Source organism: Ezakiella peruensis, assembly GCF_900215725.1.
Classification (GTDB): Bacteria; Bacillota; Clostridia; order Tissierellales; family Peptoniphilaceae; genus Ezakiella; species Ezakiella peruensis.
In genome coordinates, this window is sequence record NZ_LT962470.1 from 1 (window position 1) to 57,671 (window position 57,671).

Annotated in this window: 51 protein-coding genes, 1 pseudogene and 2 riboswitches (1 of these 54 running past the window's edge); of the genes and pseudogenes, 3 read left to right on the plus strand and 49 right to left on the minus strand. The window is 38.1% G+C overall.

The annotated features are described in order from the left end of the window. Positions 1–223: 223 nt before the first annotated feature. From CUU59_RS04935 to ftsE, 46 genes and pseudogenes are all read right to left on the minus strand, one after another. The gene (locus CUU59_RS04935; RefSeq protein ID WP_099950897.1) at positions 224–2,656 is read right to left on the minus strand and encodes an ABC transporter permease; all 2,433 of its coding nucleotides are present in this window, start codon (positions 2,654–2,656) and stop codon (positions 224–226) included. Next, a complete protein-coding gene (locus tag CUU59_RS04940) occupies positions 2,649–3,329 on the minus strand; it encodes an ABC transporter ATP-binding protein (protein WP_099950898.1) in 681 nt (226 codons plus the stop codon). Before CUU59_RS04940 ends, CUU59_RS04935 begins: the two co-directional genes overlap by 8 nt. A 46-nt stretch (positions 3,330–3,375) precedes the next feature. Further along, positions 3,376–4,236 (minus strand): sensor histidine kinase, encoded by an 861-nt coding sequence (locus tag CUU59_RS04945; RefSeq protein WP_099950899.1) that lies wholly within the window; start codon positions 4,234–4,236, stop codon positions 3,376–3,378. 1 nt (position 4,237) lies between these two features. Next, on the minus strand, positions 4,238–4,888 hold the full coding sequence (locus CUU59_RS04950) for a response regulator transcription factor (protein WP_099950900.1): 651 nt from the start codon (positions 4,886–4,888) through the stop codon (positions 4,238–4,240). 225 nt (positions 4,889–5,113) lie between these two features. Continuing rightward, positions 5,114–6,994 (minus strand): lysine--tRNA ligase, encoded by a 1,881-nt coding sequence (gene lysS / locus CUU59_RS04955; protein WP_099950901.1) that lies wholly within the window; start codon positions 6,992–6,994, stop codon positions 5,114–5,116. 8 nt (positions 6,995–7,002) lie between these two features. Beyond that, on the minus strand, positions 7,003–7,467 hold the full coding sequence (greA, locus tag CUU59_RS04960) for a transcription elongation factor GreA (protein ID WP_099950902.1): 465 nt from the start codon (positions 7,465–7,467) through the stop codon (positions 7,003–7,005). After that, complete coding sequence (locus CUU59_RS04965) at positions 7,460–8,428, minus strand: tRNA dihydrouridine synthase (protein ID WP_099950903.1); 969 nt, start codon at positions 8,426–8,428, stop codon at positions 7,460–7,462. The genes greA and CUU59_RS04965 overlap by 8 nt, the downstream gene beginning before the upstream one ends. Further along, the gene (locus CUU59_RS04970) at positions 8,400–9,176 is read right to left on the minus strand and encodes a type III pantothenate kinase (protein ID WP_099950904.1); all 777 of its coding nucleotides are present in this window, start codon (positions 9,174–9,176) and stop codon (positions 8,400–8,402) included. The genes CUU59_RS04965 and CUU59_RS04970 overlap by 29 nt, the downstream gene beginning before the upstream one ends. Further along, positions 9,173–9,895 carry an ECF transporter S component gene (locus CUU59_RS04975; protein ID WP_099950905.1) on the minus strand — a complete coding sequence of 241 codons (723 nt, stop codon included), beginning with the start codon at positions 9,893–9,895 and terminating at the stop codon, positions 9,173–9,175. The genes CUU59_RS04970 and CUU59_RS04975 overlap by 4 nt, the downstream gene beginning before the upstream one ends. 11 nt (positions 9,896–9,906) lie before the next feature. After that, positions 9,907–11,757 (minus strand): ATP-dependent zinc metalloprotease FtsH, encoded by a 1,851-nt coding sequence (gene ftsH / locus CUU59_RS04980; protein WP_099950906.1) that lies wholly within the window; start codon positions 11,755–11,757, stop codon positions 9,907–9,909. Then, a complete protein-coding gene (gene hpt / locus CUU59_RS04985) occupies positions 11,754–12,293 on the minus strand; it encodes a hypoxanthine phosphoribosyltransferase (RefSeq protein ID WP_099950907.1) in 540 nt (179 codons plus the stop codon). Before hpt ends, ftsH begins: the two co-directional genes overlap by 4 nt. Beyond that, positions 12,277–13,635: a tRNA lysidine(34) synthetase TilS gene (gene tilS, locus CUU59_RS04990; protein ID WP_099950908.1), complete on the minus strand. Its 1,359-nt coding sequence runs from the start codon at positions 13,633–13,635 to the stop codon at positions 12,277–12,279. Before tilS ends, hpt begins: the two co-directional genes overlap by 17 nt. Then, positions 13,568–13,948: a S1 RNA-binding domain-containing protein gene (locus CUU59_RS04995; RefSeq protein ID WP_099950909.1), complete on the minus strand. Its 381-nt coding sequence runs from the start codon at positions 13,946–13,948 to the stop codon at positions 13,568–13,570. Before CUU59_RS04995 ends, tilS begins: the two co-directional genes overlap by 68 nt. A 122-nt stretch (positions 13,949–14,070) precedes the next feature. Beyond that, positions 14,071–15,156 (minus strand): redoxin family protein, encoded by a 1,086-nt coding sequence (locus CUU59_RS05000; RefSeq protein WP_099950910.1) that lies wholly within the window; start codon positions 15,154–15,156, stop codon positions 14,071–14,073. Positions 15,157–15,226: 70 nt separating this feature from the next. After that, complete coding sequence (locus tag CUU59_RS05005; RefSeq protein ID WP_099950911.1) at positions 15,227–16,795, minus strand: hypothetical protein; 1,569 nt, start codon at positions 16,793–16,795, stop codon at positions 15,227–15,229. Continuing rightward, positions 16,795–17,475 (minus strand): ATP-binding cassette domain-containing protein, encoded by a 681-nt coding sequence (locus CUU59_RS05010; RefSeq protein ID WP_099950912.1) that lies wholly within the window; start codon positions 17,473–17,475, stop codon positions 16,795–16,797. Before CUU59_RS05010 ends, CUU59_RS05005 begins: the two co-directional genes overlap by 1 nt. Then, positions 17,472–18,119 (minus strand): helix-turn-helix transcriptional regulator, encoded by a 648-nt coding sequence (locus CUU59_RS05015; protein WP_099950913.1) that lies wholly within the window; start codon positions 18,117–18,119, stop codon positions 17,472–17,474. The genes CUU59_RS05010 and CUU59_RS05015 overlap by 4 nt, the downstream gene beginning before the upstream one ends. Positions 18,120–18,319: 200 nt before the next feature. Then, positions 18,320–19,213 (minus strand): Fic family protein, encoded by an 894-nt coding sequence (locus CUU59_RS05020; protein WP_099950914.1) that lies wholly within the window; start codon positions 19,211–19,213, stop codon positions 18,320–18,322. A gap of 173 nt (positions 19,214–19,386) precedes the next feature. Then, the gene (gene thiT / locus CUU59_RS05025; RefSeq protein WP_099950915.1) at positions 19,387–19,932 is read right to left on the minus strand and encodes an energy-coupled thiamine transporter ThiT; all 546 of its coding nucleotides are present in this window, start codon (positions 19,930–19,932) and stop codon (positions 19,387–19,389) included. 34 nt (positions 19,933–19,966) lie between these two features. Then, positions 19,967–20,056, minus strand: a riboswitch (TPP riboswitch). A gap of 165 nt (positions 20,057–20,221) precedes the next feature. Continuing rightward, a complete protein-coding gene (locus CUU59_RS05030; protein WP_099950916.1) occupies positions 20,222–21,349 on the minus strand; it encodes an ABC transporter permease subunit in 1,128 nt (375 codons plus the stop codon). Then, the gene (locus CUU59_RS05035; protein ID WP_075574704.1) at positions 21,349–22,395 is read right to left on the minus strand and encodes an ABC transporter permease subunit; all 1,047 of its coding nucleotides are present in this window, start codon (positions 22,393–22,395) and stop codon (positions 21,349–21,351) included. The genes CUU59_RS05030 and CUU59_RS05035 overlap by 1 nt, the downstream gene beginning before the upstream one ends. Continuing rightward, on the minus strand, positions 22,388–23,977 hold the full coding sequence (locus CUU59_RS05040; protein ID WP_099950917.1) for a sugar ABC transporter ATP-binding protein: 1,590 nt from the start codon (positions 23,975–23,977) through the stop codon (positions 22,388–22,390). Before CUU59_RS05040 ends, CUU59_RS05035 begins: the two co-directional genes overlap by 8 nt. Before the next feature lie 96 nt (positions 23,978–24,073). After that, positions 24,074–25,336 (minus strand): DUF3798 domain-containing protein, encoded by a 1,263-nt coding sequence (locus CUU59_RS05045; protein WP_075574702.1) that lies wholly within the window; start codon positions 25,334–25,336, stop codon positions 24,074–24,076. A gap of 1,321 nt (positions 25,337–26,657) precedes the next feature. Further along, on the minus strand, positions 26,658–27,200 hold the full coding sequence (locus tag CUU59_RS05050) for a HutD family protein (RefSeq protein WP_099950918.1): 543 nt from the start codon (positions 27,198–27,200) through the stop codon (positions 26,658–26,660). 1 nt (position 27,201) lies between these two features. Further along, the gene (gene gltS, locus CUU59_RS05055) at positions 27,202–28,449 is read right to left on the minus strand and encodes a sodium/glutamate symporter (RefSeq protein WP_099950919.1); all 1,248 of its coding nucleotides are present in this window, start codon (positions 28,447–28,449) and stop codon (positions 27,202–27,204) included. A 240-nt stretch (positions 28,450–28,689) separates the two neighbouring features. Continuing rightward, complete coding sequence (locus tag CUU59_RS05060; RefSeq protein WP_099950920.1) at positions 28,690–29,880, minus strand: coenzyme F420-0:L-glutamate ligase; 1,191 nt, start codon at positions 29,878–29,880, stop codon at positions 28,690–28,692. Between the two features lie 10 nt (positions 29,881–29,890). After that, positions 29,891–30,457 carry a 5-formyltetrahydrofolate cyclo-ligase gene (locus CUU59_RS05065; protein ID WP_099950921.1) on the minus strand — a complete coding sequence of 189 codons (567 nt, stop codon included), beginning with the start codon at positions 30,455–30,457 and terminating at the stop codon, positions 29,891–29,893. Positions 30,458–30,593: 136 nt separating this feature from the next. Continuing rightward, positions 30,594–31,517, minus strand: coding sequence for a stalk domain-containing protein (locus tag CUU59_RS05070; RefSeq protein ID WP_169922864.1), 924 nt, complete (start codon positions 31,515–31,517; stop codon positions 30,594–30,596). Further along, on the minus strand, positions 31,507–32,817 hold the full coding sequence (locus tag CUU59_RS05075; RefSeq protein ID WP_099950923.1) for a hemolysin family protein: 1,311 nt from the start codon (positions 32,815–32,817) through the stop codon (positions 31,507–31,509). Before CUU59_RS05075 ends, CUU59_RS05070 begins: the two co-directional genes overlap by 11 nt. Then, entirely contained in the window at positions 32,817–33,914 is a 1,098-nt protein-coding gene (gene wecB, locus CUU59_RS05080; protein WP_342747448.1) for a non-hydrolyzing UDP-N-acetylglucosamine 2-epimerase, read from the minus strand. The genes CUU59_RS05075 and wecB overlap by 1 nt, the downstream gene beginning before the upstream one ends. 1 nt (position 33,915) lies before the next feature. Continuing rightward, positions 33,916–34,947, minus strand: coding sequence for a glycosyltransferase family 4 protein (locus CUU59_RS05085; protein ID WP_099950924.1), 1,032 nt, complete (start codon positions 34,945–34,947; stop codon positions 33,916–33,918). Beyond that, entirely contained in the window at positions 34,947–35,576 is a 630-nt protein-coding gene (upp, locus tag CUU59_RS05090) for a uracil phosphoribosyltransferase (RefSeq protein WP_075574692.1), read from the minus strand. The genes CUU59_RS05085 and upp overlap by 1 nt, the downstream gene beginning before the upstream one ends. Continuing rightward, on the minus strand, positions 35,576–36,016 hold the full coding sequence (rpiB, locus tag CUU59_RS05095; RefSeq protein ID WP_099950925.1) for a ribose 5-phosphate isomerase B: 441 nt from the start codon (positions 36,014–36,016) through the stop codon (positions 35,576–35,578). The genes upp and rpiB overlap by 1 nt, the downstream gene beginning before the upstream one ends. Further along, a complete protein-coding gene (locus CUU59_RS05100) occupies positions 35,997–37,004 on the minus strand; it encodes an L-threonylcarbamoyladenylate synthase (protein ID WP_099950926.1) in 1,008 nt (335 codons plus the stop codon). The genes rpiB and CUU59_RS05100 overlap by 20 nt, the downstream gene beginning before the upstream one ends. A gap of 1 nt (position 37,005) precedes the next feature. Continuing rightward, positions 37,006–39,033 (minus strand): stalk domain-containing protein, encoded by a 2,028-nt coding sequence (locus CUU59_RS05105; RefSeq protein ID WP_099950927.1) that lies wholly within the window; start codon positions 39,031–39,033, stop codon positions 37,006–37,008. A gap of 148 nt (positions 39,034–39,181) precedes the next feature. Beyond that, entirely contained in the window at positions 39,182–41,755 is a 2,574-nt protein-coding gene (gene clpB, locus CUU59_RS05110) for an ATP-dependent chaperone ClpB (RefSeq protein ID WP_425432816.1), read from the minus strand. 1 nt (position 41,756) lies between these two features. Beyond that, positions 41,757–42,656 (minus strand): DnaJ domain-containing protein, encoded by a 900-nt coding sequence (locus CUU59_RS05115; protein WP_099950928.1) that lies wholly within the window; start codon positions 42,654–42,656, stop codon positions 41,757–41,759. 201 nt (positions 42,657–42,857) lie between these two features. Further along, positions 42,858–44,198 (minus strand): CAP and S-layer homology domain-containing protein, encoded by a 1,341-nt coding sequence (locus CUU59_RS05120; RefSeq protein ID WP_099950929.1) that lies wholly within the window; start codon positions 44,196–44,198, stop codon positions 42,858–42,860. A gap of 86 nt (positions 44,199–44,284) precedes the next feature. Next, positions 44,285–45,040 (minus strand): nitroreductase family protein, encoded by a 756-nt coding sequence (locus CUU59_RS05125; protein WP_099950930.1) that lies wholly within the window; start codon positions 45,038–45,040, stop codon positions 44,285–44,287. 113 nt (positions 45,041–45,153) lie between these two features. Further along, on the minus strand, positions 45,154–45,366 hold the full coding sequence (locus tag CUU59_RS05130; protein ID WP_099950931.1) for a hypothetical protein: 213 nt from the start codon (positions 45,364–45,366) through the stop codon (positions 45,154–45,156). A 211-nt stretch (positions 45,367–45,577) separates the two neighbouring features. Beyond that, positions 45,578–46,246: a class C sortase gene (locus CUU59_RS05135; RefSeq protein WP_099950932.1), complete on the minus strand. Its 669-nt coding sequence runs from the start codon at positions 46,244–46,246 to the stop codon at positions 45,578–45,580. Between the two features lie 141 nt (positions 46,247–46,387). Beyond that, a complete protein-coding gene (locus tag CUU59_RS05140; protein ID WP_075574682.1) occupies positions 46,388–46,621 on the minus strand; it encodes a YdbC family protein in 234 nt (77 codons plus the stop codon). Next, entirely contained in the window at positions 46,621–47,835 is a 1,215-nt protein-coding gene (locus CUU59_RS05145) for a S41 family peptidase (RefSeq protein ID WP_169922865.1), read from the minus strand. The genes CUU59_RS05140 and CUU59_RS05145 overlap by 1 nt, the downstream gene beginning before the upstream one ends. Continuing rightward, positions 47,835–48,953: a murein hydrolase activator EnvC family protein gene (locus tag CUU59_RS05150; protein ID WP_099950934.1), complete on the minus strand. Its 1,119-nt coding sequence runs from the start codon at positions 48,951–48,953 to the stop codon at positions 47,835–47,837. The genes CUU59_RS05145 and CUU59_RS05150 overlap by 1 nt, the downstream gene beginning before the upstream one ends. Then, positions 48,953–49,858 carry a permease-like cell division protein FtsX gene (gene ftsX / locus CUU59_RS05155; protein WP_099950935.1) on the minus strand — a complete coding sequence of 302 codons (906 nt, stop codon included), beginning with the start codon at positions 49,856–49,858 and terminating at the stop codon, positions 48,953–48,955. The genes CUU59_RS05150 and ftsX overlap by 1 nt, the downstream gene beginning before the upstream one ends. A 220-nt stretch (positions 49,859–50,078) precedes the next feature. Further along, positions 50,079–50,738: pseudogene (ftsE, locus tag CUU59_RS05160) on the minus strand (cell division ATP-binding protein FtsE); the annotation flags it as partial. 153 nt (positions 50,739–50,891) lie between these two features. Next, positions 50,892–50,983: riboswitch (THF riboswitch) on the plus strand. A gap of 39 nt (positions 50,984–51,022) precedes the next feature. Here ftsE and CUU59_RS05165 point away from each other — a divergent pair. Beyond that, positions 51,023–51,967 (plus strand): folate family ECF transporter S component, encoded by a 945-nt coding sequence (locus CUU59_RS05165; protein ID WP_099950937.1) that lies wholly within the window; start codon positions 51,023–51,025, stop codon positions 51,965–51,967. A 220-nt stretch (positions 51,968–52,187) separates the two neighbouring features. On the opposite strand, the gene clpX is transcribed toward CUU59_RS05165, so the two are convergent. The 3 genes from clpX to tig are packed head-to-tail and all read right to left on the minus strand — an operon-like array spanning position 52,188 to position 55,542. After that, complete coding sequence (gene clpX / locus CUU59_RS05170; protein WP_099950938.1) at positions 52,188–53,411, minus strand: ATP-dependent Clp protease ATP-binding subunit ClpX; 1,224 nt, start codon at positions 53,409–53,411, stop codon at positions 52,188–52,190. Beyond that, on the minus strand, positions 53,401–53,997 hold the full coding sequence (clpP, locus tag CUU59_RS05175; protein WP_099950939.1) for an ATP-dependent Clp endopeptidase proteolytic subunit ClpP: 597 nt from the start codon (positions 53,995–53,997) through the stop codon (positions 53,401–53,403). The genes clpX and clpP overlap by 11 nt, the downstream gene beginning before the upstream one ends. Continuing rightward, positions 53,998–55,542: a trigger factor gene (gene tig, locus CUU59_RS05180; RefSeq protein ID WP_099950940.1), complete on the minus strand. Its 1,545-nt coding sequence runs from the start codon at positions 55,540–55,542 to the stop codon at positions 53,998–54,000. Between the two features lie 124 nt (positions 55,543–55,666). Between tig and CUU59_RS05185 the strand changes: the two genes are divergently transcribed. After that, positions 55,667–56,734: a cysteine desulfurase family protein gene (locus tag CUU59_RS05185; protein WP_099950941.1), complete on the plus strand. Its 1,068-nt coding sequence runs from the start codon at positions 55,667–55,669 to the stop codon at positions 56,732–56,734. Then, a protein-coding gene (mnmA, locus tag CUU59_RS05190) for a tRNA 2-thiouridine(34) synthase MnmA (RefSeq protein ID WP_099950942.1) crosses the window boundary here: on the plus strand, positions 56,731–57,671 show its 5' portion. 145 nt of this gene lie beyond the right edge of the window; the window shows 941 of its 1,086 coding nt (coding positions 1–941); the start codon lies at positions 56,731–56,733; the stop codon falls past the right edge of the window. Before CUU59_RS05185 ends, mnmA begins: the two co-directional genes overlap by 4 nt.

The following is a 57,671-nucleotide window of genomic DNA, read 5'->3' on the forward strand; positions in this document are numbered from 1 at the left end:
ATTTTTGATCCTGCTGGGATATTTTCATCTAGCATGATCAGGTTTGGAACATACTCAAATTAGTGGACACAAAAATAGCAACATATTCCATAATTATAGACAAAGGAATAAAAATATATTATTATCATCTCCTAAAGTAGATATAGAAAAAGTGCCTAAAATTATAGGCACTTTAAGAAATTTGACTCAATCTTTTTATTCATATACTCCACTTACTTTGAAATTATATTGTTCGAATTAAATCTATAGTCGGTCTGTCTAAAATTCTTTTTAAAGAAAAATGATAGATGATTAGATTAATACCATAGACGACTAATGAAAATCCTAAGAAACTTTTATAGTCATAATATTTTATTAGAGTACTCATTCTTAAATCAGGAGCTATTAATGATATTACAAACATAACTCCTAAACTCACAATAATAGAAATAGTAAAGGACTTTACCTGTTCTCCAATAAACTCCTTTTGATAAATACTCTTTAACTCATCTACATCCATTCCACAAGAGTAAAGACTTCCGATTTCTTTTTTTCTGCTCATGAGACTTAAATTAATAGATGAGTAGCCATTGGTGATATTTAGTACAAAGATGATTGATGCAATCCCTATTACAATTTTTATTAGACTTTTCAAATCATTATATTCATTTTTTGCTGTTTCCTCACCTGTTATGATATTAAAGCGATCTTCTGGTGAAATTTTACTTCTAATCATGGCCTCTACATATTCTTTTACATCTTTGGTATCCGAATCTTTTATCTTCATATTTAATGTATAGGCATAATTTTTGTATTTCTCATCACCTGCTTCTTCCATAAGTTTAAAATAAGTGTCAAAATCTGTATAAACTTTTACATCAAATGGTCTTGTTCTCGACTTATATTTTCCCAAATCTGTTATTGTCTTTGAAATTTTAATAGTCTTCTTATAATCATTTAAGTTAATATCTAAAGTCTGTGGGTTTTCGAAATAGGGAATCCTCTTTGCCTTGGCTATTGGAATAGAAGAATCTTCTTGAATTGTATTGTAGAGAATAAATTCACCCTTCTTTCCTCCAAGTTCTTTTAAGTCTTTTTCTTCCAAGGCGATGATAAATCCATCCATACCCTCTGTCTTATATTTTTTTATATTCTTTTTCGCTTCCTCGTCTAATCCAGCTGACTTTGCTTCTTTTGAGAATTCATTTGTATTTTCCACTTGAACATACTTGTCTTTTGAAATATAAGACTTGTCGTTAGGAACTTTATCTACAATTTCTTTTAATATTTCCAGGACTTGATTCTTTTCGCTAAAATAGTCCACGGAAAAATTATAGCCATCATCGTAATGCGAAAAATCTCTGTAGTAACTTGAGATACCTATGATGATTATAAATACTGAAATTATAATTATCCCTATTGCAGAAATATATCTCTGTGATTTTATTGATGCCAAGTTGTTTAGTTTTAATTCTTTCCAAAAATCTTTGACTCTTTTCTTCTTTGATTTTGAAAAATCTATATTCCCTCTTATGCCGTCTATAATGTTTATTTTAGAAATCTTTTTCGCAGGGGATTTAATAGCTAGTGCCACAATGATAAAAGAAACCAAAAGTATTGATAAACTTAATAAGGGATTAAATTTTATAACTTCAAAGGCACTTACTCCTTCACCTATTGTTATGTTTTTATACAAACAATTAATAAAGAAAAATCCTGCAATGTGTCCTAAGAGTATTGGAATTGCAGTTATAATAAGTCCTTCCTTTAGAAGTAAGAGATAAATTTGTCCATTGGTAGATCCTATAGACTTATAAATGGAAAGCTCTCTAATCTTCCTAAGCCCCCAAACCCAAAAGATGTTTTTTATAAAAAACACAAAGATCGCTATGCATCCAAGAACTGATAGAACAAGAACAGCCTGGCTCATTATATCTTGTAAGGGTTCGTTTTCTACTCCATAATAGTTTATAAGACTTTCAGAAAATTCTAAAGTAACTTTTTTGCCCAAAGTCTGATTGATTTCTGCTTGAATTTTATCTCTATTTTTGTAAGCTTCTTCAAATGAATGAAATTTTACAAAGGTTCTAAACGTAGGCATTTTATCTTGTAGCCCTAGAGCAAAACTTAGTTTACTGTACTTGTTGTAGACATCTACGTAAACACCGACTAAAGTAAAACTTTTAGAACCTTGGCTCTCAAATTTTTCCCTGTCAGTATTTGCACTTGTGGGGCCTATCTCTTCTCCGTCTAACAACCTTTTGCCTAAATCAAGTTCTACACGATCGCCTATTTTAAGTTTATTTTTCTCTACGAGGCTTTTAGATAGTACAATTTCGTCTTCCTTTGTAGCAAATCTGCCTTCAATAAGTCTTGAATACTCTCTCATCTTATTGATTGCTTCGTCTTGGTAGTTAATAACGACTAAATCGTCAGCAAGTTTTCCATTATCAGGATTAAGAGACATTTTTCCGACCAAGTCTATGTCTTCAATGGATTTTAACTTTTCAACATCTTCATTTGAAAGTTCTTCTTTAATCTCTCCATGATAAAAGCTTGAAGCCATGTAATAACCATAGTTAGCTCTCAAACTTCTGTATCCATAATAAAAAACCACAGTAAAAAATAAACTTACAATAAATAATGAGATGAAAATAGGAAAATTCTTCTTATTCATTTCTTTCATCTCCTACAATTTTTCCATCGACTATTGTAATAATTCGATTTGCTTGTAAAGCTATTTCTTCGTCATGGGTGATTAGGATAATTGTCTGTTTTAAGCTTCTATTGAAATATTTAAAAATTTCTATAATTTCCTTAGAATTTTTCCTGTCCAAATTACCTGTTGGTTCATCCGCTAATATTATAGATGGATTATAGATAAGACTTCTCGCTATGGCAACTCTTTGTTGCTGACCTCCTGAAAGCTCACTTGGAAAAGAGTCAAGTTTACTTTCTATACCAAGTTTTTTTACTATATCTGAAAATTCATCTTGATCTATTTTTCTCTTATCAAGCTTTAAAGGAAGTTCAATATTGTGACGAACTGTTAAATTTGGAATCAAATTATAAAACTGATAAATTAGTCCGACTTTTCTTCTTCTAAAGTAGGCTAATTCTTTTGAGGAATACTTTGAGATGTCGTTACCATCTATATAAACCTTTCCATCATCTGGACTATCTACTCCTCCTATAATATGTAGGAGGGTTGATTTACCAGACCCACTTGGTCCAACAATGGCGACAAATTCGCCTCTTTCAATTTCAAGGTTAACACCGTCTAAGGCTATGACCTTAGAATTACCCTCGCCGTATTCTTTTATTAAATTTTCTACTTTTAATATTTCCATACTTTCCTCCTTAATTTAAGGTAAGTATATAAAAGTAAAGTGATTTTTAGGTGACATTGTAGAATTTTATTTCAAATCTTACTCCAACATCAATATTTGAAACGGAAATTTCTCCGTTGTTTTTTTCGACAATTGACTTCGCCATAGCAAGACCAATTCCAAAACCATTTGAGTCTGGAGTTTTATAAAAGCGTTTAAAGATTTTTTTCATATTCTCTTTTTCTATTCCTCCACCATTGTCTTCAATGATTAAGCTCGTATAGAGGGGATTTTTGTATGATGAAAGCACGATTTTATCACAAGTCGGTCTATTGTCAGCATTTTTTATAATATTAATCAGAGCTTCTGCCAGCCAATAAAAATCTCCACAAATACTATTTTCCTTTAAACTCTCCTCTATTTCTACATTTATAGATCTATTTAAATCCAAACTATCTAAAGCATAATCCACTAATTCATCTAAACGAATTTGTTCTTTTTTCATAAGATCTTTATTTGCATCAAGGCTTGATAGTTTAAGCAAAATATCTGATAGGGAGTTTAATCTGATTGTTTGCCTTTTTAAAATCTCTATATCATCATTATCTGGAAAATCTATCCCCAAATTTTCTATAGAAAAAAGCATAGATGTAATGGGAGTTTTGATTTGATGGGCAATATCTTCTAGGTATTCTATTTGCTTTTCACTATTTTTAGTGCTTGTCTCTTTGGCTTCGACTATTTCTATAAAAAGTTTGTAAATCTTATCTTCTAAAATCGAAAAATCATCTTGCTTCATAGGAATTTTGTAGTCTTGATTCTTCATTTTTTCTATCAGATCTATAAGCTCATTTATTCTATTTTTCTTTCTTGATTCTAAAAAATAATATAGAAGTCCCAGACTTATTATCCATAATACATATATCATCTCAATCCATCCTATAACCAATTCCTCTAACAGTAATAATAACTTCTCTATCAAGCTTTTCTCTGATTCTCTTAATAGTAGATGTGAGAGTATTGTCATTTACAAACTTATCCCTATCTTCCCAGAACATTTCAAGCAGCTGACTTCTGGTATAAACTCTGTGAGGATTTTTAATAAATAAGACTAGGATTTCATACTCAAGTGGAGTTAGCTCTATTTGCTTACCTTTAAAATAAACTTTTGAATCATTTAAATCTATTTTTATATCCTTATAATTGATTGTTTTGTCTTGACTTAGAGCTATTGTCCTTAAAACTGCATCAATTCTCGCCCTTAATATTGCAAGGGAAAATGGTTTAGTTAAGTAATCATCTGCACCTTGATCAAGGGCTTTAACTATAAAATCTTCATCATTTTTAACAGTAGTAACTATAATTCTAATATCTTTATCTTTTAATTTTTCAATTAAATACTGACCGTCTTTATCTGGTAGATTTATATCAAGTAGCGCCACGTCCATGTCTACATTCATCTTATAGGTCGCTTCATAAAAAGATGATGCAATCTCTACCTCATAGCCATTATTAACTAAATACTTTTCCATTTGTAAAGCAATTTCTTTATTATCCTCTATAATCAAAATACTCTTCATTCTAACCCTCTCATACATTAACCTTTGAAATCTATTAAAAATTTTTTATACACAATAGCTATACTATGTCAACACTTATGACCGCAACATAAAATCCTGCCCTGCTTAGATCAGATAATTTATTTCAATGTATAGTCACTAACGTTTTTTATCAATTTTCAATCTTCATTATAAAAATTAAACTGGGATTCATAACAAACCCCAGTTTCATAATTAGCGTGTTCTTTAATAGATTTTTGATCCTGCTGGGATATTTTCATCTAGCATGATCAAATTTAATTTTTCTTCTCCGTCATAGTCGCAGACTGCTGATAGGAGCATGCCGAATGATTCTACTCCCATCATTTTTCTTGGTGGGAGGTTGGTGATTGCAAGTAGAGTCTTGCCTACTAGCTCGTCTGCGGAGTAGAAGTTTTTGATGCCTGATAGGATTGTCCTGTCAGTGCCTGATCCATCATCAAGGGTAAATTGCAATAATTTATTGGACTTTGGAACTTCTTCACAAGCCTTGACCTTTACAACTCTGAAATCTGATTCAGAGAATTTTTCAAAGTCAACCATATCTTCAAAGAGTGGTTCGACTTTTACTTTTGATAGGTCGAGTTTTTCTGCCTTGATGGCTTCTGTGCTTGCCTTTTCTAAGCCTATTGGCTTCATTGTTGGGAATAAAATTACGTCCCTGATTGAAACTTCGCCAGTTAAGAACATGATAAGTCTATCGACACCGATGCCCAGTCCTCCTGTTGGTGGGAGGCCAACTTCAATTGCGTTTAAGAAGTCTTCATCCATTGGATGAGCTTCGTCATCGCCAAGATTCTTGGCTTCCATTTGTGCTGTAAATCTGGCGCGTTGGTCGATTGGGTCGTTGAGTTCAGTAAATGCGTTTGCAATTTCCTTGGTGGCCATAAAGGCTTCGAATCTTTGTGTGTAGCGTGGGTCTGCTGGGTCGCGTTTGGCCAGCGGACTTACCTCTACTGGATGGTGAGTGACAAAGGTTGGTTGAATCATGTGGTCTTCGCAGAATTCTTCAAAGAATTCGTTGATGATATTGCCCCTATCCATCTTGGATGGTTCAAGCTCTAGGCCTTTTTCCTTGGCAATTGCAATTGCTTCTTCGTCTGTTTTTATTTCTTCAAAGTCGACGCCAGCATATTCTTTGATGGCTTCAACCATTGTAATTCTTCTCCATGGTGGAGTTACGTCGAGTTTTAGTCCATCGAATTCAAGGATTTGTGTGCCCAAAACATTTTGTGCAATGGTGGAGACCATATTTTCTGTGATGTCCATCATGTCCTTGTAATCTGCATAGGCAGCGTAGAGTTCGATAGCTGTGTACTCTGGGTTGTGGGTTTGGTCCATGCCTTCGTTTCTAAACATCTTGCCCATTTCGTATACGCGGTCAAAACCACCGACGATCAATCTCTTTAGATAGAGTTCGTTGGCAATTCTCAGATACATATCGATGTCAAGTGTGTTGTGGTGGGTGATAAATGGCCTTGCATTAGCACCACCTGCAATTGTATTTAGGGTTGGAGTTTCAACTTCTAGGAAGTCTCTGTCATCCAAATATTTTCTAATTTCTTTTAAGATTTTGTTTCTCTTGATAAAGGTCTCTTTGATTTCTGGATTTACAATCAAGTCCACATATCTTTGACGGTATCTGAGGTCTGGGTCCTTGAGTCCGTGGAATTTTTCCGGTAGGATTTGAAGAGATTTTGTCAAAATAACAAATTCTTCGCAGCGTACGGAAATTTCTCCCATCTTGGTCTTGAAAACTTCGCCCTTGATGCCGATGATGTCACCGATGTCAAGGAGTTTTACTTCTTCATAATCGTCTCCCAAATTGTTTTGGCTTACAAAGGATTGGATTGTCCCAGTTGAATCTAGGATGTCAAGGAAAGTGACTTTTCCGTGACCACGCTTGCCCATTACCCTGCCGGCGATTGATACGTATTTACCTTCATAGTCATCAAAATTATCTAAGATATCTTTGGCAAAGTGGGTCCTGTCGTAATTTGTAATTTCGTATGGATTTTTATCCATGTCTTTTAGTTTCTGTAATTTTTCCCGCCTCATCTGAAGCATTTCGTTTAATTCTTGTTCCATGATACCTCCTATGATTTTTTGATGCTTTTGATAGTGTATTTAATAATTCCGTCTGGAGCGTGTACTTCTACTATATCTTTTCTTCTCTTGCCAAGAAGGGCTGCTCCAAGTGGACTTTCGTTTGAAATTTTACCATTAAGTGGATCGCTTTCTGCTGAACCAACAATGGTGTAGATTTCTTCTTCGATTATGGTTACCGTTGTACCGACATTTACTTTTTCGGTTGTGATTTCATGATCTTCTACTACAACAGCTTCTCTGATTAAATTTTCCAGCTTAACAATACGCTCTTCCAGTTGGGCTTGTTCGTTCTTGGCTTGGTCGTATTCAGCGTTTTCACTCAGGTCTCCAAAGCCAAGTGCAACTTTGATCCTGGCTGAAACTTCCTTACGGCCGACTGTTTTTAATTCTTCGAGCTCTTCTTCAAGCTTGGTCAATCCATCTTTTGTTAAAAATACTTCTTTTTTAGTCATTTGTTCTAACCTCTTTTTCTATATTTTTAAAAAGTCTGTCTATAGTCTCGTTCATCTTGTCGATACTGTTAATCTCAGATAGACTTTTTCTTATCTTGGTTGCCTCTGGTCGATTGTTCAAATATTTTATCAAATGCTTTTTAAAATCGTTCAAAGCAACTCGTTCGGAAAAATCTTCCGTCATGTATTTAAAATGTTTCTTTATTATATCATATTTATCGTAATTAATCTTGTCCGGGGAAAAATAATTGTGAATATCTGCAAATATAAAGGGATTACCAATGGCAAAGCGGCCAATGGAAATGCCGTCAATATCGTCTGACTTCAAAAGCTCGACCGCCTTGTCAAATGAATCTATGTCACCGTTTCCTATAACGGGAATATTGAGTTTTTCTCTGATTTCAAATATCTTTTCCCAATCGGCCTGGCCAGTGTAGTGCATGTCGCGGGTCCGGCCGTGGACTGTCAAGAAATCTGCTCCTGCATCTTCGATCCGCTGGGCGATTTCGATTGCGTTAGATGGATCGCTTACCCCCAAGCGCATCTTGGCAGAGACTGGCTTGTTGGAATATTTTTTGCAGGTCTTAATTATAGCCGCCAAGGTATCCAGGTCATTTAATAATGCAGACCCGTCTTGATTTTTAAAAATTTTGGGCGCAGGGCAACCGAAGTTTAAATCAATCCAGAGAAAATCTTCCCTTGGGTTTAAATATCTCTCGATTGCGATTTGAAAGGCCTCTGGCTCGTGGCCAAAGAGTTGGATGCCGGTTCTGCCCACTGACTTTGAAATCTCAAGGGTCCTCTGGCTATCATAATACAAGGCCTTGGCGCTTACCATTTCCGTTACAGCGTATGGGAGGCCCAATTCAAAGGCGATCTTCCTAAAGGGAAAGTCCGTGTAACCGGCCATGGGTGCCAGAAAAACCGGCAGCCTATCCCCTATGCTTAGCGTTCTTGTCATAGATCTTCCTTAGGCCCCAGAGAGTCAACTCGTCGTCGACCACATCTATTACCTCAGTCTTTGATGCAATAACCTTGGCGAGTCCCCCAGTTGCAATTACCCTTGCGTCTATATTTTCCTCGGCCTTTAAGTGCTTAACTATATAATCAACCTGGCCAATAGCCCCGTACATAAGGCCCGCCCTGATGGCGTCAACTGTATTTCTATTTAAAAAACTTTCTGGCACAGTTAGGTCAACTTTTGGCAGCTTGGCAGCTTTCATAAAAAGCGCCTCCGCACTTATGCCTATGCCCGGACTTATAATGCCGCCCAGGTAATTGGATTTTTCGTCCACCACGCAATAGGTGGTCGCCGTTCCAAAGTCGATTATAATGAGCGGCGCACCATATTTGTCGATGGCAGCAACTGCATTTACAATCCTGTCTGCCCCAACTTCTTTTGGGTCATCGTAGAGGACGTTTAGTCCAGTTTTGGTCCCTGGGCCAACTACAATCGGCTCAAGGCCTGTTAGCATTTTAACCGCCTCAATCATATTGTCAGTTACCATTGGCACAACTGAAGATAAAATCGCCCCTTGGATTTTCGTCACGTCCACGCCCCTAAGAGTAAAGATCTGGTCAATGAAAAGTGCAATCTCATCCACAGTTTTTTTGCTGTCAGATGAAATTCTGATGCTAACCTTTAGGTCATAGCCTTCGTATATTCCTAAAACTGTATTTGTGTTACCTATATCTATTGTTAAAATCATGATTGTTTTCTACTTAAAATTCCCCCTGTAATTAGTCCAGCAATAATTGCCTCAGGTATACCATTTAAAAATACCACTGAAAGTATATAGTACAAGACACCCTTGCGGTCCATATTTTTGATGCCCATCATCTTATCTGAGTAGATCAAATAGATTGAGCCCATGACCATTGCCGTATGGCAAATTGTAGCTATAACTGCCGAGACGAAGCCCGGTGTGATTATATTTTCCTTCTTGATTGTCATAATCCAAATCATCACAATCAGTACTAGCGAAATTAATCCAATTACAATTCCCAAAGTCTTCCCATCTTTAAAGGCCTTTACAAGCGAATAAATAATTTCGATTAGTAAAACTGAGCTAATAATGCTGGTCAGCCTAATCATTTGCTTGTGAGATTTTTCCTTAAGGGCCTTGTAAAGAAAATAGGCGATCAGTGGAAAAATTATCCTTGGCAAAACACTTATGAGCGGATTTTGAAAGGCAAAGCTCAAAACCGTTGGCTTGGTGTAGTTGGTCCAGAGGGAATAAAGCCCAAAGGACAGGCCTAAAAATGTGCCCACATAAGGTCCGTAAAGGATGGCCCCAATAATTACTGGGATGTGTAGGGTCGTTGCTCTAATTGGTCCAAATGGTATAAAACCTAACTGTGTCATTCCGAGAACCAAAATCCATGCTAAGAGGATTGCGGATACAACCAGTTTTTTTGTGTTCTTCATAATTTAAACTCCTAAAATATTTCTAATTTTTCTCCTTCGAAGTCCTTGGGATCATAGTTCCCGCTGTAAATTGCTTCGAATTCCTTCTTGTATACTGTTTCCTTGTCGATAAGGGCCCCTGCAAGTCTTTCGAGTGCATCGTCGTGGTCTCTCAAGATCTCCTTAGCCTTATCGTAACAATAATTAACTATGGCCCGCATTTCAGTGTCGATGTCTTTTAAAATTTCTTCGGAATACGCCTTGGTGTGACCAATAGTGTTTCCTATGAAAGATTGACCTTCGTCATCTGAATAATTGAGGGTCCCAATCTTTGTACTCATGCCGTATTTTGCAACCATGGCATGGGCAATTTTTGTAACTCTTTCTATATCGTTTGAAGCGCCGGTTGAAATATCGTTTAGCTTCATATCTTCTGCAGCTCGTCCACCCAGGAGCATAATCATCATGTCAATCATCTTGGACCTGGTGTAAAAGCTGGTCTCTTCGTCAGGCACTGTGTAGGTAAAGCCACCTGCATCCCCACGCGGTACAATTGTAACCATGTGGACAGGGTCGGTGTGCTTCAAGGTCCGACCAATAATCGCGTGACCTGCCTCGTGATAAGAAACTAATTTCTTTTCTTCTTCAGTCACAACTGCCGATTTCTTTTCTGGTCCAGCTAATACCTTTACACTGGCCTCTTCTAACATATCTTTGTTTATAGTTGTCCGCCCTAGTCTGACAGACAAAAGAGCCGCTTCATTTATAAGATTTTCCAGGTCTGCAGGTGAAAAACCTGAAGTCCTCCTGGCTATATTATTTAAATCAACATCCTCGCCCATGGGCTTGTCCTTGGAGTGGATTTTTAAAATTTCCTCCCGACCTCTTAGGTCTGGCAAGCCGATTGTAATCTTGCGGTCAAATCTGCCCGGCCTTAGAAGTGCGTCGTCCAAAATATCTGGCCGGTTGGTTGCTGCCATTATAATAATGCTTTCGTTCTTTTCAAAACCGTCCATCTCTACGAGGAGCTGGTTCAAAGTTTGTTCGCGTTCGTCATGGCCACCGCCAAGACCTGTCCCACGCTTCCTGCCCACGGCATCAATTTCATCAATAAAAATTATGCAAGGGGCATTGGCCTTGGCCTCATTGAATAAATCGCGGACACGGCTGGCGCCCACGCCAACAAACATTTCCAAAAACTCAGAGCCGCTTATGGTAAAGAATGGAACTCCCGCTTCGCCTGCAACAGCCCTTGAAATGTAAGTCTTACCTGTTCCTGGTGGGCCGACTAACAAAACGCCCTTGGGAATCCTAGCTCCGACCTTGGCAAACTTGCCTGGGTTTTGTAAATAATCCACAATTTCATATAGCTCTGTCTTTTCTTCTTCCAGACCAGCCACGTCTTTAAAGGTAACTGGCTTAGAATTAGTTGGCTCAAATCTTTTGGCCCTTGACTTTGCAAATTGCTGGGCGTCTTTGTTTTGGCTGCCAATCTGTTTGAAGATTAGATTAAAGATAAATATAAATCCAACCATCATTATAATATAGGGAACTATGGATGCCAGGAGTCCAGATTCTTGAACGCTGTGGGCATCGAAGACCGTATTTTTTGCATCGACTTGTGGACCTATATGTTTATTGTAAAAGTCCGCCTGCAAGGTTGCCGGTAAAATCGCCCCATAGGCCTTGTCTTCCTTGTCAGTCAAAGTTAATTTATCACCACTTATAGTTGCGACCTTGACCTGGCCCGCGTCCAAAAGTTCGCCTGCCTTGGTCAGCTCAATCTTCTCTTGGTTTTTGCCCATTAAAAGTGGCCAGAGGCTGGAGAGAATGAACACAGTCATTATTATTATAAAAAATGGCGATAGTCTTAATCTCCTCATATTTTATAAATCTCCTCCTTTAAGCTGGCTATATATGGGAGATTTCTATAGCTCTCCGCATAATCAAGTCCATAGCCAACTATGAAATCGTTTGGCGCAATGTAGCCAACATAATCCAGCTGGACATCAGTTTTTCTTGCTTCTTTTTTATCCAAAAAGGTTGCAAACTTAACTGAATTTGCCCCACGCCTGGACAAATTGTCTTGCAAGTATTTTAAAGTGTAGCCAGTGTCTACAATGTCTTCGACTACAAGTACGTCCCTGCCTTCAACTGAAAAGTCCAGGTCTTTTAAAATCCTAACTTCACCAGTCGACTTAGAACTTGCCCCATAACTTGATAAGCTCATAAAATCAACCAATACTGGCAAATTAATTTGTCTGACTAGGTCTGCCATAAAGATAAAAGAGCCTTTTAAAATGCCGATTACCATTAAATCTTTATCCATAAAGTCGTGGGTAATTTCTGATCCCATTTCTTTTACTTTTTTTGAAATTTCTTCTTCAGTAAAGAGCATTTCTTTAATCGCCTTGTTCATAATACCTCCTTAAGTAAATTGTGTTTTTTGTATGATCATCAGTGGCCACGCGTTTAGATAGCCACAGGTCTTGAACATATATAATTCCCGCCTCATCACAAGCAATGACCAGGGAGTCCCGCTTGTATTTGGGGATTTTTTCATCTATTAATATTTCCTTAAGCTTCTTGGTCCGCCCACCCCTGGTCTCAAAAACATCTCCGGGCAAGCGTTTTCTGAAAGTAATTTGTCCTTGGATTTTGTCTGCATCCAGTGCAAGATTTTTTTCATCAAAATCTTTTGTCACTTGGAATTTGCATTCACTGACATAGTCTTCATTCAAAGTAAAAATTAAATCGTCATAGGATTTTATAATATAGATGCCAGAAAAACTGGTTCGTTTTTCGCCATCGCTAAAAATTATCTGGTCAATTTCCCTCAAGTGATAAGAGTAGATATCCTGCTGCTTTGGATTGAGCTTTTTAATAATAGCCATGTAAATATCAGCCCGTGTATAAGGAAAAAGCTCTAGCATCTTTGAAATAGAAATGCTGATTGTGTCTTCGCTTACATCCGCATCCTTCAAAAAATATTCAACCAGACCCTCTATCAAGAGCCTTGAAGCTTTTAAATTTCCAATCGCAAGCTCTGCCCTGTTTTTAAAATCAGGCAAAATTTTCTCTATCTGAGGAATTTTATTTATCCTCATATCATTTCTAGATACATCGTCTATAAAATTGGTCTCGTCAATACAGTATGGAATTTCGTGTTCGTCCAAGTATTTTAAAATCTCATCTTTGCCAATATTTAAAAGGGGCCTAAAAAATATTCCCTCTCGGACTTTTATACCTGCAAGACCATTTAAACCTGCTGCCCTTTCAAAGTTCATAAGGACGGTTTCAATGTCGTCGTCCAAATGGTGGCCAGTTATAACAGTAGTCGTGCCGATTTCCTCAGCTATTCCTTTTAGGTCAGCGTATCTTTTGACCCGGCCAGCTTCTTCAGTGCCAAGCCCAGATTTTTTTGCAAGTCGGTCTATATTTGCAGTCTCCAGATGGAGGATGATATCATTATCTGCACAGAGGCCTTTGACGAAGTTTTCATCACGGTCTGCAGTCTGACGCAGCTGGTGGTTCAAGTGGTAGGCGTGAATTTCAAAATTAAATTCAGCTTGCAAGGCCTTTAAGACTTTTAAAACAAAAATAGAGTCAGGGCCACCCGACAGGGCAACCAAGACTTTCTTTTCATTTTTGAAGATCTCATCTTGACAAAAGCAAGTGAAATATTCTTCTATATTATTTTTTCGGTTTACCAGAACCTCTTCGTCTGGATGTTCTTTGGTTAATGGATTGAATTTTTTCATTTGATTCCTTGACAAACTTAGACATTAGTTTTTCAAAGGCAGAATCTTCGGGGCCCTTTTCAATAAATTTCGGTGCCGGTGGTTCTTCCAAGGCCTTCATAGAAAGTGCAATCTTGCCATCTTCATTGCTGATAACCTTGGCCTTGACCAGGTCTCCAACCTTGACAAAGTCGTTTATGTTTTCAACAAATTCATTTGACAGCTCAGATATGTGAACCAAGCCACTTTCATCGCCCTCCAAGTCTACAAAGCAACCGAAGTTTGAAACCCCGTTTACCTTACCCTCAATAATGTCTCCTACTTTTAATACCATAATTCCTCCTGTTTATCAGGCTTATTGTACAACATATGCCGTTAAAAGTCAATGAATCTAGGACTTTGCAAGACTTTTAAAATAAAAAAGACGGCTAAGATTTAGCCGTCTAAAAATTTTTATTAATGATTTTGAATTTCAATATCTGTTGGGAATTTTTTCCCCGCAGATAATTCATTTACAATAAAATCTATTTGTGAATTTGTCAAGGCCCCCTTGAAAAGGCCAAGGACTTTGCCATTTTTTGTGAAAACTGAATGAGGAACGGTCTTTACATCATAAGATGCAACAATATCATAACCTGAAGTCGCCTTAAAAACCGGTAGCCTCCAATCATTTGCATCAAACAGCCTCTTGACCTCAGATATATCTTGGTCCAGGGAAACTGCAATCACGTCCACGTCCGCCCTCTTGTTTGACTCAGCCAAGTCTGGCATTTCGCTTACGCAATATGAGCATGAGCTTTGGAAAAAATTATAAATTTGAATCTTGTCCTTTATAAGCCTGCCAAGGCTGATATTATTTTCTGACCCGTCAATCATATCCACAGTAAACTTTGGCATGGTAGAACCGATTGCAAAGTTGCTAGCAAAATTATATGAGCCTTCGCTAGGATTTATTAGGTCTGCAGCAAGGGATATATAGTTTTTATCTTTGCTATCATTACCGTCATTTATAATGGGCTTTTGATTTTTATCATCGTCTACCAATAGGTCAACATTTTCTCCTGACCCAGTTGCCAGTAAAATCGCCCCAGTAGCTTCGTCCCAATCAACACCTAGGCCAATTAAATTACCCAATTGTCTAAGCTGTAAATAATTGTTTTCATTTATCAGAACAGTTTCAATTTGCTTTGCCTGGCCATTTAAAAGCAGATTGATATTTCCCTTTTGCCCAGTCACATTACCGGCCGCAAGCGGAGTCAAGTCACCGGCCAGTTTTTGATAAGGGCTGGCAGTTATAATAAGTACATTACCAGTAGCCTCGTCCCAGTCCACATTAAACTGAGAACCAGTCCCATTTAAAAGGGCAGCCATGTCCCTTAACTTAACATAATTTCTTTCATTTATCAGATAAGAACCGACCTTAACCTCTTGGCCGTTTAGCAAAACCTTTTGAAAAGTCCTCTCGCCAGTCACATTTTCAGCAAAAATATTAGCCGAAAAAACAATTAAACAAGCGATTAGAATAATAAATCTCTTTTTCATAAAATCCTCCTGCCCTAATTATACCATAGATAAAAAAACTTGCCAAGAAAAAAGCCCGATTAAAATCGAGCTAGTATCTAATCCTAAAAGTCTTGTGGAATTTTCTCCTTAAAATTATAAATGTTATGAGAGTCAGAATAAATATTCCTCCAACTGGATAAATAACTTTGGCCATATCCATTGAAGACATAAAGGACAAACCAATGATTGCCATCATAAGACCTTGAATCACCTTATAAACAGGACTCTTGTTTGAAAGGTCTGAGCTATAGGGGCAAAGTACATAATATATAATTATCTCCATAAGCTCCCTAGTTAACAGAATCATCGCATAGACAGCGAGTGTTAAGGGGATTTGTTTGAAATCAAAATCAACCTTATTTATTAATCCTATCAAGCCAACAAAGACTATGGCCAGCAAGAAATTTGGTAAAACCATCTTGGCAATATATCTTAACCGAGTAGAGATGGATTTTTTTATGGCCTCGCTATCGTAAAGATTGTGGTACATAAGAGGCATGTCGATATTTCTAAAACACATCTGCAGATAAGTCCCTGCCATGGCAGAAGATAGGACCATTACAATTCCAAAAGTTTGCAGGCCCGCAAAGCCCTTGTTGCCAGCAGATATCCCCAGTTTAAAAAGTATAATATAAACCAGGGCTGTAAAAATCATTCCATTGGTCTTGGAGAAAAATTGTTTCTTTAAGATATCTTTAAACCTTGTCTCAAAGGCCTTTTCAATGTAAGCTTGTGAAGATAGGCCCTTGTGGTCTTCTAAAAATTTAATATTATCCTCAGTACTTATGCCAGCGAGCTCTCTGTAGTCTTCACTCATACTATTGGTGATTACAAAGCCAACCGAATAAATATTAGACGAACCTATCAGGGTTTTTATTTGGTTGTAGGATTTAAATTTGTAAAAGTAAATTATCCCTGCAAGTGAAATTATTAAAGATGCAAGAGACAAAATGTAATAAAAATTATTGGTCAGCTTAATTTCAAGCTTAAAATATACCAGCAAGAAGGCTATCACATAAAGGACAAACTTGTAAATCGTCCTTAGCAGCTTTTTTATCAATTTATCATGCCTGAGCAGATAAGATATATTTATTAGATTTGAAATATAGGAGCAGGCTGACATAAATATAAAAATGCTAATGGCGACCAGGTAATTTTTAAAAATCAAATAAGAGATTATAAAGTGAACCAGGTTTTCCATTATGATGCCTTCCCTAATCTTTTGCCGATAAAAAATCCTTGGATCTACACCCATTATTCCCATAAACATATAGGCATTTTTCGCATCAGACAAGAATGAAGGATTTGCAAAAGCCTGGGTCAAGCAAAAGATTATAAGATAAACAAGGACCCTCAGGTCATACATAAAGCTTATGTCGTCAACTCCTAAGAATTTATTTATCCCAACCACGATTATATAATAGGGCATTATCAACCTTAAAGCAAAGGAGAAGGCAAAATGAATTAGCGCTCCCATAAAACTTATATTTGCTTTTAAATTTTCCTTGGCAATTATTTTCTTAAAGCCCAGGTGTTTGAGGCCTGGAATCCTTGAAAGTATATACAAAAAAGCATTGAAATTTATAATGGACATTAATTTCGAAAATTTTATAGCCATTAGATCACTTCCATTAAATACTTTTCGAACTCAATCGGCGACTCAAAATCATTCCTGCACTTGTTTAAGAGACCTTCTTTTAAAATCGCAACTTCGTCGCTAACATCAGTTGCCAGCTGGACAATATGAGTTGACATTATAATAATGTGGTCGTTTTTCATGGCAATCATCATCTCTTTTATATCGTGGCTAACGATTATATCAAGCGAGCTAAGTGGTTCATCAAGTAAGATAATAAGCGGCTTTTTGATAAAGGCACACATCATTTGAATCTTGTTTTTCATACCAAAGGAATATTCTTTGATCAGCCTATGCTTGTCCGCCTGATCAAAGTTAAATCTCACGAACAATTCGTCTATGTCAAAGTCTTTTACCTTATTAAAATCCACAAAGGCCCTGATAAATTCATAGCCAGTTAAAAATTCTGGCAAGACTGGAGCGGCCGACACCAGGTATACATCGTCATGGGCAATCGGTCGAAGCTTTCCATTTTCATCCACCAAAATTTCCCCACCATCAATTTTTTCTTGAAAGCTAATGCAGTTAAAGAGAGTTGTCTTACCCGTCCCGTTCCTGCCGATTACACTGTATATAAAGCCCTTGTCAAAAGTGTAGTCAATATCTTTAAGTACTTCCTTGTCTCCAAAGGATTTTTTTAAATTTTTAACGATTAATTTCATAGATCCTCCTCATATTTTGGACACCTTTTTATATGGCATGGGTAACACAGCTTATGATTGTAGCAACCGTCCTTGTAAAACATATAGTCAACAAGGCCTAAGTTTATTGCGAATTGAATCAACTGCCTATTGTTGTCTATTCCAATTTTTTCATAAATTTTTGCCATATATTTTTTAATAGTATGCTCGGAATAGCCAGTATCCTTAGCAATTTCACCCAAGCTATCTCCACGTACATATCTCATTATAATATCAGTCTCAGCCCCGTTTATTCTTATCAAAGCCTTTTCCGTCTTTTTAGGAACTTTTTCCAGAGCTTTTTTAATATCCGCAAATAAATTGCCCTTAATCTTTGAAAGCCATAGGTATTTTTTGATTCCATAATACTTGCAAAGCAGATTTAATCTGGGCTCATAATCCAGGCTAAGGACAAATAATATCTTCTTATCCTTGTAGGAAGCAAAGAATTTCTTTATCTCATCCTCAGTCATCAGGTCTCTTGAGTACAAAAATATATCAAAGTCATCTGAAATATCAGATCCATAAGCCTTGGCCTCAGACAAAATCTTATCATAAAATAAATCTATCAGCCTATCGGTCTTTGCAATAATATTTATATTTCCGTAAAGCTTTTTCTTTTTCAAAATACCACTCCTAAGTTCGAACTAATCGCTTTCTATATATAGAGTATATAATAAAACAATAAAAAAACATACCCTTTTGGGTACATTTTTAAAATTTAAGCTATCTTTACAAAAATCCTAACTTAAAAACTATTCTCCCTATAATTTTCTCGCCATTTTTTAGGATTTGGCGTAAATAAAAGAAAAATGGCGAGATTAATTTAATTATCTAAAATTGATAAATACAAATCCAATCTTTCATTCATATATTGAGCGAACAGGTCTGCCATAGCAGAGAGATTGTCTTTCCCATAATACTCATCAAAGGCTTGATAATATTTCAATCTATCGGTGAATTTTATATCAATAGGTGGATAACCTGCCTTCATGAGCTCTAGGTTTATAAGAAGCCTGCCAGTTCTACCATTTCCATCAATAAAAGGGTGGATGCCTTCAAATTCTAAATGAAAGCGAGCAAGTTTTGTCACAAAATCCTCGTCACTAGTTTTATAATTTTCCAAAAGTTTTTCCATCTGAGGAATTATTAAATAAGGTTGGACAGGTTCATGGACAGCTCCCATAATTTTAACTGGCACCCTACGATAAAGTCCCCTATCCTCTTTTTTGTCTGCCAAAACCAAGTAGTGAATATCTTTAATAATCTTTTCAGACATTTCCGCCCTCTCACTAACAAGCTGACTTACATATTCAAAAGCTTCCTTGTGACCAATTACCTCCAAGTGTTCACGCAAAGATTTTTGATCTATTGTCAGGCCTCTTAGAACCATATCCGTTTCACGCAAGGTCAGAGTGTTCCCTTCAATGGCGTTGGAGTTGTAGGTGTATTCAGTTAAAAAATCTTCATTTAATCTTTGCAGCTCGCCTGCAGTCAAGGGTCTTTTTTCTTTTAGGGCCAAAAGCTTTTCTTCTAGTATTGGCATTAGAGACTCTGTAGTTTTGTACCTGCCATCACTTGGCTTATTTGCATCGACCGGAATTTTCCAAGCCCTGCCATCTTTGTAGGCGCCAGAAATTTTTCCCTCTGCACACAAGACTCTGACTCTTCTTTCAGATATGCCCCATTTTTCTGCAGCTTCTTTAACTGAAATATACATTGACCTAACCTCCTTTTCTTAATTATACATTTTTATCGGAACAATAGCAAGGCTATCGGAATAATATTTTGCAATTAGCGGAATAATAGAATTTGATTTTTAATTGAAAATAAAAAACCCCGCCAATACAGGCGAGATTTCTAATGAATTATGACTATTTGACTGGTGTCAGTCTACATATTTTTTAAATCTTTTGTTAAAACATTTCTGAGTAAGAAAATTAAAACGATTGTTATAGCTAGTTCAACAGCTAAAAATGTTCCATTGTAGACAGCTGAATATGCCCAAACATTTTGACCTTCTGGTGCGTAAGAGCCAAAGAAAATTACCCCTGTTAAAGTGTGGCAAATAAATCTTGCAACAACACCCAAAACTGTCCCATAAATTACAGGCATTACATCGTTGTTTTCAAAAAATTTCTTGGAAAATAATCCTGCTAAACCTAAGAATCCAAAGGCTGCTGGGTAGTCTAGGATAGCTTGAACTGGATGATAAATACTTCCACCAATGGCCATATCCAAAAGTCCATAAGCAATACCAACGATAATTCCCTTGCCTGCTCCATGACGGATAGCAAATAAAATTAAAGGAATCATTTGTCCAGCTGTAACGCTGCCGCCTTGTGGCATTGAAAATAATTTGATTCTGCCAAGCACAAAGGAAAGTGCCAAGCACAAACCTGCTTCAACTAGTGTTCTTGTGTTCCAACTTCTATTCATAAAAAAATACCTCCCTTGCACATGCTTTAGAGGTACAATAAAAATACAACTTCCCTCCGCCAGCATTACCTGGATCAGGTTTAGGGTTTAATCTCAGCCCAATCGGGCACCCCTAGTGCAAATATATAATACAACATGAGGCAGCCTTTGTCAAATTTTTTCACAAAAAAATTGTGGCAGACATCTACCACAACATTTAGTATAGAGTCTAATTTATTACTAATACTTACAAGATATCTAATACTATATAAAAATACAGGAGCCTTGAGCTCCTGTATTTTTCTTATCTTTATTTTTCTTTTGGAGGAGCGACAGCTGGGCCTGTTCTTAGGGTTTCCATAGCTTCGTCTCTTTCTTTTTGTCTTCTGACGGAGTGCAAGATAAGTGTTATTGTAACAACTGCGTAAGATACGAATGTTCTTAGATATTCACCGATCATTGCAGATCCTGTGATATTTGCCCCTGCAGTAGGCATTACTATAAACATTAGGTGGAAGAGGATTGTACCTGTTAAGGCGTTTGTAATTGTTGCCTTGGATACACTTGCACCACCGATTAATAGAGCTGCTGCTGAATATAGGGCAACTTGGTCAGCACCGTTGTAGGTGTTTAAGTTACCGATATTTTGTAGGTAGATGATTTGTCCAAAAGCTGCCATAACTGTCGACATAACGACTGCTTTCTTTCTGGTTTTATCTACGTTAATACCTGCGTCTTCTGCTACTTTCATGTCTTGGCCAACGGCTTTCATGTCTTGGCCTAGTTTAGTTTTTCTAAACCAAACTATAAATAAACATGCTAGTGCAATTATTATGAGTGTTAGGATTGGAATTTGTATGCCCATTATAGAAATGTCTGTACCCAAAATCCTATCGAAGAAATAGTCTGTTCCCTTTTGACAGGTCAGGTCTATCGCGTTTCTAACCCCATATCCACGAGATATTATAATGTTCGGATCTTTAAAAGGTATAATTCCACCAAATATATATAGAACTATAAATTGGTAAACACCTGTCATAAAGAAACCGAGCATCATAGATGTAATCATTTCTCTATCTTTTGCTTTATTTAATACTGACCCTGCAAACATTCCGAGTAACCAGGCGATAGGTGTGGAGATTACAGCAGCAAGTAAGATTGCTGGTAGTCCTGTCATGCCCCAGTCTTGGATAAAGATGATTGCAATTTGTCCTGCCATGGCTCCCAGGGTCATACCGAAGTTAATACCGAGTCCAGCCATAATAGGTAGGAGTAGTGATAATACTAGAAATGCGTTTCTGGCAAATCTAGTCAGTACTTGTCCGACCAAAAACTGTGCGGTAAAGCCACTGAAATAGATGGCGATGGCACAGATTATTATAAACATAACAGGGACTGTAAAGTCATTGATAAGGCTAAATTTTTTCTTTTCTTTCATTATTTAACCTCCTTCCTGGTCAGAGCGTATACAATAAGTCCGTTTGATATGATAAGTCTGAGAACTTCTGATATATCAACTTTAATGGCTTGGTTAATAACAATTGGTGTCATAGTTAAAATTGCTTGGAACAAAAGTGTACCGATAATTACGTTTTTAACATTTGCCTTGTTAATGGATGCACCACCAAGTAATATTGCAGCTACACTTGGGAAAGCGAAAAATTGTGGTGCATTGTAAAGTTGGACAAAGCCGTAAGCTTGCTGATAAATAACCATTCCTGCTGCGCCCAATGCACAAGATAGGATAACAGAAATTGTTCTGTGCTTATTAACATCAATGCCTGCTGCTTTTGCGTATCTTGGGTTTGACCCAACAGCTGTAATTGCTGATCCTTTTTTGGTTTTAAAGTAAAGGTATACAAGATAAGCAAATAAGGCAAAGACTATAAACATACCGATAGGTACAAGGGTTTTGGTTCCTAGCTCTGCATCTGATGTAACCTGAAAGCCTAAGATTTTTGAAATAGCTTTATCCCAGTAATTTTGTAGGGATATTGTTGTCCTTAGTCCCTTTCCTTCATAACCCATAACCATTTCCGAGTTAGTAAATGGAAGGATAACCCACATTATGTTCATAAATGCAATGAAAGAAAAACCTACATAGGTTGCAACGATCATTTCGTCGCCTTTTACTCTGTTTAATATAAGGCTATATAGGAAACCAAATATAGCACCAAATATCATGCCAACAAACAGGGCAAATACAACTCCTGCAAATCCTTGCAATTCAAGTTGTATGGATATTGTAGCTCCCAGCATTCCTCCTATAAGACCAACCGGTAAACCAAAGTTTAGTCCGCAGCCCGATTGAATCATAGGGATCATTGCCAGAACAAATACAGCATTCATACCAAACCTATTAATAACATTTATAAATGCATCTGTAAGATTTACACCTATAAAGCCCCCAATCACAAATAGTGCCAATATAAATAGCAGAATTATTAATCTTGGAAGGCCAAATTCTTTAATAAAATTACGCATCAATAACCTCCTTCGGATTTGTTCCCGCCATCATAAGTCCAAAATATTCTACTGGGTCGTTTGGTTTTAATTCACCAAAGACCTTGCCTTCAAATATTACTAGGATCCTATCTGCTATACTCCTGAGCTCTTCAAGCTCACTACTTACAATGCAAATTGTGGTGCCATAGTCTTCATTGTAACCGCGCAGGGCATCCAAAACTAATTTCTTTGCCCCAACGTCAATACCCCTGGTAGGTTCACTGACGAACAAAAATTCTGGTTCAACTGCAAAGGCCTTGGCCAAGCATACTTTTTGTTGGTTACCACCACTTAGGTTTCTAGCTTTTTCGTGTGGGCCTTGGGTCCTAATTTCTAGATTTTCAATATATTGGTTAGCCACATCTTTTAGTGCCTTGTCATCTCTAAATACAACTGGGCCAATTTTTTTGGTGAACTTATCGTGGACTTGCATGGCGTCAAAGCCAATATTCCAATCGATACCTTCGTCCAATAATAGTCCCATACCACGTCTATCTTCACTTACAAAAGCAATATGCTTTTTGAGGGTTGCCCGAGTATCTTTTAAATCCAGTGGTTCGCCATTATAAACTACTTCACCACCTGATGGATACAATCCCATAATTCCATTTGGAATACCCAGCTTGCCTTGACCAGCCAGACCACAGAATCCTAGGATTTCTCCTTTTTTAACTTCAAAGCTAACATCACGAACGGTTTCGCCAGGCATATCTACATAAAGATTTTTAACAGTCATAACCGCATTGTCTTTAATATCCCGGTAAGTCCTTTGTTCCTTCTTGCTAGACATATCACGACCAACCATCCAACTGGCAATGTCTACGATATTTAAATCTTTGTTAGGTGTATCCTTGACGATTTCACCATCACGAAGGACAACAATCTTATCACATACATCTACAACTTCGCGAAGCCTGTGGGAGATAAATATAATAGCAATACCCCTGGCAGCCAATTTTTTCATAGCCTTAATAAGTATATCTGCTTCGCTTTCTGTTAGAACTGCTGTTGGTTCGTCCATTATAATCAGCTTAACATTGTCCTTGGAAAGCTCTCTGGCAATTTCTATAAATTGCTTGTGGCCAACAGGCATATCCATAACCTTGGATTCTACTGGAATTTCAAGTCCAAGCATATCGATGGCCTTTTTGGCACTTTCGTTCATTGAATCACGTTTCAAAGTTTCCAACTTCTTACCAAACATTTTACTAAAAAAGTTTGGCTTTGTAATTTCACGGTTTAAAAGAATATTTTCTGTGGCTGTAAAACCTGGAATAAGTGAAAACTCTTGGTGAACCATACCTAGACCTGCCTTTAGGGCATCGTATGGATCTTTAAAATTTACGACCTCTTCATCAATTAAAACTTCTCCCTCGTAGCCGCCGGTCTCATGAATAAAGCTCATACCAAATAGAATGTTCATCATGGTTGACTTACCAGCACCATTTTCGCCTACAAGGCCGAGGATTTCACCTTCATTTAATGTGAAGTTAACATCTTTTAAAACGTGATTACCTGAGAAACTTTTTCCAACATGTCTAAATTCTAAAACCTGTTTCATATAATCACCTTAAATATAGTAAAGGCTGACCCAGCACTTTATTTGTGAGGTCAGCCTTGGGTCCAAATTAATTACTTGTTTTTAGAAGCCTACTAATTATTTGTTTTTCTTTGCTTCATATTCGTCTAGTAGCTTATATACATCTGGAACTTCAACATCGGTCATTCCTAGATAGCCTTTGCCAAGTACGTATGTGTCTTGAAGTGTTAGATAGTGGTTTTTCTTTTCTTCACGAGAAACTCTATCAACATAAGTTGTAACACCCCATACTGCTCCTGGTGTGAATTCTTCTAGAACTTTTTTGAAGTCTTCTGGTTTCTTGTAGTCAGCTGTTCCTTCAACAGTTCTCTTACCAATTTCAGCTAAAGCTTGTGTTGTTGAGAAGCCAAATGAGAATGCCCATAGACCCATGCGGCCTTCAGCCCCCATTTCTACTGCTTTTTCTTCAACTCTCTTTAGGATTTCTGGCCAGTCACCTGCAGCGTCTTTAACATCAACTGAAAGAGCTCCTGTGTATCCAAGGATAGGTGATGGTAAGTCTTGTTCTACAAAGTATGCGCCGAGTTCAGCAACTCTTAATAGCATTGGTTCTGTGTGAGAGTCGTTTGTAGCAAAGAAAGCTGTTTCTTTACCATATTGTTTAACCCATGCTGGCATTTGTTCAAGGATAAAGTTTTGTGCTCCTGGAATACCAATATCACTCATTGGGTCTGGTGCAGTTTCCATAATAAATTCCATACCAATCTTATCACATGTAGCTTCCATAATATCTTTACGTAAACTTAAAAGTTCAATTGACATGTGTCTTGGGAATGTAACGTGAACAAATTTCTTTGCGCCCATCTTTTGAGCAGCAAGTGGAATCAAGTATCCCCTGTTAATTTGGTCAGGGTCAACTACTAGGTCAGCAATACCTTCGATTAAGTTAGGGTCTTCTTGGGAGTTAGCTACAAAGCAAAGGATATCAGGTCTTTTTTCCTTAATTTGCTTAAATGCAGCTGCTGTTCCTGGAGGGCCTTGGTTAACTACAACGACCTTCATCTTTGGATCGTCAGCGAAAGAAACGATTTGTTGAATTGTTGTTTCTTGTTCAGCCATATAGTTATCTGGGTAGTTTTTAAGTGTTATAAATCCGCCATCTTTTGAATCACCATATTTGGTTAGCATAGATTCAGCACCCCTTTGTTCGTCTTCTGATTGAGAGACTGTACCGGTGCAGATTCCGATGTGGAATGGTGCTTCTTCACCGTCTGTTTTTGCGGTATTTTCTGTGTTAGCATCGCCAGCTGGCTTTTTGCCACAAGCTGCTAATGAAAATACCATAGCCATAGCTAATAAAATTGCTAATAACTTTTTCATAATATCCTCCTAGTGTTTTATTTATTATAAGTTGTCAAATTGATGGCAACAAATAAACTCCATAATTTTTTGCCTGTAATCTTTAAGTACGCAAGATGAAAAATCATCTGTTTTTAAATTCTCAACGGAACCACCTACTAAAAAAATCTTTAATTAAAGCTCAAGCACTTGTAATTTTTTTATTTATAAACCTTTGATCAGGTTTGCTCTAATAACCATATTAGATTTCCTTTTACAAAAGCCTTGCTTTAATTAACTAAATATATTATAGCACATTGAAATCATTTTGTAAATACTTTTTCAAAAATATTTTATCTATAGCTTAATAAAATTATATCTATATCTAGCTAGATTTTAATAAAAGCAATTGTTATCTATAAGAGAGCAAAGTTTTTGTAAAAGTCTCAAGCTTGTGATTGCAGGTCTTTGGCTTATCTTTATTTTAAAACTAGTAATATTATTTATACTTTAATATTGATATTCAAAATAATATAGTCTTTGTTAATATAAACCATAAAATATTTTAATTACTTTTGCCTTAATTTAAACAGCTTTTCTCAAAAAAATTATATTATCCCTGTCAAGAGTTTAAATGAAAGTAATTTTGCAATCTAAAAACCCCACTAAATATCTCTACTTAGTGGGGTTTTATTCGTAGCAACGGTCGTTTTTATTTGGTCTCATCTCCTAGCCTCCTTAATTTCTCTATTGTTAATTATAAACTTTCTTGTCATATTACCAGCTCCTTTCAGTTCTGATAAATCCATCGCTTACCTTCTTATTAAATTTTTAAAGTTCAAGTCTTTCCATTCCCTTTTCTCTTAATCTTTAACTCTTCTTTAAGTTTGTGTGCGTTAACCTTTTGGTTTGCGCTGCCACCATATTTTTAATCTTTCGGGAATTTATTGTTTTTTCTTTTAGTTGCTACGAACTATGTGATCAAGGTAGATTTTATATTTTTCTTTATATCTTTTAGATTCTATCTTTTGATTGTATCTTTTAGATTGGATAAGTTTTTTCTATAAAATCTTCTTCCTTGTGGTTATTATATACCCCCATATTTTTATTTTAAACACTACATTAAAGTATTTTTTAAATAAATTAATTATTTTATAAAGTTAAATCGTATTTTAAATTCCCCAATCCCAGTTGTTTCAATGTTTATGAGTTTTAAAATTTATTTTAAAAAATAAAAAATATTTTTAGAAAATTTTTATTTTTGCCTTTTATTTTTAAAAATCAACTTAAAAGATCTTTTATTTTTAATTTTTCAGCCAATAAAAAACTGCCATCCTTTTAGGACTAGGCAGTTTCTGATTTCCTACTTATATTTACATATTATAATAGGCTTTTTTAAATCTGTTATTTTAAAATCTTCCTCAATTATATACAGGCTCCAGGCGTTCATTTCCTTTGACTCGCCATTTATTTCAGCCTTGTAGGCTTCCGGTGAAAAGACATATAGCTTATAGCCATCAGCCTTAATCTCCTTGGCCTCTCTTACAATTTCCATGGTCGCATTTGATCCATTTCTAACTATGAAGTTATAGTCAAGGGTGTCCAGGGAATTTTCTGAGTAAGTCTTCCACCTGCCATCGAAGTATTCAACTTCGAAGGGTTCTAGGTGGCGGTCATACAATCCCTCGTACTCAACGTCGATAAAACCTTGGAGTGGGAGTATATATCTTTGATAACCAGAAAAATCTGAAAAATTTGAGCTGGTGTCTGTAAAACTTGCAGAGGATATCCTAAAATCAAAATCTCTTTTTGAAAAATCAGCTCCCTCTGGCAAGATGTATAGTTGGGTAGTCTTGCCACCCGACCATTCTGTCACTTTAAAATCAGTCTTTTTAATTTCTCTCATATTAGTTTATTTTCTCCACGAATGTTTTGATAAACCAAATCGTTTGAGGTTGGTAGATAATATCTACAAGGAAAGCACCAACGATTGGTACAATCATCATAGCCTTTCTACTCATACCATATTGTTCATTAACTGCTGTTAAGTTAACTATAGCTGTTGGAGTAGCTCCAAGTGCGTGTCCAAGTAAACCTGCACACATAACTGCTGCGTCGTAGTTTTTGCCAAGGATTCTGAATACTACAAAGTAAGCAAATAGTACCAAGAAAATTACTTGAACAAATAGGACTACAAACATCTTGCCTGCTACGCCAAATAGTTGCCATAACATCAAGGACATCATAGCCATTGATAGGTATAAACCTAAAGCTACATCGCCGATTCCATCAACTAAACCGAAGTCGAATTTATAGAATTTGAATTTTTCATTTAAGTTTCTTAGGATAACTGCAACGAACATAGCGCCAACGTATGTTGGGAAGTCCATATCGATAAGTTGTCCAAATTTCTTTGAAAGTACAGTTCCTAGAGCCATACAAAATAGGATAGCTGTTACGTTTTTAGTAACGTCTAGGCTTGATAACTTTTGTCCACTTAAGGCGTTGATGTTTGCGATGCTTTCATCAATTTCACCCGCGTTTTCAGATTCGTCTGGTTTTAAATTATTTTTAACAATAAGTCTGCGAGCAGTAGGTCCACCAACCATAACTGCTATAATTAAACCAAAGGTTGCTGCTGCTGCACCAACTAGTGGAGCTGCTTCATAACCCATGCCAGCAAAGGTATTCCCATAGCTTAGGGCTGCTCCGTGTCCACCGATTAGTGGGATAGCACTAGTCAAAAGTGCGTATGGAGCTTCTAGTCCAATTAGTTTACCAACTCCAATTCCAATTGTGTTTTGGAAAATGGAAACTACGCCTGCAACCAACCAATAAATGATTAATAAAATTCCGCCCTTCTTAAGGATAGTTAAACTTGCTCCAAGTCCAACTGTTGTAAAGAATGCAAGCATAAAGAAGCTTTGTAGGGTTGTGTCAAAGTTGAAGTAAAATGAGCTAGTCAAGTGACCAATCATTGTTACAAACATAAATATGAATCCTCCAACAACAGGTGCTGGGATACAATATTTTTTTAGGAATTTGACCTTGTCCCTTACAAAATAGCCGAAAACTAATAGCAGAGCTGCCATAGCCGCTGTCATTGTCATGTCCGCATTAAAGTTTAAAATGCCGTCTATTCTTTCAATAGTCATATTTTTCCCTCCTTTTAATTCTACCAAGCCCAAGTATATGGACCCAGTATTTTTATTTACAACTATACTTTATCACATTTGCTCAAAAAAATCAACAAATTTTCAACAAATAAAAAGTTATTTTGTAAATTATTTTTAAGATTTGTCTTATAATTAGTTTTACATATAATTTTACATAAAAAATCCACAGGCAAAGCTTATAAAATTTATAAGTCTGCCTGTGGAAAATATTTTTTATAATTATTCAGCTGCTAGGCTGTCGAAATATCCTTGGATTAAAATAATTGGTGTGCCCTTGTCTCCAGATCCACTTGTAAGATCGCAAAGGCTGCCGATTAAATCAGTTAGCTTTCTAGGTGTTGTACCAAGTCTAGCATTTTCATCCAGAGCTTGAGCTTCCTTGTGCTTGATGGCATCCACAATTGCGTGGCTTAAATCATCGCCCCTTAAATCTTTGAAATCATTGTCAGCCAAGTATTTTAACTTCAATTCATTAGGAACGCCTTCCAAACCCTTGGTATAACCTGGGCTTACAACCGGGTCAGCTAGTTCCCAAATTTGTCCAACTGAGTCCTTAAAAGCACCGTCACCGTAGATCAAGCATTCGATATTTTTACCTGTTCTTTCTTTAAAGGCTACTTGTAAATCACTCGCAAATTTAAATGAGTCGCGTGGGAAGAGCTTAACCATATCTTCTGTAGCCATGTTTGCACCAAGTAGACCATACTCTTCGTTGTAGCCGCTGCCGTCAACGCTTTCATTTAAGATATCTGCAATTGATAATACATTTGCTCCTTCAACTTGTAGGGCCTTTATAGTCCTTTTTCTGGAGTGGATATCTGCAGTTAAGACATTGTTTGTATATTTTAAAATATCTGTTGGCTTGTTGGAGAAAATAATTTCACATTCACAGCCTTCAGCTTCAATTAAATCGTGGTAGAATTGAATGTAATCCACATTTGTAAATGGGTGTTTGCTTCTACCAAAGAGCTTGGTGTATTCTTCTTCGGTAAAGAGCTGACTGTAATCGTAAATTCCAGCCTTTTCCAATTGCTCATAAGATAGCAAGTGGTTGCCAACTTCGTCTGCAGGATAAGATAGCATGAGGGTGATTTTATCCACGCCCTTGGCTATACCCTTCAAACAAACTGAAAACCTATTTCTACTTAAAATTGGATGAATAAGACCAATATGGCCACCTCCAAATTTGTTTCTAACGTCATGACCAATCTGTTCAGTAGTGGCATAGTTGCCTTGGCTCCTAGCAAGCACTGCCTCGGTTACACCTACTATATCTCTATCGTGTAAGGGGATATTGTCAGATGCAACAGCATCCATAACTGAATTTAATACAATATTTACTAGGTCATCGCCTTCTTTTATAATCTTTGTCCTAATCCCTCTCGAGACAGTTCCAACAAATCTTGACATAATATCCTCCTTATATATCTAAAACCTGTGATTCGGTAACTATGGTTTGCACTTTTTGATCATATTCATCTGGTGCTAACTTCTCAGTGCGTTGAATATCATAACAGATACCAACTGTTTTAGCATCAGACCTAAGCTCAGGAAGCAGCCTATCGTAATAACCGCCACCATAACCAATCCTATAACCAAAATCATCAAAAACAGCTCCCGGAACAATGCAGAGATCAATGGCTTCAGGGCCAACGATATTTTCCTCCTTAACTTCTGGTTCCAGTATACCCATATAGCCCTTTTTGAGCTCCAAAAAGCTCCTTATTTCACAAAGGATCAGAGTATTTGTAGCTTTATCTACAACTGGTACCAGGACTCTCTTGCCCCGTCTGAGTGACTCCTCTATAAAGTCATGGGTATCAACTTCCGACCTAAAGCTTACAAATGAACAAATTGTATTTGCGTGCATGTAGGATTTTAAACCCAATAACTTGTCTAAAATTTTCTCATCAGCTTCAAACTTGTATTCAGTGTCAAGCTCGTCTCTTTTTTTCAAAAAAGATTCTCTTAGCTGTTTCTTATCCATAATGTTCACCTCGACTATATTATACTACATCTAAGGGAATTTTAACAGTAGACAAATAAAAAAATCATAAAAAAACACCTGATCTATTTTTTAAAACAGGTGTTTGTAACTCTTAAAAATTATCTTTTAAATAATCTTATCCCGGAAAAGCCAAAGAGCCCGGTGCCTTTGGATCAAACTTTTTGTAAACAAAGGTTTGCCCTTGGTAGAAAGAATAAATCTCTCCTGTGTACTTGTCTACATAAAAATCATAGACAACAGGAATTACATAGTATCTATCGTTTTCGGCTTTGACTTCTAGGCCTTCGTTAATTTTAATTCTCCATTCGTCCTCGCGGCTTGGATTCATCCAGTCAACGCTATCATCTGGAGCCTTGTATTTTTTGTTAAAGTTGGCCTTGTAAGCAACTTTTAACTCCTCTTGAACTCTTTTTATTGCCTCTTCTTTTGTAATAGCTTTTTTATCAGCATCATACTTGTAAACCATTAGCTGTTGGTAAAGAGGGATTACAGGGAATTCATTAACCTTGACCGTCTTACCATTTGTATAAGTTACTGTGTAGCCATAGGCTTCAAAAAACGATTTTACAGGAAGGTAAACAGTTCTGCCGTCGCGAACAGGTTTGCCAGCCATAAATTCTGATTTAGCATTGATCTCATAGCTTCCATCGTTTAGTCTGAAGGTCACCCCTGGTAGTCCTTTTTTCTTGTCGGCTTTTAAATTAAATTCGTCGCCATTCTTTTCAGAAACCTCAAGCTTTGCGCCAACGATTTCTGCAAACTTTTCGGCAGGTATCATAGCCGCTCCATCAATAGCTTTGATGTCTGGATTTTTAATTACAGACCCATTTACAATAAGAAACATAGGAGCCGGATTAGAGAGTCCAACCCTGTCGTTATCAGCAAACTTTATATAGCTGTCAGCTGTGTCCGTGTTAATTTCAATTCCGTCTAGGTTAGTAGAATCTAAATCTGACTTTGTCTTTGGTCTAAAAATAATAAATAGGGCTAGTATTAAAATTACTGCCAATACCAAATAAACTTCTTTTCTAAGCCTCATGCTTTTCCTCCTCTTGTTTTCCATCTAAAACTTGCTTGGGCTTGGTCATAAAAATCTTGACCTTTTTTATCCGCCTGTCTTCAACTTCCAGAATCTTAATTCTGATCCCGTCGTAGTCAATGAGATCGACCTTGTTGTCTTCAGGTATAAAGCCAAGCCTGCTGATAATAAAGCCCGCTATTGTGTCGTAATCGTCCGTATCGTCTGGGAGATTTATCCCCAGCATATCGTTTACGTCCTTGATACTTGTAGTTCCTTGAATAACCGCTGTATTTTGCGTGAGCTCGTACCAGTCTGGTTCGTCATCGTCAAACTCGTCATCAATCTCACCCATAATTTCCTCGGTTAAATCTTCCATTGTAAGTATACCCGAAAATCCACCATATTCATCCATCAAAACCGCCATATGTTTATTGGACCTTTGCATTTCTTGGAATAAAATGTGAATATTTTTTCTCTCAGGCATAAAATAGGCAGGTTTAATCAGGCGTTTTAAATCAATATTGTCAAAACCCTTTTTGTAAGCCATAGCCAAAAAGTCTTTCAAGTAAAGAACTCCCACAATGTTATCTATGTCTTCATCATAGACGGGAATTCTAGAATACCTGTGGTTAACCAAGTCTTCCAGATATTCATCTGGCTCTGAATTAATGTCGATCATAAAGACTTCTGTCCTAGGGGTCATAATTTCTTCGGCTACGGTTTCGTTAAATTCCATAACCCCTCCTATCATTTCCTTCTCAGCAGTATTTATAATTCCTTGCTTCTCGCCAATTTCAACCAAAACTTTTATCTGGTCAATGGTAACCTTGCTAGTAACCTTTGGCAGGCCAATTATCTTGGCAAAGAAATTGCTCAAAGTCACACGAATCTTGTGAATTGGCTCCATAATAATCATCTTTATAGCCAAGAAAAATTGCAAGGTTTTCAAGCTTTGGTTTGGCTTATAAGCACCATATCTATCTGCAAATTCAATTGTAATTAAATTATATATAAACATGGCGGCTATGGTTGAGCAAATAAAAACTGAAATATCTATTGCTCTATCAAAATCAGCCTTGTCCAAATTTCTGATTACCATAGCTGTAAAAACCATAACAAAAATTATCTTTAAAAGCTCATAATTGAGCTGGAGTTTAGAGATTACATTTTCTCTGTTCTTAATTTGGTTCTGAAGTCTATCATCTAGCTTAGTAGAATCCGAAGTCATAACCGCTGTTCTTAACATCCTCGTGATTATTGAAAGCACTAGGATAACAAATAGTGAAATCAAATACCCCGTACTCGATCCTGGGTCCATTATCTTTTATCTCCTTTTAATATGTCTCTAATTCTAAGTGATGCCTTGCCGTCTCCATATGGATTGACTGCGTGGCTCATCTTTTCGTACTCGCTGCCCATTTGCAGGAGCTGGTCTAAGTTTTCATAAATTGCCTTGTATTCATTGCCGACTAACTTGCAGGTGCCAGCCTCAATGCCCTCTGGCCTTTCTGTTTCCCTCCTGATAACCAGGACTGGTTTACCAAAGCCCGGTGCCTCTTCTTGAAGGCCACCTGAATCAGTAACTACCATATCCACTTGATTTATCAGGTGAACCATATCGTAATAGCTGATTGGTTCAATCAAAGTAAAATTATCACTCGGGGCCAAATATTTATCTGCAGCCTCCCTGATCCTTGGGGTCAAGTGCATAGGAAAGATTACATGGGCATCATTTTTTACAGCAGCATCTCTGATTGCTGTAAAAATTTCTTCCAAATTATCTTGGTTTTCCCTGCGGTGGGCCGTCATCAAAACTTTTTTACCAGTTGGCAGATTATTTAAAAATTCATTTTTAAATTTATAATCTTCCCGGTAGCTGAGCTTAAGAGCATCTATTACAGTATTACCCGTTACAAATATAGAATCCTCATCTATGCCATCGTGAATTAAATTTTCCCTGGCTGCTTCAGTTGGTGCAAAATTTAAGTGGGCAATTTGGCTGACCATCTTGCGGTTTGCCTCTTCTGGATAAGGGCTGTAAATATTTTCAGACCTGAGGCCCGCTTCAATATGGCCCACCTTGATTTTGTTATAGAAGGCCCACAGAGCTCCTGCAAATACAGTTGTGGTGTCGCCCTGGACTAAGCAGTAGTCAAAGTCGCGTTCCTCCAAAGTATCGAGTGCTTCCAAAGCGTGGGATGTAATCTTTGAAAGACTTTGCCCGTCTTCAAAAATCCTTAAATTTATATAATCGTCAATGCCAATATCTTCGATCATCATATCCAAAAGCTCCCTGTGCTGGCCAGTAAAGACCACTCGCACATCAAAGTCCTCATCTTCTCTGAGAGCTTTAATAACTGGGAAGCATTTAATTATCTCCGGCCTTGTGCCGATTATCATCAAAACTTTTATCAAATTATTCTCCTTTGTGCCTATCCTTGTCCCCTTTAAAAAACCCAAAGAGGAAACCAAATAGCAATACAATTACAAAGGCTAAAACTGCAATTATAATTGCCATCGATGGTTCAACCTCAGATATAACGAAGCCGAGGATTGAAAACAAAATGCTAATCACATATAAAATCAAAACGGTTTGCCTGACGGAAAAACCCTTTTGAACTAGCCTATGGTGAAGATGGCCCTTGTCGGCTGTCATTATTTTTTGATTGTTTGCCATCCGCCTTACAATTGCAAAAAGCGTATCAAAAACTGGTAGGGCCAAAATAAATATTGGAATTATTATACTCATGGCGGCTACCGATTTGACAACCCCCTCTACCGATATACATGCCAACATGTAACCGAGTAATAAGGCTCCTGTGTCTCCCATAAAAATTTTTGCCGGATTAAAATTGTAGGGCAAAAATCCAAGGGCAGCCCCAGCCAAAGCCAAGGCAACTTGCGGTACGAAAGAAACAGTTTCCGATGCAAAGTAAAAGGTCAGGGCAGATATAGCAGAAAGACCTGCGCACAAACCGTCTAACCCATCTACAAAGTTAAGGGCATTGGTAACTCCAACTATCCAAAACATTGTAAGAATTGGACCAACAATTCCCATGTTTATAATCTGTCCTGCATGGAAGGGATTCGAAATCATGTTAATGCTAATGCCCCCATAAAGAGCAAGACCAGCGGCAATTATTTGTCCCAACATCTTGTGTAAGGGTTTTATATTTTTTATATCGTCTATAAGACCTGTTATAGCAATTACAGTCGCTCCCGCGAGCATAAAGGCAAGTTTTCTAGACATGGGCACAAAGATCAAAGTAACTGCCATAAGGGAGATAAAGATACTTATCCCACCCACTGTTGGCACAGCATCCTTGTGCATCCTACGATTGTCCTTGGGCACATCCACCAGGCCAAATTTTTTTGAGGCATAAATATTAAATGGCAGTAAAACAAAAGATGTAAGTGCCGCCACTAATAAAATGTAAAAATCACTCATTATTTTGTACCGAAGAGCCTATCTCCTGCGTCTCCAAGTCCAGGTATAATATACTTGTGGTCATTTAATCTTTCGTCAATTGAAGCTACAAAAATATCTACGTCAGGGTGAGCTTTTTGTACAGCTTCAATGCCCTCTGGAGCTGCAATAATATTTGCAAGCTTGATGGACTTTACTCCCATTTCTTTAAGCTCATTTATAGCATCAATTGCAGAGCCGCCTGTTGCAAGCATTGGGTCTATAACAATAATTTGTCTCTTGGTTACGTCCTCTGGCATCTTGCAATAATAAGTAACAGGCTTAAAAGTTTCTGGGTCCCTGTACATTCCAATGTGACCAACCTTTGCAGCTGGGATTAAATTTAAAAATCCATCTACCATGCCAAGGCCAGCTCTTAAAATTGGAACAATGCCAATTTTTTTGCCAGAAATCATATTGACTTCAGCATCTCCCATTGGAGTTTTGATCGTCCTTTTTTCCAATGGCAAATCACGTGTTACCTCGTAACCCATAAGCATGGTAATTTCAGTAACCAATTCTCTAAAATCTTTGGCACCTGTGTTTACATTTCTAAGTATAGCTAGCTTGTGTTGAACTAGCGGATGATTGCACTCTATAACTCTGCCCATTATCTTTCCTCCATTTTTGAAATTTTATCAAGACGCTTTTGATGGCGGTCTCCTTGGAATTCTGCTTGTAAAAAGCTCTTTACTATATCAATTGCTAGGTTTGGTCCAATGGTCCTGCCACCCATGGCTATGCAGTTGGCGTTGTTGTGTTCCTTGGCCATCTTGGCTGAGTAACCCTCAGTCAAAAGTGCACACCTAATGCCCTTTACCTTGTTGGCTGCAATCGAAATGCCGATGCCTGTTCCGCAAAATAACATGCCCAGGTCCACATCTCCTGCCACTATAGCCTCACAGGCCTTTTTTGCATAATCAGGATAATCTACCCTTTCGCCTTCAAAAGATCCATAGTCAAAGCATTCGTATCCCATGTCTGCCACGGCTTTCATAACTTCTTTTTTGAGCTCGTATCCACCGTGATCGCTAGCAAATCCAATCTTCATCCTTGTCCTCCATAACTTTTCCTGAGGCTGACTTTTTCATTCTGTTGAACAAAGCCTCGCCAATGCCTTCCTTCGAAAAACCTTGTATAACAATCATATCTCCATCCATCATGTCGGCGTCCCTCAGTGATTTAAAATAATGTTTGGCCGCCTGGTCTGGATTAAAATATGAACCAATTACTATATTCTCTTTCGCTTGATATTTATTTTCCTCTGCAGATATAAAAATCGCATTGGGTTTTATTTTTTCCAAGAGCTGGTCTGCATCCTCTGGCTTCATATCCAGTAAAAGCGTCGGCTTCTTGGCCATATAATGTCCATACTTTTGCCCCGGACTCCTTACAACAGTCTTGTCGACCGCCCCCACAATCACATCACCGACCACGCGTTTGATAGCGTCTGCATCAATCTTGCCCGGTCGTAAAATTTGTGGCGGATATGAAGTGCAAAGTATAACCGTGCTTTCTATACCAATATCCGTCTCGCCGCCTTCAAAGACATAGACATCCTTGTCCTTTAAGTCATTGTAGCAGTCGCGAAAATTGGTTGGACTGGGTCGGCCAGATAAATTTGCCGACGGAGCCGCAATTGGTACCCCAGCTTCAGCAATTATTGCCTTGGCAATTTTATGATTAGGAAATCTAATTGCAACTGTGTCCAATCCTGCTGTTGTAGTGCGAGGAATCTCAGCCTTGGCCTTTAAAATTATACTCATGGGCCCCGGCCAAAATGCATCCATTAATTCATTTACATATTCTGGGATCTCTTCAGCTATATCAGTCAACCAAGACTTATCTGCTATGTGCAAGATCAGCGGATTATCCTGGGGCCTGCCCTTGGTAATAAAAATATTTTTTACCGCTTCTTCATTTAAGCCGTTGGCGCCCAGGCCGTAAACAGTTTCAGTTGGAAAAGCCACAAGTCTGCCCTCACGCAAGAGCCTGCCAGCCTTTTTTATCCCCTCTTCGTCATTTGTAATAATAGACATCTTAAAAATCTACCTCGTCAAATCTCCTCAAGTTTTGTTTTTCTATAATGTTAATTAACTTGCCTGGGTACTTGGAGTCGGTTGCATAACCTGCACGCCTAATTGCCCACGCACCCCTAATTGGGTCGTAAATAACATCTCTAAATATTTGATAGCGTTCTCTCTTTAAAAGTAAATCATTGTGGTCATTCCATGATTCATTTAGAGTATTGTAGGCTCTAAAATTATCATCAATCCTGTATTTTACACCGTTGTACTCTTCCCAAGTGTTTGAAAGCACAGATCCATTTGTGGACTTGCCCTTGATACCAAAGAGGTTTCTGGAAAGTTTACCTGTGTATTTGTCAACTGGCACATATTGTCCCCAACCGGTTTCCAAGATTCCTTGGGCCATTTGTATGGAGGCTGCCATATTGTATTTGTTGAAAGTATCCACAGCCATCTTTGAAAAGACATTTATAAATTCGTCTTTTTGAACGACTGGACGTGGGCCAAAAGTTTTTGCATTGTGAATTTTAACATTAACAGCTTCGCTCTTAACCTTGCCTGCGGCTGTATCAACTTCTGCGTAAACCTTGTACTGGCCATCTTTTTTGCCAGCAGGATTAAATTCAATTTTGCCCTTTAAAATTCCGTCTACAACGAAATTTTCAGGTCCATAGAATACATATCTCACAGCGGAGTGGTCAATATTGCTGTCGTATTTTAATTCGATTGGCTCTGAGATTACAGCATTTGGTCCAAGGCCTTGAAGAAGCAATCTGGAGCCAGGAATAATATTCACATTTATCCTATCAGTTGACATAGTTGTGCCGTCTGGCAAATCAACTTCTGCACGCAGATAATAAGATCCGCCTAGGTCAGCTGCCGGATTAAATATATGGGCCCCGTATGGCTTTTCTTCCAAGAGGCTTTCCCCTGCACCATTGCCCAGATAATATCTGGTAGATTTTACATCAAAATTTCTGTTTACATTTACATTAAAAGTCCTGTCAATCTTTTGACCAGCCTTGATACCAGTTAAGCTAAGTTTTTTAGGTGTGGTCAGATTAAAGGAAATGGAATTTGATAAATAATTGTTGCCAGCCATGTCCACAGCATTCATAGTTACCATAACGCTCTTGGACTCTCCACCATTTAGTGTGAGTGCCCATGAAGCATAAGGATCTCTATCGTCATAGGTTGTAGCAACATTTGTAGCGAGATCAGTCACCGTATATGAAACTGTCTTTGCCACAAAGTTTATGCTAGGAGTGATTTCAACATAGTCGTTGTTGTCGCTGCCTTCTCCTGGCCCTGTAATTTGAACACGGGGCATAATTTTGGTTTGAACTTTTCTACCCCTGCCTGCAACAATATTTCCGTTGGCATCATAGCTTACAAGGGCTAAGATTTTAAAAGACGAAGTCTCCCATGGCAAATATTTTACAGTCATATTATTTGAAATGTCGTTAACCAATCCCTTTCTAGTAATGGGATCGATTACAAATAATTTTGTGGTCTTAATTCTTGGAGCCAAATTTGATCCAGCCTCAGCGGTTAATGTGATCGCATCAGTCACTTGGTCAGTAAGGCCATTAACAGAATACTTATCGGCTGGGTTTTGACTGCCGTTTTTTATGGTAACTGTATTGGTTTGAAAATCGTAGCCAACAAATAGGTCAAAGGCCTCTGCAACTGCACGGACAGGCACGTAAGTCCTATCGTTTTTTGCAATAGCCTTAACATCTGAAATAATAAATTCTCCATTTGATTTTTCAATGAGAGAGCTATTTATTCTAAGCTTTACTTTTTTCTCTCCTTCTGATATGACAACTTCTTTTAAAGCTTCATTATAAGTTACTTCTTTGCCCAAGGCTTCAGAAACAAATCTAATTGGAACCATTACCCTGTCGTTTACAATTAGGCTTTGACTTTTATCTGATATATCTTGTCCATTAACTAGGATTGTGAGCTTGCGTGCATGAGCGGTGGTGGTCAAAATAATAACTGCAAATACAAGCATTAATCCTGAAAAAAATCTCTTCATAGTATTCTCCTTTCATGTAAATACATCTCTTTATAGTATATACAAATCAGGCATTTTTTTCAAGTTTTAATCCATAGAAGGCAATTGATTTTGCAAGAAAAAAGAGGAGATAAAAATCTCCCCTAATCAATTTAAATTTTTTAAAATTTTATTGGCTGATGAATTTCAATTCATCATTTTCTACATCGATTACAACCTTGGTGTTTTCCAAGATGTCACCCTTGATAATGGCTTTAGCAAGTGCGGATTCCAGATTTTGATTCATAAATCTCTTGATCGGTCTTGCCCCATAGGCTGGGTCGTAGGCGGATTCGATAATAAAATCTTCACATGCATCGGTGATTTCAAGTGTGATATTCCTATCCTTTAGGCGTGAATTGATGCTTGCAAGTTCAAGGTCAATAATGGCCTTCATATTGTCTCTTGTAAGAGGCTTAAACATTACAATATCGTCAATTCTGTTTAAAAACTCTGGCCTAAAGGAAGCTTTTAGAGCCTCGTTCACTTGATCTTGGGCTTCTTTTGAAATTTCTCCATTTTCGTCAATGCCGTCCAGCAAATACCTGGACCCAATATTTGAAGTCATAATCAAAATCGTATTGGTAAAGTCAACCACTCGTCCTCGGTTGTCAGTTAGCCTGCCGTCGTCCAGAACTTGCAAGAGCAAATTGAAAACATCCGGATGGGCCTTTTCAATTTCATCAAACAAGACGACTGAATAGGGTCTCCTGCGAACAGCCTCTGTGAGTTGGCCGCCTTCTTCGTAGCCAACATATCCTGGAGGCGCACCGATGAGCCTTGATACTGAAAACTTTTCCATATACTCACTCATATCGATACGGACCATATTCTTTTCATCATCGAAAAGATATTCGGTTAGGGCCTTTGAAAGTTCCGTCTTACCAACACCAGTTGGTCCCAGGAAGATAAAAGAGCCCACAGGACGATTTTGATTTTGCAGTCCTGCCCGTGACCTTAAGATTGCATCAACAATTGCATCTACTGCCTTGTCTTGGCCGATAACCCTCTTGTGGAGTTCGTCACCTAAGTTCAAAAGCTTATCCTTGTCGGTTTGCGAAAGCTTGCTAACAGGTATGCCCGTCCATTCGTTTACAACTTTTGCAATTTCATTTTCAGTGACTTCGACATTGAGCATGAGGTCGCCAGATTCTTTCTCATTTAATTCCTTTAACTCTTGTTCAAGTCTTGGGAGTTCACCGTATTTTAACTCTGAAATCTTTTCTAGATTATAATTTCTTTCTTCGCGTTCGATTTCAGTTTTGACTTGGTCGATCTTGGCCTTAAGCTCTTTGGACTTTTCAATCTCAGCCTTCTCTGCTTCCCACTTGTCTCTTAGGACTTGGTGTTTTTCCTTGTCGGCCTTCAACTCACCTTCCAAAATTTCAAGACGCTTCTTGCTCTTGTCGTCTGTTTCTTTTTTCAAAGCTTGAGCTTCGATTTCCAATTGTAAAATTTTTCTTTCCAGCTCATCAATTTCCACTGGGCTCGAATCAATTTGCGTTCTAACCATGGCGCAGGCTTCGTCCATTAGGTCGATTGCCTTGTCTGGTAAAAACCTGTCCGTAATATAGCGGTTACTCATAGTGGCAGCAGCAATTACAGCTCCATCTGATATTCTAATCCCGTGGTGGACTTCATATTTTTCCTTGATTCCCCTTAAAATTGAAATCGTATCTTCAACCGTCGGCTCTCCAACGTAAACTTTTTGGAAACGCCTTTCAAGGGCTGGATCTTTTTCTATATATTGCCTGTACTCATCCAAAGTCGTGGCGCCAATCATGTGGAGCTGACCACGAGCGAGGAGCGGCTTTAACATATTGCCGGCATCCATTGACCCTTCGGTCTTACCAGCGCCAACTATAGTGTGAATTTCGTCCACAAACAAAATAATTTGACCGTCTGATTTTTCAACTTCATTTAAAACGGTCTTTAATCTTTCTTCAAATTCGCCCCGATACTTGGCCCCTGCAATGAGGGCCCCCATATCGAGCTCATAAATTGTCTTATCCCTCAAACCTGTTGGCACGTCGTTTTTAACAATTCTTTGGGCAAGCCCTTCGATAATTGCAGTTTTACCTACGCCGGGTTCGCCAATTAAAACAGGATTGTTCTTGGTCCTTCTTGAAAGGATTCTAATTACGTCTCTAATCTCATCATCACGGCCAATTACAGGATCCATCTTACCGGATTTTGCCTCTTCAACCAGATCTCTGCCAAATCTTTGAAGGGCATCCATGGTTGATTCGGGATTATCTGTATTTATATTTTGATTTCCTCTAATATCCATAAGCACCTCCAAAATCTTATTTTTATCTACATTATATTTATTTAAAATCTTTTTTATGTCTGGAGATTTTTCAACCATCGCCAGCAAAATATGTTCCAGGCTCAAATAGGAATCCCTAAAGTCCGACCTGATATTGTCGGCCTGAGCCAGCACATCTGACATTTCTTTGGACATGTAGGCGTTTACCTCCGAAGCCTGAGGGATTTTATTGATTTCCGCCTGCACGTCAGCCTCCAAAGCCCTTGTGTCCACATTTAGTTTATTAAAAATCAAATTTACCACCGAGTCGCCATTTAGCATTGCCAAAAGCAAATTCCAATTTGAAATCTCAGGATTTTTATATTCCTTTTGGTATTCAACGGATTTATTGATAGCCTCGATGGTTTTAATAGTCATCTTGTCATTCATATTCATTTTATTCACCCAACTTTCTTAACAAATCCTCCTTTTCTTTGGAAAGATTAGTCGGATTTACAATATTGACAACTGCGTAAAAATCGCCCGTATTTTTCTTTAAATCAACAAAACCCTTGCCTTTGATCTTAATTTTTTTGCCAGTTTGCATATTAGGCGGAGTCTTTAATTTAATCTTGGTTCCCAAAATATCAATTTCTTTTTCTACGCCAAAGTAAGCTTCCCAAGGATAGAGTTCAATATCCTTGTAAATATCCAAGCCTTTTAGCTCGTAAGGATAAGGATTTACCTTAACTTTAAATAAAATATCATTGTCTATGCCCCACTTGCTGCCGCGGACACGGATTTTTTTGCCATCTGTGATGCCGCGCGGGACCTTTACTTCAATATTTTTAACTTGACCGCCAATATCTAGGCTAAGTCTCTTTGTCGTCCCAGTCATAGCTTCATAAAGGGTAAGATCCAGGTCCATCTCATAATTTTGTGGACCCCGGCTTGACCTCCTGCCGCCACCAAACAAATCTTCAAAACCAAAGCCAGAGCCAGAGGACGTGTAAGTCCTTGAGCTGCCGCCTCCGCCAAAGAACATATTAAAGAAATCGCTGAAGTCTGCATTACCAGTTCCACTAAAGCCACTATAACCATAAGCATTTGGATCAAAGTTTTGTCCGCCGGTAAAATTATTTGTAGTACCAAAGCGATCGTAAGTCTTGCGCTTCTTTTCGTCGCTTAAAACTTCGTAAGCCTCGTTAATCTCCTTAAATTTTTGTTCTGCTTCCGCATTGTCCGGATTTAAATCCGGATGATATTTTTTTGCCAGCTTTCTAAAACTGGATTTTATTTCATCAGCTGTGGCATTCTTATCCACGCCTAAAATTTTATAATAATCTTTATACTCCATAAATTCACTTCCTTTTTTGTCTTTGACCTTTCTTGACCTACAATTATTATACCCAGTCCTCATGCTTTTAAACAATTTATATTTTCTTTTTAAAATTTCTTGCAAACTGTAATTCTTCAAAATTTTTGCCAGAAAAATTCTAAAATTAATTTCCTTTCCAATAAAAAAACCTGCAAGAATTTTCCTGCAGGCAAATATTTTTTAGTCCCAATAACCCCTTCTATCGGAGAATGAGAAGTTTTGCGTAAAGAAAGTCTGATAGCTACCTGAATTAACATAAGCTGACCCAACTCCCAGGGTCTGATAACTATCATTTAACATATTGTCTCTGTGGCCCTCAGAATTAACCCAGCCATTGTAGGCTTCAAAGGCCCCTGCATAACCAGCCGAAATATTTTCTCCGGCCCCATAGGAAACACCCTGAGCCTTAACCCGGTCGCTTGGACTTCTGCCATCCAGACTTGTGTGGTTAAAATAATTATTTTCCCCCATGTCCTCGCAGTGGAGGCGAGCAGCTGTTACCAACCTGTCATCCCATTCTAAAGGAGCCTTGCCATGGTAAACCCTAAAGGCATTTGTAAAATGGTAGATGGCCCTATCTTGGCCAGATAAATCTTGATACTGCTTTTCGTTATTCACCAACAAGAAATAAGTGTACATGCCATGGACTCTGTCTCCATCATTTTTGTCTTCATAAAAAACGTCAAAGGGAACCACTCCATGGTTGTCATTTGCATCATCGCCGGCCTTCTTGCCATTGAATTCAAAGCCAGATCCAATAGCCGCCAGGCCAAAAACATAATTGTCCTTTACCAAAAGGGCATAGAAATTTTCGTAATTACTGGTATTATAAAACCACCAGTCTGTACCCTTCCAAGTTGAAGGTGCCGTTTCATCTGGTCTAGGCAAAAGATTTGTATCCATGCCAATTTCAATTTTTTCAGAACCAACTTTAATATCTTTATAGGAATCGTATTTAAAAATATTACTAATAACTTGGCACACATCAGCACGACTAGCCATATTTGAGCCATAAATTTTTAAATCAGCAAGTCCCATGGCCTGGGCAGTGTGCGAATAACCATTTGGCCAACCACCCATTAGCTTGACCAAGTCATCCTTGCCCATAATCGAAATTGCAATTTTCAAAATCTCATCGTAAGTAATATTTTGCATAGGGCCAAAATTATCGGAGCCCACACTACCCATTACACTGGCATTAGCAACCCTCATTACATAAGGATGAAGCCATGCATCGGCAGGCACGTCCCTAAAATTTAAAATAGCAGTCGTGTCATCATAAGCAAAAGCCTTTGAGATCATGATGGCCACCTCGCCGCGAGTGATTGAATTATCCGGCTTAAAAGATCCGTCGTCATAGCCATTTATAATGCCGCGATTATATAGATCCATAATAGCGTCCACATTTTTTGTGGTCGAATCCACGTCAGTAAAAGCCTTTATGTCTGGGCCAAAGGCAAAAATGCACAGGCCTACAAATGAAAAAACTGCTAGAAATTTAAAAAATGATTTTCTATTCACAAGAACCTCCTTTAGTTTTATATTAACTTTATTATAGCAGATTGCTATTTTATTTCAAGAAAAAAGCCCTCTTAAAAGGGCTAATTTTAATCTAGTTTTAAATCAAATCCTTGGTCCTTGATATATTGGACCATTTTTTGTCTTTTTTCACTTGTGTTTTCAAGTCTGGCCACCACTTGCTTGGAGAAGGAATCCAGCGGCTTGTCAGCCTGCCTTGTGTCATAATAAGTTTGCATTTCCTTGTCATAATCTGCAATCTCGTCAAGCATATTATCAAATTTATTGTAGCCGTCTTCAAAAAATCTTAAATCCATATCCATTCTTGGCTTTAGCATTGGATCTTGGTCAGGATAACCAAAGGCGACGCCTAAGACTGGGAAAGTGTACTCAGGCAAGTCTAAAATTTCAATTAGCTTTGGCACGTCATTTAAAATCGATCCCAAATAAACAGCCCCCATATCCATGGATTCAATGGCATTGGTCAAATTTTGTGCAGCCAGGCAGGCGTCGGTAAAGCCTTGGAAAAATCTCTCCATGTCGCCAGCGTTTGCATAATCTTTGCCAGTTAACTCTTTGGCAATCTGCGCATTCCTATAGCCATCTACAATAAAAATAAATAATTCAGGTGCAGTCCCCACATAGGCTTGAGTTGTAATATCTGAAATTGCTTTTTTCTTGTCCGCATCCACCACGCGAATTACAGAGTATGTTTGCATACCCGTGGATGTCGCCGTCCTTTGGATAACTTCCTTAAAAATTTCCAAGTCCGCAGCTGAAACTTTTTTATCCTTCCAAGCCCTGATTGTCCTGTGGGCCAATTGTTTTTTAATCATGTCGTTCATAATAATCTCTCCTTATCTTTACAAAATAAACTCTCCACTTATTTTAATATTACCCATTAAAGGAAAAATAAAAAGCACCTGATTTTTTCAAGTGCTTTAGCCGCTTTAATATTTTATTTGTTTTTTAAATCTTCTAAATTCTTGTTAATTTCTTTTAGTTCTCTTATTATGATAAAATTTTGCTCTATCACTGCTTGTAGATAGTTACTCTTCCTCAACTTATACAAGGTTTCAACGTCTTTTTTATCCAAATCTTCCAATTTATAGCGGTCAACAAATTCTTGTATTTTTTCTTCCTTTGTTTTTCTCTCTCCAAATAATCCCATATAAACCTTCCTCCTACAAACATTATACCCATAAATAAAACAAAATTTTTTGTCCGAAATTCTCCTTATGACTCTTTCCAATCGAGCGATGCTAATCGGTTTTGGCTAACATAAAGTTAGCCTCTACGGACCGATTAGCATCATTATCGCTCGCTCTCTTGCCCAATAAAAATCCGTGAGCAAAAACTCACGGACTTTATAATCTTATTTTCTATTCCTTATCAACCAAGTAGGCCTTGACAAGAAGTCTCTCATAATCGTAAGGATATGGATGGCAAGTCATTAAAACCAGTTTGGTCTTGTCCTCCTCGCGATTAAACTTAGACCAGTCATCGGGTTTTATAATTTCCTTTTCATAGACCTTGTAAGTTAAAACCTCCTCAGCACTTGTAATTTTAATCTCATCGCCCTCCTCCAACTTATCTATGTGGAGAAAAGAATCCTCTTCATTATAGCCACCGCGGTGGCCTGCAAGGGCACAAGTCGTCCCAGCTTCACTCACCGGTTTGTCGGTCGTTTCGATTATGCCAACCCCATCCATCAAATATTTTTCCCTAGTTGACGGATAAATGGGCAAGAGAATATCCAGCTTGTCAATCCTAATAACAGCCAGCGCATCCTCCTTGTCCAAAAGTTCTGTATCACCTTCGTCAACAATCTCAGTGTCTGTTGGCTCTTCATTGGGCTCGTCTTTATTAAAATCAAGGACATCTGACTTTTTATTTTCACTCATCTTAGCCTGCATCCGCTCCTCCAAGTCCTTAGCTGCCTTGTTTCTTTGTGACAGCCTATACTTTTGGTAGCCGATAAAAGACATACCTGCAATGATAAATATCAGACCTATAATTATATAAAATTTTCCTCTATTGTTTTTCCTCATAAATCTTTTCGCCTTTCAATTCTTTTTATATATTCACTTTTACCCTTATCGAGGCTTCAATTATCATTAAAAAGACTTTTGCCTAATAAAAAAGCGATATGATTTCATACCGCTTGAATTTATATTTTATATTTGTGGGGACTAGTCTAGATCGCTTTCATCGATTTCGTTTATGAGTCCTTTTAGGGCGAGGAATTCTTCTTTGGATAGGGAGATGCCCTTGCCCATCCTGGAGTGGTCTGGGTTCCAAGTTCTGATGTCAATTTTGCCTGGGCCTTCGTTCCAAGAAATAATATTGATTTCCTTGGTCCAGCCATTCTTTGCCTCAGCAAAAACTCCAAGTTCATTTAATACTTCGTATTTAAATTCTGCCATTATTTATTTCCTTTCTTTAAAACTTCAATTGCCTTTTGCAATTGTAGGTCTTCATCCAAATATTCAACGCCAATTCCTTTTACGTCTTCGTCAAGCTCTACAATGATATCCGGTTTAATGCCAATGCCGTGGATATTTTTATCCTTTGGTGTAAAGTATTCGCTAACTGTTACCTTTAGGGCTTGACCGTTATTGAGATTGAAAATTCTTTGAACTATGCCCTTTCCAAAGGTTTGTGTGCCGATAATTTTCGCACGTCCTCTGTCTTGGAGGGCACCGCTTACGATTTCACTGGCACTTGCAGATCCACCGTTTACAAGGACTACCATAGGTATATCTTCTTTTTGATCATCTGAATAATAATAATCTTTTTCTCCGTCCTTGTACTTGGTGTAAACGATGGTTCCTTCATCTAGGAAGAAATCGGCTAGGTCAGCACAGACATCGAGTAGTCCGCCTGGGTTGCCACGCAAGTCCAAAATCAAAGATTTCATTCCATCTTTTTTCAATTCTTTGTATTGGTCTACAAAGTCTGTGTAAGTTGGTTTGTCAAACTCAGTTATGCCAATATAACCGATCTTGTCATCTAGCATTTCACCAAAGACCGTTTCTAATTTAATTTTCTTTCTAATTATATCGTAATCTTTTTCAACAAAGCCACTCTTCTCATTTCTGCCTATTGTTAGAGTTACCTTTTCGCCTTCTTTGCCGCGCATAACGCTAACTGCGTCTGACATTTTGTCGGCTGAATACTCTTGGCCATTTACTTTTAAAATCTTGTCGTCTGTTTTAATGCCAGCCTTTTCTGCTGGGCTCCCCTTTACAGGCGATACAACAGTTATATAACCATCCTTTCCAGGAGATACAACCAGGCCAACGCCAACGTATTCTCCGTTTGAGCTTTCCATAAACTTTTTATACTCTTCCTGATTCATATAGACTGAATATGGGTCGTCCAAGCTCTCTACAACGCCGCGAAGGATTCCTTCATTGAGCTCTTGGTCTGTAATATCCTTATAGTAATTTTTTTGAATTGTATTTACTATTTCATTTAAAGTTTTTTCGGTGTTTTTATCCATGAGTTTGGCAATGTCACCGTCATTACTAGTTGGATAGTTATTTATGTCGCTTGCACTGTTTACTCCAAAGATATAGGAGCCAAACATGGCAAGGACTATGCCTATTATTAATAAAATTCTTTTTACATTTTTCATTATCTCACCCATCCCATTGCGTTTTGAACTTTACCATTAACCCTAACTTCGAAGTGCAAGTGAGGTCCAGTTGAATTGCCCGTGCTTCCTACCCGAGCAATGGTCTGACCCTTGCTTACAACTTGTCCTACACCCACATTTATGCTTGAGCAGTGGGCGTATGCTGTTGAAATTCCGTTACCATGGGATACTACAACCAGCTGTCCATATGAGCCCAGCCATCCAGCGTGGGTAACCCGGCCTTCTTCAGCAGCAACTATGCTAGTGCCAGACGGAGCTGGTATATCTGTACCCGTGTGAAAGTCCTTGCGCCCATACAAAATCCTGTAGCCAAAAGGACTGGAAATCCTAGTGTAGCCAGGTAGAGGCCAACCAAGTCTGCCCCCAGTATAAGAGCCTCCTTGGTACTGCTGAGCAGCCTGAATAAGAGCGTCTAATCTTTGACTAGATTTTTTAAATTCCTCTTGTTCTTTTTCAAAAGCTGCGTCATTATTTTTAAGCTGGGCTATATAAGCATTTTTCTGTGCAACTGCGGCCTCAGCTTGAGCCTTAATATTTTCTTCCTTGGCCTTCTCATCATCCAGAGCCCTCTTGTCAGCCTCTAGCTGGTCTTTTTTTCTTTCCAATTCAAGTTTGGCATCGGAAATTTCTTTTATAAGTCTCTTGTCTGATTCCAAAAGCATCTGCATCATGGAAGTGTTGGTGAGAGCCTCGTGAACGTCCTTTGAGTTCAAGAGGACCGACAGATAATTAACATCTCCCATAACATACATGGCTCGAATTCTCTTGGCAAACATTTGATTTTTCTCTTCAATATTTGCTTCCATCTGCACGATTTCCTGGCTAGTATTGTTAATGTTGCCCAAAAGCCCTTCTATTTTTGCGTAGAGTTCATTTAGCTTGGCCTCTTGAATTTGAACATTCCTATTAAGCTGGGCCAAGTTTGCACTTTCATTTGCTATTGCTTCTTTATTCTCTTTTTGCTTTTCCTTGCTCGCCTTTAATTTTTCTTTGATCTCTGCATTTCGCTTCTTTAAAGTCTCAACATTATCTGCATATAAATTTACAGATGAAAATGCAAGGAGTATTGCCAAAAGTATACAAATTTTCTTTTTCATTATACCCTCAAAAATCTCTTCAAGGAAATAAGTGAGCCTAGAGCCGCTATTCCAATGCCCAGTGTGGCAAAGATAACTGCCATGTCGCTATAGAAAAAGCTTGGTGGCACTATAGCCGAGGACAAAAGCCCTGTTACATTGTTGATGGCCTCCAGGTAAAAATACCTGTAACCAAAAGCCACTATTAAAAATGCAATCAAGGATCCAATAAAGCCCATAAGGACACCTTCGACAAAAAATGGTCCCTTGATGTAGGCATCTGTTGCCCCAACCCATTTCATAATGGAAATTTCTGTCCGTCTGGAATTTACAGCTAGCCTAATAGTGTTTGACATCAAGAATATTGAAACCAAACTCAAAAAGCCGACCATAAAAATTCCGCCAATTTGAATGTATTTTGAAATTGCAAGCATTTGCTCGATTTCCTTTGCAAAGTAATTGACCTTCCAAACCCCGTCCATCTTGCCTAGCTTTTTGGCAACGGCTTCAGCGTCTTCGATATTGTTAACCCTGATTTCAAAAGACTTAGGGATTGGATTTTTTTCTTCGTCTTCATATTCGTCCAAGAGCCATGCATTTTCACCCCAAGAACTCTTGAGTTCCTTGAGGCCCTCTGCAGGCGATTTGAACCTAATTTTCTTTATGCCGCCAATGGCTGCAATCTGGTCTGCCATAGCCTCTATTTGGGGTACATCTAAATTGTCATCAATAAATATATCGATCTGGTCCATCTTTTTGTTGGTATCCATGACCAATTGGTTGATAGATAATACCATTATTAGCATTAAACCGAGTATTACCAAGACAATTGCAATTGACACAATGCTAATCATACCCATTGACTTGTTGCGGTTTAGACCTTGGAAGCCTTGCTTGATCATATTTGCAAAAACTCTAAATTTCATCTTTCACCTCGTCGATCATTTCCGCTTCAGCCTTGGCCATATCTTCTTCAAGTTCTTCTTCTGAATCTTTAGCCTCGTTCTTTTCTTCTATAGTTTTGCTAAAGACCTCTTCTTTTAAATCGGCCTTGTCTTCATCTGAGAGATCATCGATCTCACAAATTTTTTCATTGCCATAATCTACATCGTGCTTGTCGATATCGTTAACCTCTTCACCTTCGTTAGCTGTATCTGTTACGACTTTTCCATCCTTTAATACAACCACCCGGTGAGGTAAAAGTTTTACTATATCCTTGGCGTGGGTCGCCATCAAGATAGTAGTCCCACGATTGTTGATATCTGTTAGGACTTGCATAATTTCAAGACTGGTTTCAAAGTCAAGGTTACCAGTAGGTTCGTCTGCAATCAAAATGTGAGGCTCGTTGATAATAGCCCTTGCAATTGCAACTCTTTGCTTTTCACCACCTGAAAGCTCGTTTGGAAAATTTTTCGCCTTATCGCTAAGACCAACCAAGCTCAAAATAATAGGAACTCTCCTCCTGATTTCCTTTCTCTTTACACCCAAAATTTCCAAAGCAAAGGCCACGTTTTCGTAAACTGTCTTTTGCTCCAAAATTCTGAAGTCTTGAAATATAGTACCAATATATCTTCTAATATAAGGGACTCGACGCCTTGACACATATGTTATATCCTGACCATTTAAAAGAATCTTGCCCTCTGTCGGTTCGATTTCCTTTAAAAGCAATCTGGTCAAAGTGGATTTACCTGCACCTGAGTGGCCCATAAGATAAACGAATTCGCCATCGCCAATCTTGAGGCTCACATCATCTAGAGCGGCAATCCCCTTCTCGTATTCTTTAGTAATATTCTCTAAGACAATCATATTCTTCTCCTATTCTATAGGTTATTATACACGATTAAATTCTATAATTCAAATAAACAAAAATATTTGCTGGGTAAATTATAACACAAAGGCGTCTTTAATAAAACATACTTCCTTGACATCAACACTTATTAATAGTATACTAGAATTAATAACAGAGTAGGTGTAAAGCGTAAAGTGTTTGGAGATGGGACGTAGCTCTAAAACGAAGGTTAGTCCGCGGCTTATACATCGCGTTCGCTATATTTAAATAGCTTCCTTTCTGTTATTAAAGGAGGTTTTATATGAAAAAATTATTGAAGTTCAACACAAAACCTGCCAATATAATCGCAGCAATAGTATTTGCGATTGCAGGTTTTTATTTAGTTGTGAACACAACTAATCCCCTCTATATGGGAATCTGTGGAGCGCTATTTTTGGCACTAATCCACGGTGCCCTAAACGGAGCAGCCGTAGGAGGGGTGGTTTCTGGAGGAGCAATCCTTGCAGGTATCCTTTATAGGGCAGCAAATGTTAGCCTAAAGATTGGCAAGAAATGGTCACCAGAAAAAATTGCACAAAAACAAGCAGAGTTTGATGCACACATGGCAAACTTAAACAAGTATATGATTTTATATGTACTTGGAGCTATTGCACTTGCATTCCTAGGCAGATACATCTACCTAAGACTTGCCAACTACAAGCACAAAAACACTCACACAGGTGCCAGAAAGATTACCTATTTTGGAATGTTTATCGCACTTGGCGTTGCAGTAAACTCACTCCGTATTGGCCCACTAAGCTTTGGTGGATTTCCAATTATTTATTCAGGTATGGCCCTGGGTCCAATCTCTGGATTTATAATCGGCGCCATCACAGACGTAATCGCCTTTTTGGTAAGGCCATCTGCAAATGCTTTTAACCCGCTATTTATCCTAACAAGTGCACTTACAGCTGCGATTCCAGCATTTATTATCCATGTATTGCCTGGAGAAGATAGTAAGTTAAAACACAATTTCTGGTATGTACTCTTAGCCTTTGCTGTTGGTCAATTCATAACATCAGTTATACTGGTTCCACTCTTTAGGCAAATGCTATTTGCTCATCCATTTGTTGCAACAGCATCAGCTGCAGCACTCAGACAATTGTGGCACGTTCCACTGTACACTTTCTTGTATATGAACACACAAAAAGTTGTGGAAAACCAAATCGATTTTACAAAGGTAAAAAAAGAAAAAGAAGAAATTTAAAATTTTATCCCAAGCCAATCGTCATCCGGACTTGGGATTTTTATTAGAAAAATTAACTTGTATTTATTATTACAATTTATAAAAACAAGCGCAGGCTAAATTAAAAATCCAAAATTTTCTTGTAAATATTTTATAAGATAAAATCAAAAATATTTTTTCAGAAAAATTCCCATAACTTTTGCAAAGAAAAAAGCTCCAGGTTAAAGCCCAGAGCTTAATTTTATTTGTCTTTCAAATCTGTAGCGTACTCTATTTTTTCTACGAATTTATTATTTTTATAGTCAATTAGTAAATGCTTTACATCCTCTTTGTCTGGGAATTCGTACATATAAGGCAGCATAACCTTTTCGATAATACTCCTTAGACCCCTTGCCCCAGTTTCGCGAGCAATGGCCTCTTTGACAATGGCCTTTAAGGCGCGTTCGGTAAATTCCAAATCGCATCCGTCCAATCTAAAGAGTTCTTGGTATTGACTGACCAAAGCATTTTTAGGTTCAGTTAATATCCTGATGAGTGATGCCTCGTCCAAGTCATTTAAAGACACGTGAACTGGTAACCTGCCGACAAGTTCTGGTATCAAACCAAACTTAACCAAGTCGTGGGCTTCCATTAATTCAAAGAGCTCGCCAGTCTTCCTATCTTTTTTAGCCTGGTGGTCTTGGTTAAAGCCAATCACATTTTTGCCCATACGCTTTTCTATAATGGATTCCAACCCATCAAAGGCCCCGCCAACTATAAAGAGAATGTTGGTTGTATCCACCTGAATCATCTCTTGTTGGGGGTGCTTGCGGCCGCCTTGCATTGGGACCGAGCAAACATTACCTTCAACTATTTTTAAGAGGGCTTGTTGGACTCCCTCGCCACTTACGTCACGAGTTATGCTAACGTTTTCGCTCTTGCGGGCAATCTTGTCGATTTCGTCGATGTAAATTATACCACGCTCTGCAGCTTCCAGATTAAAATCCGCCGCTTGCAGGAGTTTTAAAATTACATTCTCAACATCCTCTCCAACATAGCCAGCCTCTGTGAGTGTCGTCGCATCGGCAATTGCAAAGGGCACTTCAAGAATTGTCGCTATAGCCTTGGCCAAAAGCGTCTTACCAGAGCCCGTTGGTCCCAGCAAAAGCACATTGCTCTTGTCCAGCTCAACATCTGTTTCCACTTGCCTAAAGACGCGCTTGTAGTGGTTGTACATGGCCACTGACAAAACTTTTTTAGCTTCTTCTTGGCCAATTACATATTCGTCTAAGCGTTCTTTGATTTGCTTTGGTGTGAGTAAAATTGGATCGTTTTTTATCCCTTTATAAAAATTTCTTTCGCTATCGATCATATCTTGGCAGTATCTAATGCAGTCATCACAAATAGACCCATCGATCCCATTTATGAAAAAATTTACTTCATCAGGAGTCCTGCCGCAAAATGAGCAGTGTTCTTTATTTGCCACCTTTTACCTCTGGATATAAAACCTTGTCTATAAGTCCGTATTCTTTAGCTTCTTCAGCAGTCATATACTTGTCTCTGTCAGTGTCGCGTTGGATGGTTTCCATATCTTGACCTGTGCATTCAACCAAGATGTTGTTAATTCTTTCCCTGGTTTCGAGAATTTTTTCTGCTTGAATTCTAATATCTTCAGCTTGACCTTGGCTGCCACCGAGTGGTTGGTGGATCATCACATCTGCATTTGGCAGGGCATATCTCTTGCCCTTGGTGCCAGCGGTGAGCAAAAGTGCTCCCATACTTGCAGCCATACCCATGCAAATTGTGCTTACATCTGGTTTGATGTGACGCATTGTATCCAAAATCGCCATTCCGCTAGTAACCTGTCCGCCAGGTGAATTTATATATAATTGAATGTCCTTGCTTGGATCTTCTGCTTCCAAAAACAAGAGCTGAGCAACTACTAGGTCAGCCATGGTGTCGTTTACTTCGCCTGTTACGAATACAATTCTTTCCTTCAAAAGTCTGGAAAAAATATCGTAAGACCTTTCGCCCCTGCCCGTGTTTTCAATAACCATAGGAACTAGAGCCATCTATTTATCGTCTCCTTCTTCTTTAGCTTCTTTTTTGCTTTCCTTTTTAGCTTTAGCTTTTTTATCGTCGTCTATTTTATCTTCTTTTTTTGCTGGAGCTTTCTTTGCTTTTTTATCTTCAGCTTCTTCTTTGTCTTTTTTGGCTTCCTTCTTAGCTGGAGCTTTTTTAGCTTCTTTCTTTTCATCCTTATCTTCGGATTTTTTTGTAGACTTCTTAGGAGCTTTCTTTTCTTTCTTTTCTTCTTTTTCTTCTTCAACCTTAACCCTATCAACGATTGTCATCAAGTGTTCAACAACCTTTTTGTTGGTAATTCCTTGGTCCATAAAGGTGATGTCGTGTGACTTAGCCATTTCGTAGAACTTATCAGATTCCATGCCAAAGCCTGAAGCTGCTTCCTTTATAGCTGTTTCACGGTCTTCATCTGTAACTTCGTAACCCAATTTCTTTGCATAAGCAGCCAGAGTCATATTTGCTCTTGCACGTCTTTCTGCAACTTCTTTTAATTGGTTGAAGATGTCTTCTTCTTTTTGTCCTGTATATTGGAGGAACATATTGAAGTCAAGGCCTTGTTGTTGGAGCCTGTACTTGTATTCGTCAAGTTCCTTGTGTTGTTGGTCGTGGATAATTGCTTCTGGTACAACAAAGTCAGCCTTTTCTACCAAGGCATCTACTGCTGCGTTTTCTTCTCTAATTGCAATTGCTTCCTTGAGTTGTTCTTCCAAATTCTTTCTGATGTCAGCCTTGAATTCATCAAGTGTGTCGAATTCTGAAATTTCACTAGCAAAATCGTCGTCAAGTTCAGGTAATTCAAATTCTGAAATACCCTTTAGCTTGGTCTTAAATGTAGCTTCCTTGCCTGCGAGTTCACTTGCGTGATAGTTTTCAGGGAAAGTTACGACGACGTCAAATTCTTCGTCGATCTTCTTGCCAACAATTTGGTCTTCAAAGCCAGGAATAAATTGGCCGCTGCCCAAAACGAGTTCTGTGTCTTCGCCTTCGCCACCTTCGAAAGCTTCGTCGCCCAAGAAACCCTTGAAGTCGATTATAACTTGGTCGCCTTCTTTGGCTGCCCTGTCGTCAACGATGATTTCTCTTTGGTTTTTGTTTCTTTCGTCTTCTAGGTAAGCGTCAACAGTTTCGTCTGTAACTTCTTCTTCGATTAGTGGAATTTCAAGCTTTTTGAATTCTTCAAATTCGATTTCAGGCATAACTTCTGTTTCAACTTTCATTACAACAGCTTGTCCATCTTCTAATTTTTCAATGTCGATGTCTGGATAACCAATTGCATTGATGTCTAATTCCTTAACAACAGATTCATAATTTTCGTTAATTGCCATGTTGATAGCTTCTTCTGCAAAAATTCCCTTGCCATAATAATTTTCGATCATGTGCTTAGGTGCTTTGCCCTTTCTAAAGCCGTCAACTCTAAAATGTCCTCTATCTTTTAAGTATGCTTTTTGTTCGTATTGTTTAAATTCATCCCATGGTAGTTGCCATTCAAAAACTACCTTATTATCTTTCTTTTCAATAACTTTTACACTCATAGCTATCTCCTTTCAATATTATAAGTAGTATATCACAAAATATATAGATTTTTCAACCTATCTATACATCTACCCAAATCTTTTTAGTCTTAACGTTTTTTACATTTTATGTTATAATTAATCTATGATTTATTTTGATTATGCAGCTACATCTCTCTTTAGAGAAGAAATTTTTGAATATATTTATAAACACTTAAGCGATTTTGATGGCAACACCGAATCCACCCACGCCTATGGGCGGTCGTCCAGAAAAATTTTGGAGGAGGCCCGTGCAGATATAGGCAAATCTATAAATGCAGATCCCGCTTTTATTTATTTTAATTCGGGCGCCAGCGAAGGCAACAATACCATTTTAAAATCCTTCAAAGCTAATGAGATTTTGACCACAAATATCGAGCACTCGTCAATACAAAATAATATTAACGAAAAAACTCAGATTGTAAAAGTCGACTCGTCGGGCATCTTTAACTTGGAAGACATTGTTGAAAAAATTTCTGAAGACACAAAATTAATTTCAGTCCAATATGTAAATAACGAGTTGGGAACCATACAACCAGTCGAAAAGCTAGGAGAATGGCTAGGAGAAAATCGCCCTGACATTTGGCTTCACGTGGACGCGGTACAAGCTTACGGCCACCTGGACATCGATGTGGAAAAGATCAAGTGCACTTCTCTGTCGATTTCTGCCCACAAGCTGGGGGCCAGCAAAAATTTCGGCATACTTTATGCCAAGAGAGATTACTCTCCACTGATAAAGGCCGGCGACCAAGAACACGGCCTGCGTGGTGGCACGGGCAATACCATAGGCGCTTACTCCTGTGCCAGGGCTTATGAATATATGGTAAAGGACAGGACCTATATAAAATCCCTCAAAGAATATTTCTTGCAAGCCCTTGAAAAAACAAATATACATTACCAGGTAAACGGGGATTTAAATTCACAAACAGATCACATTTTAAATATATACTTCAAAGACTTCGATACGGATTTTCTCTTGACTTATTTGGATATGCACGGCATCTGCGTTTCGTCAGGCTCTGCCTGCAAGTCGGGAAGCCACCTGCCATCGCACGTGATCACAAATACCTACGACGAAAATCGGGCCGAACACTCAATCAGATTTAGCTTCGGCTACAAAAATACCTTTGAAGACATAGACAAACTTATGAAAGTACTGGGTGATATAAAATGAAAAAAGTAATAGTGGGCCTATCGGGAGGCGTTGACTCAGCGGTAGCCGCCCTACTTTTAAAAGAACAAGGCTATGATGTTAGCGGAATATTTATGAAAAACTGGGAGGACGACGACGAAAACTGCACGGCCGAAATCGATTACAAGGACGCGGTCAAGGTCGCAGAAAAAATCGACATCCCCTATTATTCTGTAAATTTTGAAAAGGAATACAAGGACAGGGTCTTCTCATATTTTCTTGACGAATATGCCAAGGGCCGGACACCAAACCCTGACATCATGTGCAACAAGGAAATAAAATTCAAGGCCTTTTTAGACTACGCCTTAAAGCTAGGCGCAGACTATGTGGCGACTGGCCACTACGCCCGTATTGGCAGGGACGAAAACGGCAATGCCCTACTTTTACGCGGGGTTGATACAAATAAGGACCAATCTTATTTTTTATCGGCACTTTCAAATGACCAGATAAAAGATGTCCTCTTTCCAGTGGGCGAGCTGACCAAAAAAGAAGTGCGTGCCATCGCCCACGAATACGATTTGCCAAACGCCGACCGCAAGGACTCGACTGGTATTTGCTTTATAGGCGAAAGAAATTTCGACGAATTTTTATCGCAATTTTTAAAGCCCAATCCAGGAAATATCGTAACGACTGAGGGCAAAGTTATGGGCCAGCACTCGGGACTTATGTTTCACACAATCGGTCAAAGGAAGGGACTGGGTATTGGCGGACCTGGCGAACCATGGTTTGTCTGCGGCAAAAACATTAAGACCAATGAACTCATAATTTGCCAAGGCGAAGACAATCAACTTCTATTTTCGAATCGATTAATCGCGTCAGGTTTTTCAAGCCCGGCCAAAGATTTTGAGAAGGTCGACCGAGACTGCGTAGCCAAATTTCGTTATCGTCAAAAGGACAACCCCTGCCATGTGCATTTCCT

Excerpts from the sequence above, each read along its gene's own strand:
- hpt (WP_099950907.1), bottom strand. The coding sequence starts at position 12,293 with ATGAACAAGGCGATTAAAGAAATGCTCTTTACTGAAGAAGAAATTTCA.
- greA (WP_099950902.1), bottom strand. The coding sequence starts at position 7,467 with ATGACTAAAAAAGAAGTATTTTTAACAAAAGATGGATTGACCAAGCTT.
- CUU59_RS04975 (WP_099950905.1), bottom strand. The coding sequence starts at position 9,895 with ATGAAGAACACAAAAAAACTGGTTGTATCCGCAATCCTCTTAGCATGG.
- CUU59_RS05135 (WP_099950932.1), bottom strand. The coding sequence starts at position 46,246 with ATGAGGAAAAACAATAGAGGAAAATTTTATATAATTATAGGTCTGATA.
- upp (WP_075574692.1), bottom strand. The coding sequence starts at position 35,576 with ATGGGCAGAGTTATAGAGTGCAATCATCCGCTAGTTCAACACAAGCTA.
- CUU59_RS05125 (WP_099950930.1), bottom strand. The coding sequence starts at position 45,040 with ATGAACGACATGATTAAAAAACAATTGGCCCACAGGACAATCAGGGCT.
- CUU59_RS04945 (WP_099950899.1), bottom strand. The coding sequence starts at position 4,236 with ATGATATATGTATTATGGATAATAAGTCTGGGACTTCTATATTATTTT.
- CUU59_RS05085 (WP_099950924.1), bottom strand. The coding sequence starts at position 34,947 with ATGAGTGATTTTTACATTTTATTAGTGGCGGCACTTACATCTTTTGTT.
- clpB (WP_425432816.1), bottom strand. The coding sequence starts at position 41,755 with ATGAATATGAATGACAAGATGACTATTAAAACCATCGAGGCTATCAAT.
- CUU59_RS05140 (WP_075574682.1), bottom strand. The coding sequence starts at position 46,621 with ATGGCAGAATTTAAATACGAAGTATTAAATGAACTTGGAGTTTTTGCT.
- clpP (WP_099950939.1), bottom strand. The coding sequence starts at position 53,997 with ATGGCTCTAGTTCCTATGGTTATTGAAAACACGGGCAGGGGCGAAAGG.
- CUU59_RS05130 (WP_099950931.1), bottom strand. The coding sequence starts at position 45,366 with ATGGGATTATTTGGAGAGAGAAAAACAAAGGAAGAAAAAATACAAGAA.
- CUU59_RS05115 (WP_099950928.1), bottom strand. The coding sequence starts at position 42,656 with ATGGAGTATAAAGATTATTATAAAATTTTAGGCGTGGATAAGAATGCC.
- CUU59_RS04950 (WP_099950900.1), bottom strand. The coding sequence starts at position 4,888 with ATGAAGAGTATTTTGATTATAGAGGATAATAAAGAAATTGCTTTACAA.
- CUU59_RS05070 (WP_169922864.1), bottom strand. The coding sequence starts at position 31,517 with ATGAGGCTTAGAAAAGAAGTTTATTTGGTATTGGCAGTAATTTTAATA.
- ftsH (WP_099950906.1), bottom strand. The coding sequence starts at position 11,757 with ATGAGGAGATTAAGACTATCGCCATTTTTTATAATAATAATGACTGTG.
- CUU59_RS05040 (WP_099950917.1), bottom strand. The coding sequence starts at position 23,977 with ATGAAACAGGTTTTAGAATTTAGACATGTTGGAAAAAGTTTCTCAGGT.
- CUU59_RS05150 (WP_099950934.1), bottom strand. The coding sequence starts at position 48,953 with ATGAAAAAGAAAATTTGTATACTTTTGGCAATACTCCTTGCATTTTCA.
- tilS (WP_099950908.1), bottom strand. The coding sequence starts at position 13,635 with ATGAAAAAATTCAATCCATTAACCAAAGAACATCCAGACGAAGAGGTT.
- CUU59_RS05105 (WP_099950927.1), bottom strand. The coding sequence starts at position 39,033 with ATGAAGAGATTTTTTTCAGGATTAATGCTTGTATTTGCAGTTATTATT.
- CUU59_RS05060 (WP_099950920.1), bottom strand. The coding sequence starts at position 29,880 with ATGTCAAGATTTGTTGGAACTGTCTCGAGAGGGATTAGGACAAAGATT.
- CUU59_RS05100 (WP_099950926.1), bottom strand. The coding sequence starts at position 37,004 with ATGTCTATTATTACAAATGACGAAGAGGGGATAAAAAAGGCTGGCAGG.
- CUU59_RS05020 (WP_099950914.1), bottom strand. The coding sequence starts at position 19,213 with ATGTATATTTCAGTTAAAGAAGCTGCAGAAAAATGGGGCATATCTGAA.
- CUU59_RS05005 (WP_099950911.1), bottom strand. The coding sequence starts at position 16,795 with ATGGCTATAAAATTTTCGAAATTAATGTCCATTATAAATTTCAATGCT.
- CUU59_RS05035 (WP_075574704.1), bottom strand. The coding sequence starts at position 22,395 with ATGCGTAATTTTATTAAAGAATTTGGCCTTCCAAGATTAATAATTCTG.
- CUU59_RS04970 (WP_099950904.1), bottom strand. The coding sequence starts at position 9,176 with ATGATTTTAACAATAGATATAGGTAACACAAATACAGTTTTAGGAATA.
- gltS (WP_099950919.1), bottom strand. The coding sequence starts at position 28,449 with ATGACTATTGAAAGAATAGACGGCATTTTAAACTTTAATGCGGACATG.
- CUU59_RS05030 (WP_099950916.1), bottom strand. The coding sequence starts at position 21,349 with ATGAAAGAAAAGAAAAAATTTAGCCTTATCAATGACTTTACAGTCCCT.
- CUU59_RS04965 (WP_099950903.1), bottom strand. The coding sequence starts at position 8,428 with ATGACAAGAACGCTAAGCATAGGGGATAGGCTGCCGGTTTTTCTGGCA.
- CUU59_RS05000 (WP_099950910.1), bottom strand. The coding sequence starts at position 15,156 with ATGAAAAAGAGATTTATTATTCTAATCGCTTGTTTAATTGTTTTTTCG.
- CUU59_RS05185 (WP_099950941.1), top strand. The coding sequence starts at position 55,667 with ATGATTTATTTTGATTATGCAGCTACATCTCTCTTTAGAGAAGAAATT.
- CUU59_RS04940 (WP_099950898.1), bottom strand. The coding sequence starts at position 3,329 with ATGGAAATATTAAAAGTAGAAAATTTAATAAAAGAATACGGCGAGGGT.
- lysS (WP_099950901.1), bottom strand. The coding sequence starts at position 6,994 with ATGGAACAAGAATTAAACGAAATGCTTCAGATGAGGCGGGAAAAATTA.
- CUU59_RS04935 (WP_099950897.1), bottom strand. The coding sequence starts at position 2,656 with ATGAATAAGAAGAATTTTCCTATTTTCATCTCATTATTTATTGTAAGT.
- rpiB (WP_099950925.1), bottom strand. The coding sequence starts at position 36,016 with ATGAAGATTGGATTTGCTAGCGATCACGGTGGATACGAGCTCAAAAAA.
- ftsX (WP_099950935.1), bottom strand. The coding sequence starts at position 49,858 with ATGAAATTTAGAGTTTTTGCAAATATGATCAAGCAAGGCTTCCAAGGT.
- CUU59_RS05045 (WP_075574702.1), bottom strand. The coding sequence starts at position 25,336 with ATGAAAAAGTTATTAGCAATTTTATTAGCTATGGCTATGGTATTTTCA.
- CUU59_RS05075 (WP_099950923.1), bottom strand. The coding sequence starts at position 32,817 with ATGGACCCAGGATCGAGTACGGGGTATTTGATTTCACTATTTGTTATC.
- CUU59_RS05050 (WP_099950918.1), bottom strand. The coding sequence starts at position 27,200 with ATGAGAGAAATTAAAAAGACTGATTTTAAAGTGACAGAATGGTCGGGT.
- CUU59_RS05165 (WP_099950937.1), top strand. The coding sequence starts at position 51,023 with ATGAAAAAATTATTGAAGTTCAACACAAAACCTGCCAATATAATCGCA.
- CUU59_RS05145 (WP_169922865.1), bottom strand. The coding sequence starts at position 47,835 with ATGAAAAATGTAAAAAGAATTTTATTAATAATAGGCATAGTCCTTGCC.
- CUU59_RS04995 (WP_099950909.1), bottom strand. The coding sequence starts at position 13,948 with ATGGTATTAAAAGTAGGAGACATTATTGAGGGTAAGGTAAACGGGGTT.
- tig (WP_099950940.1), bottom strand. The coding sequence starts at position 55,542 with ATGAGTGTAAAAGTTATTGAAAAGAAAGATAATAAGGTAGTTTTTGAA.
- thiT (WP_099950915.1), bottom strand. The coding sequence starts at position 19,932 with ATGAATAGAAGTTGGAACACAAGAACACTAGTTGAAGCAGGTTTGTGC.
- CUU59_RS05010 (WP_099950912.1), bottom strand. The coding sequence starts at position 17,475 with ATGAAATTAATCGTTAAAAATTTAAAAAAATCCTTTGGAGACAAGGAA.
- CUU59_RS05065 (WP_099950921.1), bottom strand. The coding sequence starts at position 30,457 with ATGGATAAGAAACAGCTAAGAGAATCTTTTTTGAAAAAAAGAGACGAG.